We start from the raw sequence: 53378 nt of genomic DNA on the forward strand, positions 1-53378 counted from the left end.
GGTGAAGGTGCAGCCGCCAACGGTCTTGACCGGATGCGCGCCGCCATCGTCGGAAATCATGCCCATGATGGCGTCGGACATGGCGTCCGCGGCAACCACATGGCAGGTCAGGATCTTGGTAAGCTGATCCTTGTTTTCCGGCTTCAGCAAGGTTTCGACCGTGCCGTCAGGCAGTTTCTCGAACGCCGCGTTGGTCGGCGCGAAGACGGTGAACGGACCTTCGCCGGACAGAGTCTCGACGAGGCCGGCGGCCTTGACGGCCGCGACGAGCGTCGTGTGATCGGCCGAATTGACCGCGTTCTCGACGATGTTCTTGTTCTCGTACATCGCAGCGCCGCCAACCATCGGGTTGTCTGCGAGGCCCGGCGTCGCGAAGGCGACGGTCAGCGCTGTCGATACGGCAATGGTGCTCAAAATATTTTTCACTGCTTGTCTCCTTGTTTTACATCCCGCGTTTCATGCGCGGATATGGGAGGAGACGAGATGGCGGACCGAAGAGTTTCGGCCGCGTCAGATTTTTTTCAGTTGGCCGGCCGCGATCACCGGACCGGTCGGCCTGCCCTCGGGCGCGCCGCCCTCGGGTTCCAGCGTGACGGCCAGCGTCAGCGCGTCATCGGGCAGTTGCGCGATATCCTGCGGAAGATCGGTCCGGGTTGTGCCCTGCGGCGTGACCAGGCCGAGCGAGATCGGATCGCGGTCGGCGACGATAACCCATAATTCGTGCGAGCGGCCGGAAGGCGGCTCAACGCCGGTCCGCGTAATGCGAACGCTGCCATCGACATTCTTGACGGCAAGGAAGGTCGCATCCGAATCCGCCGCGGACAGCGATGCCACGAGTTCCTCGCCCGGCGGCGTGACCGGAATATCCGTGAGAACGACCGCCGCCAGGACCGCCGCCGCGGCGATCGCGGCAAAGGACAGGCCGCGCCAGAAGGCCAGGCTTTGCATCAGACCGGCGCGGACCGGCGACGTCTCCGCTTCGGCGGGGAACAGCCGGGCCTCGATCCCGCGCCAGGCGCGGGCGGGCGGCGCGGTCTCGCCGAATTCGTCATTCATGCCGGACAGGCGGGTTTCCCAGCCGATGACGAGCATGGCGAAATCGCGATCGGTGTCGATACGGCGCGCGACATCGGCGCGCTCCCCGGCGGGAAGCACACCCAGAACATATTCGGCCGCGACGAGGTCGTCGTCGCGTTCGCCGTCACCATGTTCCATCGAGTCCGTCATTCTTCCAGACACTCTTTCAACTTCATCAGACTGCGTCGCAGCCAGGTCCGCATCGTATTCAGCGGTATCGCGTGTCGCTCGGCAAGTTCCTGGTAGGAATACCCTTCCAGATACGCGCCGCGCACGGATTCCGCCTTCGGCCCGTCCAGACGCCCGAGGCAGTCGTCGAGGCGCTGCCGCTCGGACGCCGCAACCGCGGAGGCTTCCGGCGACGGGCCGCGATCGGCCAATTCACCATGGTCCTCGATATCGTCGTGGCCGCTGCGGCGCGCCCGCAATATGTCGATTGCGTGGTTGCGCGCGATCGCGATCAGCCAGCCGACAGGGCTCGAGCCGCCACCGGCGAACCGGTCGGCGCGATTCCAGACCTTGACGTAGATTTCCTGTAACGCGTCTTCGGCTTCGGCCCTGTTCTTGAGGATACGAAGCGCGACGGCAAAAAGTTTCGGCGACGTCATTTCATAAAGACGTGCGAATGCCGGACGGTCGCGAAGGGCCGTCCGCGAGATCAAACCGGCGATTTCGGGACTGTTGTCCGTCTGCCCTCTCCCTGTGTGCCTCGCCAGCCGACGCATCGACAGCGTACGGGCGGTTGCGGCGCTTGCGAACATCGCGCCGCAATTGCCCTAATCTGCACAAGGAGATAGACGAATGGAAGGGTAAATGAAGACATGATCGGGCAACATTTTCGATGAGTGACAGCACTTCCTCCACAGCACCCGCCAGCGAGGCGCATATTCTGGCCAAGGCGCTGCCCTACATGCAGCGCTACGAGAACAAGACAGTCGTGGTGAAGTATGGTGGCAACGCCATGGGCGACGCGTCGCTCGGCCAGGCCTTTGCGCAGGATATCGCTCTGCTGAAGCAATCTGGCGTCAATCCGGTCGTCATCCATGGCGGTGGGCCGCAAATCGGCGCGATGCTCAAGAAAATGGGCATTGAGTCGAAATTCGAGGGCGGACTGCGCGTCACCGACCGCGCCACGGTCGAGATCGTCGAAATGGTTCTGGCGGGGTCGATCAACAAGGAAATCGTCGCGATGATCAACGCGGCGGGCGAATGGGCGATCGGGCTCTGCGGCAAGGACGGCAACATGGTCTTCGCCGAGAAGGCCCGCAAGACGATGACCGACCCGGACAGCAATATCGAGCGCATCCTCGATCTCGGTTATGTCGGCGAACCGGTCGAGGTCGATCGCACCTTGCTCGACCTGCTGGCGAAATCGGAAATGATCCCCGTGATCGCGCCGGTCGCGCCGGGCCGCGACGGACACACCTACAACATCAATGCCGACACATTCGCAGGCGCCATCGCCGGCTCGCTGGCGGCTTCGCGCCTGCTGTTCCTGACCGACGTGCCGGGTGTTCTCGACAAGAACGGCGAACTGATCAAGGAATTGACGGTTTCTGAAGCCAGGGCGCTGATCAAGGACGGCACGATCTCCGGCGGCATGATTCCGAAGGTCGAGACCTGCATCGAGGCGCTCCAGCGCGGGGTGAAGGGCGTCGTGATCGTCAACGGCAAGGTTGCCCATGCCGTGCTGCTGGAACTGTTCACCGAACATGGCGCGGGCACGCTGATCGTCCACGACAAGGCATAAGAAAAATCACTCCAGGCGCTTGACCTGGAGTTCACTCCAGCCGGTAGACTTCGAACCGTGCCGTGGATTTGCGGCGCGCAACCGGAGTATGCCGCATGAAAATCAGCGACGTTTCGGCCCGGACCGGGCTCAGCATCGACACGCTGCGCTTCTACGAGAAGATCGGTCTCATCGACCCGCCCCACCGCAGCGGCGGACGGCGGGACTATGACGAAACCATTCTTGCCTGGATTTCCTTCCTTCAGGCACTGAAGGCGACCGGCATGCCTCTTTCGCAGATGCGCGACTATGCGCGGATGCGCCGGGAGGGCGTGGAAACATCCGCGCCGCGTCGCCGGATGCTGCAAGACCAGCGCGAAGTCGTGAAGGCGCGCATCGCCGAATTGCAGGATTGCCTCGGCCTCCTCGACCACAAGATCGAAAACTACGAGCGGATCGAAGCGGAGCATGCCGCCGAAGACCGCCGCAAAACGGGAACGCACCGATGACCAACACAATCGATACCACCGCCCTCGAACGCGGACGCGAAGTGATCTCGACGATCAATCCTTCGCTCGAGGAAGCCCTGGCCGACCGGTACGACCGCCATATCCCCGATTTCGCGGAGACGCTGATCGAACAGGCCTATGGCCGCTATTATGCGAGGGACGGCCTGGACCTGAAAACGCGGCAGATCGCAACCGTCGCCGCGCTGACCGCGCTTGGCGGCCAGACAGGCCCGCAGTTGCGGATCAATATCGAACATGCGCTGGCCGCCGGCGCCAGCGAACGCGAACTTCTGGAAGTGATCTACCAGATGGCGGTCTATGGCGGCATGCCGGCGGCGATCAACGGGCTCAACACGGCGATCGCTCTGTTCGAGGAACGCCGCGCAGCACCCGCCTGAGCTATCCGCCAACGACCAGCACGAGGATACCGGCGACGATCAGCACGCAGCCGACGATTTCGAGCCGGTTGATGTGTTCGCGGAAGACGAAAACGCTGGTGGCGAAGGCGAAGATCATCTCGATCTGCGCCACCGCCTTGACGATCGCGGCCTGCTGCAGGGTCATGGCCGCGAACCAGCCGAAAGACGCCGTCGCGCCAACGAAGCCGACCAGCGCCGATATCTTCCAGGCGGCGCGGATCCGGACCAGTCCGTCACGGTCGCGCCACGCCATCCACGCCAGCATGACCGCCGTCTGCAGGCCGATCGCCCAAATCAGCGTGGTGGCGGCCTGCATCGCGAAATTCGGCTGGCCGAGAGAAAGCGAGGCCGCGCGATAGGAGACGGCGGCGATGCCGAACAGCGTGCCCGAGAAAAGGCCGATCCCCGCCGTACGCGTGAAAACGGACGTCACCAGCGCGGCGGGCGAGAATGCGCTGCGGGCGACCGAGATCAGCATCACGCCGAAGACGGAGATCGCTATGGCGACCAGCGTCATCGGACCGACCGTCTCGCTCAGGAAGACAAGGCCGAACAGCGCGGCCTGCGCCGGCTCCGTGCGCGAATACGCCGTTCCGACCGTGAAATTGCGGAAGGAGAAAAGGTGGATGAGCGTGAAGGTCGCGGCGATCTGCGACAGCGCGCCGAGGCTCATCCAGCCGAGAAAGGCCACCGATGGCGGCGGCACCGGATCACCGGTGAAGGCGGTCAGCGCGAACAGATAAAGCGCTGCGAACGGCAGGCCGAAGCCGAAGCGCACGAATGTGGCGCCAGTCGTTCCCATGTGATCCTTAAGGTGCCTTTGCAACGATGAACGTATGTTCTGCAGAAAGGCGGCGGCGATCGTTATTGCGATCCAGAGTTCCATGCGATGTCCCCTTGGCTGGCGCGCTCGCGGCAGGGTTGCCGGCAGGCGCAAGCGAGGCGGTATGTTTGAAATCGGTGATGAAAGGCCATGTCTCGGCGGCCCCTCGCGCCGCTTCAGCCAAGACGGCTCAGCGTGGTTCCGGAAAACGCACCAAAGAACCGCACCGGCAGGCGCTTGCGGTCCTGCAGGATGAAGGGGGCTCCGGCCCCGATTGCGTTTCTCGACATCGACATGCCCCGATCTAGAGCATTTCTGGCGGCACTGCCAAGGCGAATTCACCGCGGAAGCACTCCGTCCTGCGACAAGACCCATGACTCGGCGTCCGTTTCGTGCTTAAGCGCGGGACATGACAGCAAACGCCTCGCCATCCGATTTCGCACATGTCCGCGAATGGGTCTTCGACCTCGACAACACGCTCTATCCGCACCACTCGAATCTCTTCGCGCAGATCGACGTGAAGATGACGGCCTATGTCTCCGAACTGCTGCAGTTGCCCAGCGACGAGGCGCGCAAGGTGCAGAAGGACTTCTACAAGCGCTACGGCACGACGCTGCAGGGCCTGATGGCGAATTACGAAGTCGATCCGGACGACTTCCTCGAGAAGGTCCATGACATCGACTACAGCTGGGTCGAGCCCGATCCGGCGCTTGGCGACGCGATCAAGGCCTTGCCGGGCCGCAAGTTCATCTTCACGAATGGCGACCGCCGCCATGCCGAGCGCACCGCACGGCAACTCGGTGTGCTCGATCATTTCGACGACATTTTCGACGTCGTCGCGGCCGACCTGGTGCCGAAGCCGGCGGCGGAGACCTACGACAAGTTCCGCGCGCTGCACCGTGTGGATTGCGAGCATGCCGCCATGTTCGAGGATCTGGCGCGCAATCTCGTGACACCGAAAATGCTTGGCATGAAGACGGTTCTCGTCGTGCCGCACAATTTTGAACCCGCCTTCTCCGAAATCTGGGAGCACGACGCGGAGCACGACCAGGTCGATTTCGTAACCGACAATCTGGCTGAATTCCTGCGCGCGCTGATCGACACCGCCACTGCATGAAGCGGTTCACATCCCTTGAAGCGCGCATCGACCATGCCGCGCACCGCGTGCTCGACCGTCTGCCGGCGTCCGGGCTGTCCGGTGCAGTCATCGAATTTCTCGTCTTCGGGCTGAAGCAGGCCTGGGCCTGCCTCTTCGGCGGGGCGATGCTGGCGCTGATCATGGGAACCCGGGTCGTCTGGCCCGACGATGCCTGGCTGGCCCGCTACGATTTCGTCTTCCTCTGCGCGCTGGCGCTGCAGATCGCCATGCTCGCCTTCCGGCTGGAAACCTTTGACGAGGCGAAGGCGATTCTGCTGTTCCATATCGTCGGAACCTGCATGGAGCTGTTCAAGACGGCAGCCGGATCCTGGGTTTATCCCGAGGAGGCGTTCTTCCGCATCGGCGGCGTGCCACTGTTTTCCGGCTTCATGTATGCCTCGGTCGGCTCGTACCTCGCCCGCGTCAGCCGCATCTTCGACTTCCGCTTCACCGGCTACCCGCCCTTCTGGACGAGTATCGCACTGGCTGTCGCGGTCTATCTCAATTTCTTCAGCCACCACTACGTGGCAGACGCCCGCATTCTGATCTTCGCCGCAACCGGAGTTCTTTTCGCACGGACCTGGGTGCATTACCGCGTTTTTCGCTTTCGCCACCGGATGCCGCTCCTGCTCGGATGGCTGCTCGTCGCGCTGTTTATCTGGTTCGCGGAGAACCTCGCCACATGGTCGCACGCCTGGCTGTATCCGTCGCAGCAGGGCGAATGGACGCCCGTCGGGTTGTCGAAGCTGGATTCCTGGTACCTGCTGATGATCGTTTCCTTCGTTCTGGTCACGATGGTGAACCGCCCGATGCCGCTGGATAGGTCCGCCTCGTCTCAAATCGACCTGGCGCGAAACTGATTCGAAACGTCCTTCGGGACTCGATCCACGGGAGGCCCCACGATGGTTGGGTGCAGGAATGACGGCGGTTGCCTGCCCCTAGCGTCGCAGACACCTGCCTAAGCGGAAACCTTACGGGATTGTAATGACATTACAGATGTTTAACTAACATATACCCCTTTTTACATGTATTGAGAGACATCACTCAATGAAGGGGAAAAACAATGTCTCTCACCCGCATGGCCGTTCTGGCCGCAATGACCGCCGCCATGATGTCGACCGCCGCTTATGCGGAGACGTTCAACGAGCACTTCATGACCAATTGGGATCTCGACGGCGACGGCGCGGTGACGCTCCAGGAAGTCAAGGAACGCCGCGACAGCGTGTTTACCGCGTTCGATGCCAATGAAGATGGCTTCATCGATGCAGAAGAACGCAAGGCGATGGACGAAATGCGCGACATGGAGCAGGCATCCATGGCCGAAGAGGGCATCGAACGTCCGCGCGGCATGGGACAGGGCAAAGGCCAGGGAATGGGACAGGGCCGCGGAAACGGCATGGGCCAAGGGCAAGGCATGGGACAGGGCCGCGGGAACGGCATGGGCCAAGGCCAGGGACAAGGCATGGGGAACGGTCGCGGTATGGGCGGCAATTTCCAGATGAACGCCGAAGCCGGAATGCATGACGGCCGCATGATCGACACGAATGGCGACGGCAAGTTCAGCCATGACGAATTCGTGGGCATGTCGGAACAGTGGATGGCCCGCCTCGACGTCAATGGCGACGGCCGGATTTCCGATCAGGACTTCTGATCGCCTCGACCGAATATGAAAACGCCGGCGCAGCCTCCCGCGCCGGCGTTTTCCGTTTGCATGGGGCCGGGTCTCAGATCCCGTAGAAACGCGTCACGACCTCCCAGGCCTCCTCGCCGGAATCGACGGGATCGATCAATTCCGCGTCGCCGGGCGAAATCGTCCCTTGCTCGGCAAGGAAGTCGAGATCGATGGCCTTCGACCAGAAGTCCCTGCCGAACAGCAGGATCGGCACGCGCTCCATGCGGCCGGTCTGGATCAGGGTCAGCGACTCGAACAGCTCGTCCATCGTGCCGAAGCCGCCCGGAAAGACCGCGATCACCCGCGCACGCATCAGGAAGTGCATCTTGCGGATCGCGAAATAGTGGAAATTGAAGCAGAGTTCCGGCGTCACATATTCGTTCGGCGCCTGCTCATGCGGCAGCACGATGTTGAGGCCGATCGACTGGGCGCCGACATCGACCGCGCCGCGGTTTCCCGCTTCCATAACGCCGGGTCCGCCACCGGTGACCACCACAAACTCGTCGCCACCCGTCGACATCGAATATTTCGAACAGCGGCGGGCGAATGCACGCGCCTCTTCGTAGTAGCGGGCGTTTTCCTCGAGATTGCGGCGCTGCGTCTCGTTCTTCGCCGCCCAGGCGATACCGCCGGGCTCGGGAATGCGCGCGCCGCCGAACAGCACCGCCGTCGATTTGATGCCCCGTTCCTGCAGAAGCAGTTCCGGCTTCAGCAATTCCAGTTGCAGTCGGACCGGACGAAGCTCCTCGCGGCACAGGAAATCGGCATCGTCATAGGCGAGCCGATAGGCCGGCGCACGCGTCTGCGGCGTCTGCGGCACGGCCCGCGCGCGGCTCATGTCCTGACCGGAGGGAATCAGCGGGTCCCATACGTCCCGAGTGCGTTTTGCGTTCATTGTCTCTCCCCGTTTTCCGCGTCCCGTCGTCGAGTGACATGGGGACGCCGCAGCCTGCATTGACCATCCCGGCTGCATTCGCGTAGGAACCCGGCAACATGCCGGGCATCCCGCGCATACTACCTGCCGATAAGGAAACAATTCATGACCGCCCATGATATCGCGACGCTGGAATCCATCATCGAAGCCGCATTCGACAATCGCGATACGGTGACAACCGATACGCGCGGCGAAATCCGCGACGCGGTCGAGGAATCGCTCAACCTTCTCGACAGCGGCAACGCCCGCGTTGCGGAGCGCGGCGCCGACGGTAACTGGACGGTCAACCAGTGGCTGAAGAAGGCCGTGCTTTTGTCGTTCCGGCTCAACCCGATGACCGTCATTTCCGGCGGCCCGGGCGATTCCGGCTGGTGGGACAAGGTGCCGTCCAAGTTCGACGGATGGGGTAGCCAGGACTTCGAGAAAGCGGGCTTCCGCAGCGTGCCGAACTGCATCGTGCGCCGCTCGGCCTATGTCGCCAAGGGCGTCGTGCTGATGCCGTCCTTCGTCAATCTGGGCGCCTATGTCGATGAGGGAACGATGGTCGATACCTGGGCGACGGTCGGATCCTGCGCGCAGATCGGCAAGAACGTCCACCTGTCCGGCGGCGTCGGGATCGGCGGCGTGCTGGAGCCGATGCAGGCAGGCCCGACCATCATTGAGGACAATTGCTTCATCGGCGCGCGCTCGGAAGTCGTCGAAGGCTGCATCGTGCGCGAGGGATCGGTGCTCGGCATGGGTGTCTTCATCGGCAAGTCGACCAAGATCGTGAACCGGGCGACCGGCGAGATTTCCTATGGCGAGGTTCCGCCCTACTCCGTCGTCGTCGCCGGCACGATGCCGGGCAAGAATTTCCCGAATGGCGAACCGGGTCCGAGCCTCTATTGCGCCGTGATCGTCAAGACGGTGGACGAGAAGACCCGCTCGAAGACCGGCATCAACGAACTTCTGCGGGACTGACCCGATGCCCGGGACGCCCGATCATCCGGTCACCGTCTCGTGGGTTCTGTTCGGCTTCAAGGGCCGGATCGGGCGCAAGAGCTTCTGGCTCGCGGCGCTGCTGATGATCCTCGTCCAGGCGGTGGTCATCGCGCAGGTCGTATCCATTCCCGAGGACAGCCCCGCCTTCATCCTGTGGGGCTTCGTCATCCTCGGCATATGGATCGCATCGGCCTGGGCGGCCTTCGCGCTCGCGGTCAAGCGGCTGCACGATATCGGCCTGCCCGGCCTTCTCGCCGTCGCGCTCCTCGTTCCGGCAATCTCGATCATTGCCTTCCTGCTGCTGGCGTTCCTGCCGGGCAGCGCGGAAACCAATGAACACGGTCCGCCGCCCTTTGCGCGGCGGTGATCACGATCCGTTAAAGCAAAACGCGTATCATGGGCTGCCATGCCCTATCGCACGCTCGACAAGGACCGTATCACCGCGACCGCCACTCTTCTCGAGCGGCGCATCGGCGAGCGTTTTCCGGATGCGGGCCTGCGCAAGGTCGCCAGCGAGATCGTCGCGCTTTCCGGCGATATCGGACGCCAGACGGCCGAATTGGAAAAACCGATCCTGTGGCTGCGCGTCCTGACGGTCCTCGCGATCGCCGCTGCGGCCGCGATCTTCGCGCTTGTCGGCACCGTGCTGTCCTTCGACCGGATATCGACCGGCGCCTTCGATTTCGTTCAGGGCATCGAGGCATCGCTGAACACGCTGGTCTTCGCAGGCGTCGGCTTCTGGACGCTGGTCACGCTGGAGGAACGCTTCAAGCGCAAGCGGGCGCTGGACGGGCTGCATGCGCTGCGCTCGGTGATCCACATCATCGACATGCACCAGCTGACCAAGGACCCCGCCATCCTGTTGCACGGCTTCACGCCGACCAAAAGCTCGCCGCAACGTGTCCTGACCCGACCGCAGCTGACGCGCTATCTCGACTATTGTTCGGAAATGCTGTCGATCACCGGCAAGCTGGCGGCGCTCTACGCGCAGGCGCTCAATGACGACGTGGTCGTCAACGCAGTCAACGATATCGAGACCCTCGGCACCAACCTGTCGCGCAAGATCTGGCAGAAGATCATGCTGATCGGCGAGGAAACGGCGCGCGACGCCGCCTGATCCGGCCTGAACCGGGTTTTGCCGCGCCTCGATTGACGCTACCGCCGGGCGCCGATACAGCATCAGCCATGATGTCCCAAGCCACCGATCCCGTCGCCAATCTGCAGACGCTGATACGCTGCCCCTCCGTCACGCCACAGGAAGGCGGCGCGCTGCACGCGCTCGCCTCCATGCTCGCCCCTATGGGGTTCGAGGTGGAGCGGATGACCTTCACGGAACACGGCACGCCGGATATCGAAAACCTCTATGCGCGGATCGGCGACGGCGGGCCCCACCTGATGTTTGCCGGGCACACGGATGTCGTGCCTGTCGGCAACGAAGATGCGTGGACGCACGCGCCTTTCGGGGCGGATATCGTCGATGGGGTCATGTATGGGCGCGGCGCCGTCGACATGAAGGGCGGCATCGCCTGTTTCGTCGCCGCGGTCGCGCGCCACATCGAGAAGCATGGCGCGCCGGCGGGCTCCCTCTCCTTCCTGATCACGGGCGACGAGGAAGGCCCGGCGATCAACGGCACCGCCAAGCTGCTGCAATGGGCCGCCGACAAGGGCGAGCGCTGGGACGCGTGCATTCTTGGCGAACCGACTAATCCGGATACGCTCGGCGACATGGCCAAGATCGGCCGGCGCGGCTCACTGACCGGCGTCGTGACCGTGATCGGCACGCAGGGCCACGTCGCCTATCCGCATCTCGCCGACAATCCGTTGCGCGGCATGACACAGATCGCCGCCGCGCTGTTCGATCCGCCGCTCGATGCGGGCTCCGACGATTTCCAGCCCTCCAACCTGGAAATTACCACCATCGACACCGGCAACACCGCGACGAATGTCATCCCCGCCCGCGCGAGCGCCGCCTTCAACATCAGGTTCAGCGATCACTGGACGGTGGACAGCCTCAAGGCGGAGATCGAACGCCGTATCCACGCGGCCGCCGAAGCGCATGGGCTGCGGCCGGATCGCGCGTCGCCGATCCGCTTCGAACTGGAATGGAAATCGCCGCCCAGCGCCGTTTTCCTGACCCGCGACGACACCCTGGTTTCGGTCGTACGCAGTTCCATCGAGGCGGTCACCGGCAGGGAGCTGGAGCTTTCGACCTCCGGCGGAACGTCGGATGCGCGCTATATCAAGGATTATTGTCCGGTCGTCGAATTCGGCCTCGTCGGCAAGACCATGCACATGGTCGATGAATGCGTCGATGTCGCCGATCTGGAAACGCTGACGACCATCTACGAACGCATCATCGGGGACTGGTTCGCGAGCCGGACATGAACTTCTTCGACTACGCCTTTCACCATGTCGGCTGCATCGCAAGGCTGCTGCGCGGCGACGTGTCGGCTCTCGAAGACATGGACATTTCGGCGGACGGGTTCTGGCGCTCCTTCGAGGCCCTGCCCGCGGCGCTGCCCGCGCTGTTTTTCTCTTGGGTGGTCGAAGCGCGAAGCCTTCAGGCGGCGGGGAACCTCGGTTCCACGGGCTCGATCATCGCCCGCATGGCCATGTTGGAGATCGTCTTCTGGGTCCTGCCGATCATCGCCTTCATCTTCGTGCTGAGGGCGCTCGGCCTGTCGGCGCGCTACACATATCTGATCGTGTCGCGGAACTGGCTGTCGGCGCTCGCGGCCTATTTCTTCGTCGCGATCCCCTTGACCGACATGGCGACCGGCGAGCCGGGCAGCAGCCTTTCCGCGTGGATGACGCTTGCGGCAATCGGCTTGATGCTTTGGTTTTCGGTGCGTGTCACCCGCGTCGCGCTGAATGTCTCGCCGATGACCGCCGTCGCCTTCGTCGGCATCGAAACGGTGATTACCTACCCGCTCGCCGTTTCCGCCTATGTGGCGGCGGGGTTGTATCCAGCTTCGTGAACGCGACGTCGTAATCGACCTTGGCGAGGTAGAGCCCACACGGCGGCGCCAGTGCGCCGCATCGCTGATGATCTCTCGACTCCAGCGCGGCCTGCACGTCGTCGCGCGTCCAGCGCCCCTCGCCGACCAGCTTCAGCGTACCGACAATGGACCGAACCTGATTGTGCAGGAAACTGCGCGCGGACAGCCGCACTTCGACGATCTCGCCGAGACGCGAAAATTCGATCACGTCGAGCGTCTTGACGGGCGATTTCGCCTGGCACTGCACGGCGCGGAACGTGGTGAAATCATGCGTGCCGATCAGGACCGACGATGCGTCCTGCATGGCGTCGATATCGAGCGGACGCCTGACCCACCAGGCGCGATGACGCTCCAGCGGCGCGGGTGAATGCCGATTGACGATCCGGTAGAGATAGTGCCGGCCTTTCGCCGAGAACCGGGCATGGAAATCCTCGTCCATTATCTCGACATCGAGGATCGAGATGCTTTCGTCAGCCACGACGAGATGCGCGTTGATCGCCTCCAGGACGCGGAAAGGGGCCCAGTCGCGCGAAAGATCCACATGGCATATCTGCCCGAGCGCGTGCACGCCGGTATCGGTGCGCCCGGCGACAAACAGCGTCACGTCCTCGCCGGTAAACTTCTTCACCGCCTTTTCGATGGCTTCCTGCACGGCGTAGCCATTGGTCTGGCGCTGGAAGCCGACATAGGGCGTACCGTCATATTCGACGGTCAGGCGATAGCGGGGCATGCGGTTTCCCGGGTTCGATCAGCCATCGGCTCTTAAAGACCGATTCCGGCGGCGTCCAGTTCGTCCGGGCTCAGAAGACTGCCGTCACCGGCGCGCCGCGCAGGAAGTCGGCCGCGCCGAGCGGCTTGCCGCCGGCCTTCTGCAGGGTGACGAGATCGACCGCGCCGTCACCGCAGGCCACCGAGAACACGCCGTCGCCGCATGTCACCTCGCCCGGCGCGCCATGGACACCGGACGCCATGCGGCTGCGCAGGATCTTGACCCGCTCGCGCTTGCCGCCGATCTCCATCTCGCACCATGCCCCCGGAAAAGGCGACAGGCCGCGAATGTGGTTGTGCACCTGCGATGCCGGGCGGGACCAGTCGATCCGGCATTCGGCCTTGTCGATCTTCGAGGCATAGACCACGCCCTCGTCGGGTTGCGGCGTCAGTGTCAGGCTTCCACGTTCGAGCGCCGCCATGGCGCGCACCATCAGGTCCGCGCCGAGCTGCGACAGGGCGTCGTGCAACTCGCCCGCCGTCATGTCCGCGCCGATCGGCATGCGATCCTCCAGCGCGATGTCGCCGGTATCGAGGCCGATATCCATCTTCATGATCATCATGCCCGTCTCGGTATCGCCGGCCATGATGGCGCGCTGGATCGGCGCGGCGCCGCGCCAGCGCGGCAGCAGCGAGGCATGGCCGTTGTAGCAGCCCAGCCGCGGCGCCTCGAGGATCGTTTCCGGCAGCAGCAGGCCATAGGCGACCACCACGGCGGCATCGGCATCGAGCGCGCGAAAGGCGTCCTGTTCCTCCGGCGACTTCAGGCTTTTCGGCGTATGCACGGGGATCGCCAATGCCTCGGCCTGGCGATGCACGGGCGACTTCGTCAGTTCGAGCCCGCGCCGGCCGGCGGGACGCGGCGGCTGCGTGTAGCAGGCGACGACTTTGTGACCATGCGCGGCGAGCGCCGTCAGCGTCGGGACGGAAAATTCCGGTGTCCCCATGAATATCAGCCGCACGGTCACTTCTCCCCTGGATTCGCTGCGTCGTGTAAAATTCCAGCTTTCGCACAAAGGCGATCTTAAGCGGAATTGCAAATACGCGATTAACCCGAATGCTTCACAACACACAGATACAAAATGGCGCGCCCCGGTTCTGAAAATCGCGCCGTGAAGCAGATCGAACTGAACAGGAAATCGGCCCGCAAAGTGCAAGCGGATCACATCAAAAACGCCCGATCGACGCGCCAGGGGCAAGGGAAACGCCAGGGCAAGCGCCCGCCGCTCGGCGAACGCATCATCGTCTGGCTTTCCTATTGCACGATGGTTTTCGCCGCGATCGTCATGCACACGCCCGACGCCGCTGCGGCAGCCCTGCGCCATATCGGCGATCTCGCCGCGCAGATCATGTAAGGCAGCCTAAAGCCGCGTCGAACCGCGCTGCTTCGCCAGTTTGGTGAATTTCTTGACCACCATATCGCGCTTGAGCTTGGAGATGTGGTCGATGAACAAAACACCGTTCAGGTGATCGATCTCGTGCTGCACGCAGGTTGCGAGCATGCCATCGGCGGAAAGGGTCTGTTCCTTGCCATCGCGGTCCAGATATTTGACGGTCACGGCAGCCGGCCGCTCGACCTCGGCATAATAGTCCGGGATCGACAGGCAGCCTTCCTCATAGGTCGATACGTCGTCACCGGTCGCGACGATCTGCGGATTGACGAGCACGAAGGGCTGCTTCTCCTCGTCTTCCTTCGCGACATCCATGACCAGCATGCGAAGCGGTTCACCGACCTGGACGGCCGCGAGCCCGATGCCCGGCGCGTCATACATGGTTTCGAGCATGTCATCGGCGAGACGGCGCAGATCATCATCCACGCGCTCGACGGTTTTCGACGGCTGACGCAGGATCGGATCGGGAAGGAGAACGAGCGGTTTGATCGACATAGTGGCGGACAGGTAAGCAATGGCGATGAAACCGTCAATCTCCTCTGGCCGCTTCACCGTTCTGACACGGGCGCGCGAATCGCATAAATTCGCTTCATGAACACATCCTTTGATTTCTCGCAGCCCTTCCTGACGCTTGGCGGCCGTGTTTTCAGCTTCGGTGAAGCACTGGCGGCGGCCACTGCGGCGATCGTGCTGTTGCTGGTCGTGGCGCTCGTGCTGAGCTACCGCAACGCCCGGCGCCGCGCCGACATGGAAGAGGAGAACCGCCGCCGCGCGGCGGAGGCGGATGCGCGCATGGCCGAAATCCTGAAGGCCCAGTCGGAAATGCACGGGCGCATGGCGTCGATGTCGGAAATCTTCGGATCGCGACAATCGGAACTGAATCAGGCCATCCACCAGCGCTTCGACTCCATGACGAGCCGGATCGGCCAATCGATGACCGAACAGCAGAAGTCGACGCATGAGAACCTCTCCAAGCTGCAAGAACGCCTCGCCGTGATCGACACGGCGCAGTCGAACATCCAGAAGCTCGCGACAGATGTCGTGCAGTTGCAGTCGATCCTGTCGAACAAGCAGACGCGCGGCGCGTTCGGACAGGGCCGGATGGAAACGATCATCGCCGACGGCCTGCCGATGGACGCCTATTCCTTCCAGGCGACCCTTTCGAACGGCAACCGGCCCGACTGCATCGTCCGCATGCCCAACGACGCGCCGGATCTCGTCATCGATGCGAAATTCCCGCTGGAAGCCTGGAACGCGATTCGTGACGCAAAGGACGCGGGACAGGCTACGGAGGCGGCCAAGCAGTTCCGCCGCGACATGGAGGTCCACATCAAGGCGATCTCGGACAAGTACCTGATCGCCGGCGAAACGCAGGACACGGCCTTCATGTTCGTGCCGTCCGAATCGATCTTCGCCGATATCCACGAGCACCACGAGGCGATCATCCAGCGCGCGCACCGCGCCCGCATCGTCATCGTGTCGCCATCGCTGCTGATGCTGTCGATCCAGGTCATCCAGGCGCTGCTCAAGGATGCGCGGATGCGCGAACAGGCGCATCTGATCCAGACCGAGGTGTTGCGGCTGATGGAGGACGTGACCCGGCTCGACGACCGGGTGCGCAAACTGCAGACCCATTTCGGACAGGCATCGAAGGACATCGACGACATCCTCGTTTCGTCGAGCAAGGTGACCAAGCGCGGCCAGAAGATCGAGGCGCTGGAGTTCGAAAACGAACGCCCCGTACCCGCGAAGACCGAACCGGACGAGGAAACCGAGGCGAAATCCGCCGACAGCCGGACCGGCCAGCTCAGGCTCAGGGTCGTCGATCCGGAAGAGGACTGATCGCGAAGGGATCGTCGAGGATAACCGCATCCATCGCACTCAATACCGCGCGGCGGATGCGCGATAGCGCCTCGTCATCGACACCGCCCGAGGTGATCAGCGGCAGGCCCGGACGCGACGCCGTCCAGCCGGCGACGACGAGGTCTCTTGCCGCCGGTTCGTGGTTCAGCGCGATCGCCCAGCTCACGCAATCGATCGCCGCGAAATCTGCCTCCCCCGACGCGACGGCGCGGATCGACGCCCTGTGCGACCCGGTCCACAGCACGTCGCCATCGCCGGGTTCGCCGAGGTCGGACGCGGCCATGTCGCCCGCCAGCGCGACAAAGCCCGACAGCGATTCCGGCATGTTCGCGGCAAAGCGCCCCGCGACGGTCTCCGGCGCAATCAGCGCATCGTGCGTTGCGGGCGGCGAAACCCCGTTTCCGGTTCCGCGCCTGACGACCGCGCTGCGATACCGTCCCGGCGTACAGCCCGGCGCGTGATGCACGGGCGTCGCGACATAGCGAACCTTGCCTTCAAGCACGGTCACCAGCGGATAGGTGCAGGTCTCGCCGATGAGCAGGCCGGGCGATAGCCACAGCGCCATCGGATCATCGGCGCGAGACAGATCGTTGGGAGCTTTGAAGCCTTCCGCGCGCAACGCATCGCGCAGCGCCAACCACCGCGCATCGGTTTCGGCCCGGCGCTCCGGCCAGTCATACATAGGGAGAGTGGCAATCATTTCGCCGTCTTAGGCGGAAAGGCGACGTCTTGGAACCCGGCCTCATTCGACAATGCGGTGCGGCTCAAGAACATGTGCGTCCATCGCGCTAGTCTGGCTTCTAGTCGCTTTTCCCGTCGCCCCGGATACCCAGATACCGGATTCGGTCACGCATGCCCTGTCGAGGCTTCAGGTCTGCCCGCAAAGCCGGATCGGAAACCGCTTCTAGAGCGCGTTCGAAATCGCCTTCGAAACCTTCCCAGAATTGCCGCGCGCGATTGGCACAGGCCGCGGCCCGTTCGCGTGCTTCCTGCTTGAGGCATCTCTCGAGAGCACGATCCAGGTCTTCCTCGGTCACTTCCGACACGTCGAACACCTCGGGCCAACCGATCACCGCGGCCTGGCGGGAGACTTTGTCGCCTCCCTTAATGGCATCTATCGCAACAACAGGCACAGAGTTCTTTAGAGCCAGGACAAGGCCATGAAGTCTCGTCGTCAGCAATGCATCAAAACGGGAAATTGCCGACTCGAATTGCGATGGGTTGAAGAAGCCATTGCCGACAGCCTGATCCCGCTCCGCCGCGAGATGTGTGTCGACAAGGATTGCGGCCACGCCCGACCGTTGCGCCAGGCGCTCAATGTGAGCTTTCGCTTCCGTGTGACGCTGCCTGTCGCCATATTCTTTTTGGGTCGGGGCAAGGCAAATGCCGACCACCGGAACACGAGGCTCGCTTTGGGCAAAACTCATATCGGGGCGTACCGACCGGTCGCTGTCTCGTTCGATGAGCACCTCGAACGGGTTGAAGTCTGTCGTGTCGGCCACCATCGTGAGGTTCACGCCGACGAAAACGCAGTGTTGAAAGCGTTTGAGATAGTGCCACCGCTTCTCCATTATCTTCCTCGTGAGCGGGCCACAGACAAAGAAGACATGGGAGTAGTCTTGTGGGTCGACGCGCGAAGCATGCACCCAATGTTCGAACATCGAAGTTCTCTTTTCCGATAGGGGAGAAACGTCGAAAGGAACGCCCAGATCGGAAAGGCGTCGTTCTACCTCGTGCAATACCTCCACATCGCCAACGGTGCTGAATGCACCCATCAGCAGTGCGCGCTTGATAACCCGCGGCGATATGTTGCTTCGGCTCATTCAGTGACCTGAAAATGGAATTTCCGATTGTTTCGCGAGTGCGATCGGATCGGCGGCGTGGACGGTGTTTGGCGATGAGGAATACTATCTCTCAACAGCCTCGGGTGTTCAAGGTTTTGCACTGTGCTTGTCCCTGATCAGAGCCGCTTCCTCGTGGCGCCGATACCGCGTTCCGATTTGATCCCGATCTCCCGGGCGGCTGCTGCACAGGACCGGAAAGAGCGGTTTGCGGACTCTCGCCACGACAAACAGGCTGCCAATTTCATTGAAACGGAACGATTTTGGCCTTTTGAGAGGGAACAATGCCACGCAGGATTCGCGCGAACTTTATGAACGGACGCACGATCTCACGCCGCAATTTTGACAATCCGACGCGGCGCCTGCGCAGCCTTTCCTCGCGAAGGGTGCTGTCCAGCATCTCCGATGACGGCTTCCGGTTCAGATTCTGATCCTGGATGCACACGGCAGGGTCGACCTGATAGATCGTCAGGGCGTGAAAACTCTCGCATTCGGGATTGAACATGAACCAATCGACGGTGACCGAGAACGTCTGACTCATGTCGAGCAATTTTCGCGCTGCCTCGCGCGAGACAACATAGCCTGCCGTGCCGTTGTGCAGCCCGTAGAGCCGTCGAACGTGGCGCCCGCCGATCGTCACTTCAGGCTTGCTATCCAGAATGGTACGCTTCGCGTTTGTCTCCAGCTTCACCACGTCGGCATCCGCAGGAATCCAGTCGGGCGATGCCATTACTTCTTCGCATGCGCCGATATAGATATCGTCCTCAAGAATTACCGCGTGGGTGTCGCTCCCCTTCAAAACCATTTCCCAGCATTTTCTGTGACTGAGAAAACAGGCGACCTCCCCCAACCCCAGCGATTGACGCTTTTTCGAGGTGGGTATCCGGCCCGCCCCCATCCAGCGCTCTCGCTCTTCTTCCGATAGCGTTCTCCCGTCCACCGCCGAAACACGAACGGGTTCCAGATCTTGTTCAGCCAAAATGGAGGTCATGCGCTCCATTCTGTCCGGCGTGCGATCCAAGTTTATTACTAGTATCTTCATAAGCAGCTCCAACTGACCGGCGCGTAGCACGCGTCAGTTGTATTGAGAAGCGGATTTCGTGCGACAAAGTATTGCTTTTGCAACTCGATCATCGACACTTTGCGATCGTGACGTTTCCGACGTGCCGTCGGCATCCACCGTCAGTCGCGATCGGCCTTGGCGGGCACGGCACTGTTGCAGCCGATCTGCGGGCCAGTGGGCGCGCCGATCGGGTGGAAGCTTCCGCTGGGCATCGAAGCCGCTTGCACGCCGGTGCGCAGCGCCGGGTGAACGACAGGCTCCTTGGCGCAGAACGCGAAGGCACGGAAAATCGCCCGGTAATCGGAAAAGACGTATCCTCCATTGCGCGTATGCCACGCTTCGCGCTCGGCGCGGTAGAGGCCCGGCAATTCGTACCAGGCCGCACGGGGGCGCTTGTGGTGGACGAGGTGGAGATTGTTGTTGAGGAAGATAAGGCCCAGGATCCCGCCCCGCTCCACGATCACGGTACGCCCGTCCGGATCGGCTTCCCATTGGTGTTCGCAGAAGGTGCGGATCGCGATGATCGACAGGCCCGGATAGGCGATTGCGAACATGTAGACCAGCGGGTGGATGCCCATCACCCCGATGACGAGAACCGCGAGAACCGCAAGGCCCGCAAGATGGCTCAGCCAGGCCCTGCGCACGCCGCGTTCACCACGCAGCAGCCGCCCTGGTTCCGTTGCGGCGAAACTGGCGATCATCAGGCCCGGGCCGATGACGAGACGGCCGGCAAGCGAATTGTTGAGCAAGAGCAGAAAACGGATGGGCGCCGCCAGACGTCCCCAATCCCCAGCCGCGCGATACCAGCTTTCCGGGTCGTCATAGGGGTCGGTCAGGCGCTCGTCATTATGGTGGGCGAGATGCATATGTCGGAAACGCCGATAGGGATAGAAGACACCGAGCGGCAGGGCGACCAGCAACTCGTTGACTGCGGCGCTGCGCGTCGGATGACCGTGAAGCGCCTCGTGCTGCAAGGAAGAATGGAGCGCCGTGGCCACCGCCATCAAACCGATCGCGGCGAGCGGATAGACCGGCCAGATCACCAGGCCACTGACAAACCACAGGCCATAGCAAGCCACCAGCATGGCCACGGTCGGCCATTCCAAGCGTTTCAAAAATCTCATGTTTTTCCCCTGTCGGGATCAACATGCCTCCTGACAAATGCAGGCGAAACGAGTCATTGGTGAAATTCTATTGATTTTGCTTCACATCTTTTGCATTTGTTTCCTGAATCCATCAGATTGACAACAAACACAACATGACACCTCCCACCGACAAGCGCGACGCGTCGCGCCTCTTTCGCGACCGGCTCAAGCAATTGCTCGCGCGCTCCGGCCTCAACCGTTCCGCCTTCGCGGCCGGCATCGGCGTCGACCGATCAGCGCTGTCGCAACTCCTCGCGGGCGAGGTCACGCGGCTTCCGCGCGCGGAGACGCTGATGCGCATCGCCGCGGTCCATGGCGTCAGCCTCGACTGGCTGCTCGGCCTTAGCCAGGCGGAGGACGTCACCGCGGCGATCAAGCGGTCGCTCGAACTGGAGGAAGCGCCGGACGACCGCGAGGAACCGCTGCTGGAAGCCTGGCACGCCGAGGCGGCGGGCACGAAGATCCGCTACGTGCCGACGACCCTGCCCGACCTGCTCAGGACGGAGGCGGTGATTTCCTACGAAAGCAGCGAGAACAAGCGCACGCTGTCCTCGCGCCTGGACGAGGCGCAGGAGCGCATCGCCTATACGCGCCGCCCGGAAACCGACATGGAAATCTGCATGCCGGTACAGCGGCTCTACGACCTGAAAGGAGGGACCGGACTGTGGACCGACCTTCCCGCGAAGGCGCGACGCGGGCAGCTGGAGCACATGGCGACGCTGGTCGAGGAGCTTTATCCCTCGCTGAGGCTCTATCTCTATGACGGTCAGAGCCACTTTTCCGCGCCCTACACGGTGTTCGGACCGTATCGCGTGTCGGTCTATGTCGGCGACATGTATCTCGTGTTGAACGCCAAGGATGCGGTCGCCACGATGACGCGGCATTTCGACAATCTGATCCGCGCCGCGACAGTGCAGGCGCACGAGGTGGCCGGCTGGCTGCGCGCGCTTGCGAGCGGGACCTAGGGCTTTTCAGGTCTGGATTGAAACATCTGCATCACAATGCGCGCTCGAGCCAAGGGCGAGAGGCAGCGCATCTTATTCTGTTGCAACCTGAAACGCTCTAACGGATCGCTGAAATCAGCGCGTTGGAGGGCCAGCAGGTCGGCGTCCGGCCGTTCTTTCCCTGCCAGTCGCCGATCGACCGTCGGGTCTTGAAACCCGGCAGGCCGTCGGCGCCGCCGACATCGTAGCCTTTGCCTTCGAGAACGCGCTGCATCTTCGCGATATCGGACCGGAGCATGGAATCGGTACGGTCCCACCCGGCGGAGAATCGGCTGTCGCCCCACTGGATACGGTCGCCGGCATGGCCGACGAACAGCGCGTAGAGATCGCTCTCGTTATACTCCTTGATCACGTAGAAATTCGGCGTCGCGATGAAGGCCGGGCCCTGGCGGCCGGCCGGCATCAGGAGAAAACCCTCGGCGCGCGCCTCGTGCTCCGGAAACGGCTTGCCGGAAACGCGCCGGATGCCCAGCTTCGCCCAGTCGGAGATGCGTTTGCCGCGGTCCGGACCTTCGAGCGCGCAGGAGATCGAAGCCGGCACGGTGACCTCGAAGCCCCAATCGCGCCCCGGCACCCAGCCCGACGCTTTCAGATAGGCGGCGATGGAGGCCAGCGTGTCCGGCACCGAGTTCCAGATGTCGGGATGGCCATTGCCGTCGAAGTCGACCGCATATTGCAGATAGGACGAGGGCAGGAATTGCGGCTGGCCCATCGCGCCGGCCCATGAGGAGCGCATCGCGGAGGGTGAGGCGTGGCCCAGTTGCACGATCACCAGCGCATTGATCAGCTCGCGCCGGAACAGTTCCGGGCGGGTGGACATGAACGCCTTGGTGCCCAGCACCTGGAAGGCGTCATGCGGGATATCGACGCGTCCGAAACCGGATTCGCGTCCCCAGATCGCCAGGAGGATGCGCGCCGGCACGCCGTAAGTCTTCTCGATCGAGGCGAGCGTTGAGGCATGTTTGCGCGCGAGACTGCGGCCTGTCGCGGTGATGTAGCCGATATTGCGCTCGTTGAAATACTTCGCCGGCGCGGAGAACTCCGCCTGTCGCATCCGGCGCGGCGGCTCCTTGGAGCCGGGTTTCACGAGGCCGGGAATATCGGTGTTCAGGCGTTTCGCGCCCATCGCGCCGTCGAAGGCCTTGCGCGAAATGCCGGCCAGCTTCGCCTGCGGCCAGATCGTCCCTTCCAGGAAGGCTTCGTATTGCGCCTGCAGCGATTGCGCGGCGGCGGGCGCGGTGAAAAGCAGCGCGATGAAAAGAGCGACGAAACGGAGCATGAGGTCCTTCAGCCGTCGTTGGCGGAATTGAGGTCTTCCGGCTTGACGCCCGCAACCGCGTCCGGGTCGCGCATGTGACCCTGCGCCTGCAGCCATTCGCGCACGATCTGCCGGATCGCCTCGTCGCGGGATCGCGTCTCGACCTGTGCCGCGACAAACGCGTCCAGCCCGTTCAACACATCGCGCGGCAGCACGGTGCACACTTGTTCGGTTTCGGCGGAATGGTCGCTTGAAGACATTGATTTTTCCTCTGGCCTGACGAGAACTTATGCAATGCAATTGTGGCAGGCAATGCGATTTCCCCGGCGGAAGCGGGGTCGGGCCTCAGAAATTCGTGCGCGAGCGAAGCGCCGCCGACAAAGTGCCCTCGTCGAGATAGTCGAGTTCGCCGCCAACCGGTACGCCATGGGCGAGCCGTGTCACCTTGACCTCGAAACCGGAGAGCTGGTCGGTGATATAGTGGGCGGTCGTCTGGCCCTCGACCGTGGCGTTGACCGCGAGGATCAACTCGCTCACACCGCCCTCGGCGATACGATCGACCAGTTTCTTGATGTTGAGATCGTCCGGGCCAATCCCGTCGAGCGGCGACAGCGTGCCGCCGAGGACATGATATTTCGCGTTCATCGCACCGGCGCGCTCCAGCGCCCAGAGGTCCGAGACATCCTCGACGACAATCAGCGTCGTGTCATCGCGACGCGGGTCGGTGCAGATCGAGCAGGGATCGACCGTGTCGACATTGCCGCAGACCGAGCATTCCGTGACCTTGTCGACCGCCTCGGCAAGCGCTGCAGCCAGCGGCCCCATCAACTGGTCTTTCTTCTTGATCATGTGCAGCGCGGCGCGGCGCGCCGAGCGGGGCCCAAGCCCCGGCACCTTCGCCAGAAGCTGGATCAGTTTCTCGATTTCGGGACCGGCGATTCGCTTGGTGGACATGTACCCGGATTTAGCCCAGCGACGCGGAATTTGATAGCAGGCATGAAAACGCATATGGCTGCGTCCGACGTTTCTGCGGTGAAGATTTACGATGACCCAATCTCCCCTGCTGCTGCGCACGGCGCGGCCGGACGATCTGGAACGGCTGTCAGCCCTGATCGCCCGCTCATACGCCACGCTCTACGCCGACTGGTACGGCCCGAAGGTGCTGGCTGAGGCGCTTCCGCTTATCAGCGTCGCCAATCCGCGCTTGCTCGAAAGCGGCACCTATTTTGTCGTCGAGGAAAATGACGAGGTAATCGGTTGCGGCGGCTGGAGCACGACCGCTCCGGGCAACCGCCCGGGCATTCCCGGCACCGGCCACATCCGGCATGTCGCCGTTCATCCCGATCATTTGCGCAAGGGCGTCGCAAGCCTGATCCTGCGCCAAGTCTTCGAAACGGCGCGGTCGGCCGGGCTGCAACGTTTCGAGTGCCTGTCGAGCCTTCAGGCAGAGGCCTTCTATTCCAAACTCGGTTTCCGCAAGACCGGCCTCGTCGATATCCCGTTCGGCGACGTGACCTTTGCGAGCGTCGATATGGAACGCCCGCTCGACTAGGCGATGCCGCAAGAATCGGGTGGCGAACGAACCCGGTCGGAGGCAGGGTCCGCCTCGTCCTACCGGAGCCAGCCATGCCACCCGTTCGCACATCCATGACCCCCGTCGAATGGGGAATGCTCATCGCCCTGTCCTTGCTGTGGGGCGGATCGTTCTTCTTCAATGGCGTCGCGGTAAAGGAACTGCCGCCGCTGACCATCGTCTTCGCGCGCGTCGCCTTGGCGGCGGCCACGCTGCATGTCGTGCTCGCCGCGACCGGACGGCGGTTGCCAGGCGGCCGGGAGGTTTGGCTCGCCTTTGCCGGGATGGGTATCCTCAACAACGCGATCCCGTTCACGCTGATTGTCTGGGGCCAGGGCCAGATCGCGTCCGGCGTCGCCTCGATCCTCAACGCCACGACACCGCTCTTTACCGTGCTGGTTGCGCATGGCTTCACCGCCGAGGAAAAACTGACGCCGCTGCGCGGCGCGGGCGTCATCGCCGGATTTGCCGGCGTGGCGGCGATGCTGGCCGGGCCAGACCTGTCGGTTGGCGGCGCGCCGGTCGCGGCCTATGTCGCCTGTCTCGGCGCGGCGCTTTCCTATGGTTGCGCCGGGGTGTTCGGCCGCCGGTTCCGCGTTCTCGGTGTTTCGCCGCTCAGCGTGGCGACAGGGCAATTGACCATGTCGAGCCTGACGATCCTGCCGCTGATGCTGTTGGCCGACAGGCCATGGACCCTTGGGCTGCCGGGCACGGATACGCTGCTCGCGCTGATCGGTCTCGCGACCGTCTCCACCGCGTTGGCCTATATCCTGTTTTTCCGGATTCTCGCCGGGGCCGGCGCGACAAACATCTCGCTCGTCACCTTCCTGATCCCGCCAAGCGCAATCCTGCTCGGTATATTGTTCCTCGGCGAAACGCTCGAACCGCGCCACATCGCCGGCATGGCGCTGATCGGCCTCGGGCTGGCACTGGTCGATGGCAGGCTGGTCCGGCGATGGAGACGCGCCAACGCCTGAACCGTCAAGAAAAAGCCCCGGCCAAACAAAGGACCGGGGCTTTTTCATTCATTATCAAGCGAAAGGGTCACGCCCGCTTGAATCGCTCCCGCAGGAACGGCGGGACGACGCCGTGGATGACGGTGCCCTCATCGCGGTGTTCGCCGCCTGTCGTCGCGGCAAACCATGCCCCGGCGGCGGCCAGCGCGGCACCGGCCGCTGATGCGAAGTTGAAGACCACGCCGGCGGTTGCGGCATTGCTCAACATTTCGGCAGTCGGTTCGGATGCGACCGCATTGGCATCGGCAGCCACGCCAAGACCGGCGAGCGCCGTCATGACCGAGACCGCGAGCATCGCGAAGATACCCGAGACGGCCCAGACAGCGAGACCGTGCGCACCGTCGCGGAACTCAACTTCGTCCTCGGTCGCGTCGTAAGCGCGCATGCGCATCCGGCCGGCGAGATAGCCGCCCGCAGACGCGCTCGCCAAAGCGACGAGAACGACCCAAAGCCCGGCCACCATCACGTTCCAGGAGGCACCGCCGCCTTCCAGCGTCGCGCTCTCGGCCGCTGACAGACCGATTCCGGCGCCGAATTGGGTCAGCAGCAGGCTGATCGCGAGCGCGACCGCCGCGCCCCCGAAGACCGAGCCCCATTCAAGGTAGGACGATGGAGCAGTCGTTGCCGGCGTGGCGCCGACAACCGCAGCCTCCACGTCGGCCTTGGCCGGACGCGCGGCACGGGGCTTCGCCGATGCGGTTGTTTTGCTTGTCGTTTTACTGGCAGGTTTCTCGGCCATGGAGTTCACCGCAGGCCAAGAAGCGACAGGATGAACATGACGACCACGACGAGGCCGACGAGATAGATAATACCATTCATTTGATTTCTCCCGATCCTTCTGGATGCGTATCCAACGGGAGAGCACAGCATAAGGTTCCGCTTCTGCTGCAAGACGGCCAACAAAGAGGTCTCGCAGCTGGCCGGTGAAGCCGGTTTAGAACGGCAGCTTCATCCCCGGCGGGATCGGCAGGCCGGCGGTCATTTCCTGTGTCTTTTCAGCGACCATCGCCTCGATCTTCGCCTTGGCGTCGTTATGGGCGGCAAGGATCAGATCCTCCAGGATTTCGACATCGTCTTCCTTGAACATGGACGGGTCGATCTTGAGCGCCTGCATGGCGCCCTTGCCGGTCAGCGTGACGGTGACCATACCGCCGCCGGCCGTGCCGTCGCATGTCATGGTCTCCATTTCGGCCTGCATGGCCTGCATCTTTTCCTGCATTTCCTTGGCCTTGCTCATCAGGCCCATGATGTCGCGCATGAGTATAGCTCCTACAAATCGTCGGCTTCGTCGGGATCCAGCGGAATCTCCAGATCGTCAGCGGCTTCTTCCAGCATATCGGCGTCGCCGGCGGTCTCGGCAAGGCGCACGTCGGTGATTTTCGCGCCGGGAAAGGCGGCAAGGATCGCCGCGACCTCCGGATCGCGGCTGGCATCGGCAACGGCGGACTCGCGGCGCTCGGTCTCGATTTCGTCCAGGGTCTCACCGCCCGGCTCGCGCGAAAGCGACACGATCCAGCGAACGCCCGTCCAGTCCTGCAGCCGTTTCGACAAGTCGCCCAGCAGGGTGCGCGGCGCATCCTCCGTCAGGCTGACGGACAGCTTGCCGGGCTCGATGGAGACCGGGCGCATGCATTTGCGGATATTGACCTTCATCAGCGGGTCGCGTTGCCGGTCGGCAAGGTCCGCGAGGTCCTGCATGGAATAGACGGGCACCGACGGTTTCGCCGGCTCTGGCTCGGGCGGCGGTGCTTCCTGGCGAACGGGTTCCGGCTCGGACGACACCAGTCGCATCGCCTGCGCTCCGCCGCCACCCGCGCTCGCAGTCGGCGCGGGCGAAGGGTTTTCGGCAGATGCCGGCACAGCGGCCTGGGAGACCGCGCTCGCGCCATTTCCATTGCCGGAGGGCGCGGCGGAACCGGATGAAAGCGCCGGGCGTGTCGGCTCGCCCGAGGGCGCGTCGTCCATCGCCTTCAGCGCTTCGTCCAGTGTCGGCAGCGTGGCGGCGTGGGCGAGACGGATCAGCACCATTTCGGCGGCTGCGACCGGGCGCGAGGAGAGTTCCGCCTCGGGGATACCCTTCAGCAGCATCTGCCAGGCGCGCGACAACACCTTGACCGGCAACTGCTTTGCAAAAGCGATACCGCGGGTCTTCTCGTCGGGCGTCAGGGACGGGTCGTTGCCGACCGCCTCGGGCACGAAACGCAACCGCGTCACGAGATGGGTGAAATCGGCGAGATCGGTGAGCACCACCGCCGGGTCGGCCCCGACATCGTACTGGGCGCGAAATTCATCGAGGGCGGCGGCAATTCGGCCAGCCATCAGGTGTTCGAACAGGTCGATCACGCGGGCGCGGTCGGCAAGACCCAGCATCGAGCGTACCGCCTCGGCATCGACCCTGCCGGAGCCATGGGCGATTGCCTGATCGAGGATCGACAGCGAATCGCGCACCGAGCCTTCGGCGGCGCGCGCGATCATGGCCAGCGCCTGTTCGTCGGCCTCCACCGATTCGAGGTCGGAAATCTTGCGCAGATGCGCCGCCAGTTCGGCGGTGTCGATGCGGCGCAGATCGAAGCGCTGGCAACGCGACAGGACCGTGATCGGCACCTTGCGAATCTCGGTCGTCGCGAAGATGAATTTTACATGCTCCGGTGGCTCCTCGAGCGTCTTCAGCAGGCCGTTGAAGGCCTGCGTGGAGAGCATATGGACTTCGTCGATGATGTAGACCTTGTAGCGCGCCGAGACAGGGCGGTAACGCACCTGCTCGATGATCTCGCGGATATCGTCGATGCCCGTATGGGAGGCGGCGTCCATCTCGATGACATCGACATGGCGGCCTTCCATGATCGCGGCGCAATGCTCTCCCATTTCGGGCAGATCGATGCGTGGTTCGTGGACGGTGTCGGTCTCGTAATTGAGCGCGCGGGCGAGAATGCGCGCGGTCGTCGTCTTGCCGACCCCGCGCACGCCCGTCAGCATCCAGGCCTGGGCGATGCGGTTGGCGGCAAACGCGTTTTTCAGCGTGCGCACCATCGGCTCCTGACCGATCAGGTCGGAGAAATCGCGCGGGCGATACTTGCGCGCGAGAACGCGATAAGGGGTCTGCGATGCGGGGGTGTCGCTCATACGTCCTGTCTAAAGCGATTCAACGGGGAGCGAAAGCGTCAGATCGGCCCGGTCGACGTAGTCGCGGTATAAAGTCGTCGCGGTGCGAATTGTACCGGTCGCCTTTGATGCCGTTCTCGAGCGTGATACGTCTACATGCTGTATCGTTCGGAAGGATCGGTGCAGATGGAATGGAAGCACGGGCCGCAATACCCAACTCCTGAAATGGAAGCTCAACTGAGCTCCATACTCAGCACAGTTTATGGCGATTTCGATCATCGCTCAGGTGCGTTTCAAGGATTGGATTATTACTCTCCTCGCTCAATCGTCGAAAAGCCGTGGGCCCAGATCCCTGGCTATGAAGCAGATTTCTTAGCTGATTCAATTACGCATCGGCGACAAGTGATAGAGTGCGGGATTTCACCAGATCCAACGAAGACAGCGACGTTTGGCCATCTCAAGCACGCAGCGCAAACTTGGATTCGGGATTCAGGATATCGTCGCCTACCCTCAGGCTATAGGGAGTATGAGCATTTCAACAATATCCCGAGAATGCGGGGTGCGCTTTTTTCCATATTGGAGTCTCTGGATCTGAGGGACGTCAGCGTTGATTTCGATGACGGGATTGTGGATTCCTCCGGCTTTTTCATGGACACAATTGGCCACAGGGTCCTTTTTACGGCGAGCGTCAAAATTAAATATGGTGGCAAGTTAAGCGCCGGCTTCAGATTTCCCTACTTTAAGAGCTCTTCCCCGAGATGTTTAACGAGCCACTGCTTGCTCGGGCATTCGATATTCAACGAGTTAGGATTTGATCCAAGTTCTGAAGTAGACCGCATTGCAGATGCCAAAGGCCCCCCTTTCCTGGAGATCGAGCGATTTGTGAGCATTTTTAGAGCCGCACTGTCCTATCTCCGTACATAGTTTTTGCGTAGCGCGCTTGGTGAAGCTTGCAGGAGCGGCACTGGTTCCTGCGGGTTTGTGTTGAGCTGAATCCTCAGCTCATAGGCATAGGGGTTTATCCAGAGAGAACCGAAGTTCGGTGCCGCTGGTGGTCACTATAGGAACCCAAAAGGGAAAAGGTGGGACGCTGGCACGGTGACCCGTGCCGGAGCTCGTTAGGGCTGCTTCCTTCCGGACCTGACCCGGTTGGCGAGTGGCTCCTCCACCACCAACCTCCCGAGCGCGATATCGTATTTCGGCGACCTTTTTAGGTGTCGAGCGAGACTTCGTCCCAGCTCGCGTCCCCGACCGCCCATTCAAGTGCTCTTCGGCGTTCGACCACAACGTGTGATTTGAGACCGTCGGGCGGGTTTTCACACTTCGTCTCAGCGTCCCTAAGGATCCAATGCAGGCAATAGGCAAGATCCAATTCCAATCCGATTTCGGTCTTGCTCCGAACTTGAGCAAGACCGCGAAAATTGGAACTAGCTTCACCTGTTTTGATGTCTGAAAGCATCGTCACGAAGTGCAGGTCGCAACTTCGCCAGAAGTCCAACTTCGCAACAATGCCAATAAGCCAGGTTAGAGCCCACATTCCTTCAACTTGCACCTGAAACCCGTCAATATTGCCTGCACCTGTGTCGAGGAAGGATCGCTCGTCAGCAGTCGTCCTCTCCAGCACACCCTCTTGCGAAAGCCATGCGGACGCCTTGTATCTGTCGAGACCATGGGCAACTGCAGCCACAGCATTCAAGCAAACGATACGGTCCAATACCTCTGTCACTCGACGCGGTGAGAAGTCTTCGATCAACGGCAAAGCTCCCGGAACACGTAAATTCGACTTCGACAACAACGCTCGGGATTTCGATCTGAATTTGCTCATTTCCATGGTATTCTCCGTAACCGGCTACGCTCTGCGATTGCAATTCGGACGGAACTAATGGGTTTGGTTTTTCGGCCATGCGATGAAGTGACATCAGACAAGGTTGGACGATATTCAAAAAATTAGGTTTCGATGCAAAACCGAAACCCAATTGCACTGCACTTAATGCTGGTCCCTCTCTTGGAGATCGACAGATTCATTCAATGCACAGGCATAGCCGTTTGTCTCGACACGCATTTGTGTCGGCAACGGACACCGCGAGATACGAACCTCCGGGCAACAGGATCAATACCGGGAATCTGCGATAGTGCCGCCGAGTACCGGCGCGGTCGGCACCCGCAAAAAGAAAAATAAAAGGGAAAGAGGTGGGAGGCTGGCACGGTGACCCGTGCCATGGCTCGTTAGGGCTGCTTCCTTCCGGACCTGACCCGGTTGGCGAGTGGCTCGTCCACCACCAACCTCCCACCCGCGATATCGTATTTCGGCGCGCCAAAAGCAAGTCGCGCGCACGGAAAAAACTGCTATTGTGGGCACATGGTAGAATTTTCGCTCGATCCGAAGCTCGAAAAGGACACGTATTTCGTCGCCAATATCGGCCTTTGCCGGCTGTTGTTGATGGATGACAGCCGGTTTCCCTGGCTGATCCTGGTGCCGCAGCGCGACGGCATCAGCGAGGTCCACAACTTGTCGCCCCTCGACCAGACGATGCTCACCTTCGAGACGGTAAGCGTATCCGATCGCCTGAAAGCCGCGACGACCTGCGACAAGATCAATGTCGCCGCGCTCGGCAACCAGGTTCCGCAACTGCACATGCACGTGATCGCCCGCTTCGAGGACGATGCGGCCTGGCCCAATCCCGTCTGGGGAGCAGGTGAGGCTGAGCCGTATGACCAGCAGGCGGCGCACGATTTCATCAAGAACTTCATGGCCGATTTCTGACCGAGGATGCTTTGCCCCCGAGGCTGCGTTGCGGCATAACGCCATGACGCGCCGGGCCTTGCGAACCGGAGCGCCCAAGCGAGGATAATGATGACGATTCGACTGGCCGATGCGCCCCATCCCGATGCGTCGAGCGAAACGGGTTTTGCCGGCAACCGGCTGGAACGCCGCTCGGAAAAGCGCAACGCCGACAGCGCGCGCGACGCGCTCAGGGACGGTCGCGCGCATCTCTACCTGCTTGCCGAGGGGCGCGTGCTTCTCAAGCACGACGAGGAGATTTTCGATCCGCTCTTCGCGCCGAGCGAGGTTATCGATTTGAAGGTGGATTTCGAGGAAGCGATCCTGCTCGGTTTCGAGGAAGACGAAACGCCAGTCCTCGCCGCCCATTCCGGTGTCGAGACGGATGATCTCCCGAATTACCTCAAGGCGATCGACCTGCGCTCGGTCTACACGCAAGGCCTCGTGCCGCCGCACCGGCTTGGCGCCATCGCGCAGGCCGCCGCGCTGGTTTCGTGGAACCGCACGCATCGCTTCTGCTCTCGCTGCGGACATGCAAGCGAGATCACCGATGGCGGCTACAAGCGCATCTGTCCGAACTGCGAGGCGATGCATTTCCCGCGCACCGACCCGGTGGTTATCATGCTCGCCGTCACGCCCGACAATGAGAAATGCCTTCTCGGGCGCAGTCCGCATTTCGGCGAAGGCATGTATTCCTGCCTCGCCGGTTTCGTGGAGCCGGGCGAAACGATCGAAAACGCGGTACGTCGCGAGACGGAGGAAGAAAGCGGCATCCGTGTGGGCAAGGTCGCCTATTACGCAAGCCAGCCCTGGCCCTTCCCGCACACGCTGATGATCGGGTGCCACGCCGTCGCCGAAACGGAAGAGATCAGGATCGACGACGAACTGGAAGACTGCCGCTGGTTCACCCGCGCGGATGTGCGCAGCATGCTCGAAAACACCCACCCGCAGGACCTGAGAGTCCCGCCCCCCGGCGCGATCGCCACGCATCTGATCCGCGCCTGGACCGAACAGGAGAAATGACCATGCTGAAACAGGATTGGGACAAGGACGTGCTCGGCTTCTGGTTCTCGGAACTGACGCCGGAGCAGTGGTACAGAAAGGACGACGATGTCGACGCGACAATCGTCGAGCGCTTCGGCGCGCTGCACGAAACCATTGCCGGCACCGACAACGCCGTGCTGACCGCATCGCGCGACAGCGCGCTTGCGGCGATCATCGTGCTCGACCAGTTCGCCCGCAACATGTTCCGCGGATCGCCGAAAAGCTTTGCGGGCGACGCCAAGGCGCGTGCGCTCTCCAATGCCGCGCTGGAGGCCGGCTTCGACACGGATATGAACGACAGCGAGAAGCAGTTCCTCTACATGCCGTTCATGCATTCGGAGACGCTGGCCGACCAGAACAAGTCGGTCGCGCTGTTCGAGGCGCTCGGCAAGGAAAACAGCCTGAAATATGCACGGCTGCACCGCGATCCGATCCTCGCCTTCGGCCAGTTCCCGCACAGGAACGCGGTTCTCGGCCGGCCGACCTCCCCCGCCGAGAAGGCGTGGATCGAGGAGCATGGCGGTTTCTGATCGGGCTGCGCATCCGGGGCTTGGGCGCTCATGGCATCATCCGGCGAAGGTAAATATTCCGACATCGCGATGCGGATTGCGCGCATGCCGGAAAGCGGAGCCGATCCGGACGACATCGCCCGGCTGATCGACGCGAACCGCGATCCGGAGTTCTTCTGGTGGATTTGCGACCGGGGCACGATGACACCCCGCATCCCGGCGCTGCAGGCCATGGTGGAGATGCTGTTCCATCCCGACATCGACCTGCATCCGCATGCCGTGGGCGAAACGCTCGATCAGATCGCCTACCACGCCCCTGTTTCGGTCGTCGAAGCCTATCTGTCGCGCATGGAAAGGCTGATCGCCGATGCACCCGACCGCGCGGCCGATTGCTGGACCGACCTGACGCAGACCCTCACCGAACGCATGACGGCGGCCGGGCGGGACGATCTCGCCGCGCGTATCGCGCCGATCGACCAGGCGGTGGAAAACAACCTCGCAGAGCAGGATGAGCGAGCCATGAGGGCCGCGCTCGAACGGTTCGATGTCGTGGCGACCGGCGACTGGCAATCCGGCGATATCGACGCGGCTATCGCGACTTTCGACGATTGCGATGCATGGCGGGAGCTGTTTCCCGACATGCTCGCAGCACTCGAAACACGGCGGCATCACACCTTCTGGTCGACCCTGCTGATGCGATCCATTTCGAAAAGGCCCCATCAGTTCCATCGTCTCGCGGATGAAGCGATCGGAGGCCTGATTGTCGACGCCCTCGAAAAGAACGACGAGAGGCCGGTCACGGCAGCGGCGAAAGCAGGACTTGTGGCGATCGCCGATCGCGACCTGCCCCTCTCCTGTGCCGCGCTGGAAGAGGCGGCGCGTAGCGCCGGGGCGCGCTTCGGTGTGGATTTCGAAAGCTACGGCATTCCCTGGAATGCGCCCGAGATACGGTTCGCGCTCTACGGTCTCGTGGACCGTGCGCCCTATTACGCCGTTTCGCGCGAGGACCGGTTCGCCGTTGCTGCCGGCTTCTGGTCGAGCGGTCCGTTCGGTGCGCCAGACGCGCCTGCTCCGGACCGGCCGACCCTGGCGGATGCGGACCGCTTGATCGCGCTGCTCGGTTCCCGCGATGCCGTACCGGTCGTGCCGACCGGCGCCGCAACATGGTGGAACGACCTGGTCTGGCGGCACAATTTCCTCCTGCGCCTGAGCGACGCGCTCGACAGGAGGGAGATCGCGCCGACAGAGGCGGCTGGCCGGTGCATCCTGCACGCGATGTGGGCGAACAGCGATGCCGGCGTCACCACGTCCGCGAATGCGGCCGCCGCCTTCCTGCGCCACGGTGGCGATCCGGCATGGCGAAACCGGCTGTTCTGGGCCGCACTCGAAGCATCCGAGCGGCATGCGGCGCCGTCGGACAGACTGGACGATGCACTGAACGACGTCATGCGACTGGGCCAAGACCCGACGGAATAGCCTCGACAACACTGATAATCGACGCGAAATGACGTTTACGTTTACGTAAAAATACTTGCATCGCCCGCTCACGCGAAATATGTCACCGTGATATGGTCACATATGCGGGCGACAGTCGCGTTTCGGGAGGAACCGCCGCAGCGACATCGGCACGCACGGGAGGAAAGAAATGGCTGACGCATCGCAGGTCGCATCCGCCTATGCACAGAAACCCTGGCTGAAGAGCTATCCCGAAGGCGTTCCCGCCGACATGGGCGAACTGGGCTACGAGTCGCTGGCCGAAATGGCCGCGATCTGCACCCGGAAATATGCCGACAAGCGCGCCTTCACCTGCATGGACAAGTCCATGACCTATGCGGAACTGGACGCCGCATCGCAGGCATTCGGGGCCTATCTGCAATCGCTCGGGCTCGAAAAGGGCGACCGGGTCGCGCTGATGATGCCGAACATCCTGCAATATCCGGTTGCGCTTTACGGTGTGCTGCGCGCAGGCATGACGGTCGTCAACGTCAATCCGCTCTACACGCCGCGAGAACTGGAACACCAGCTCAAGGATTCGGGCGCCAAGGCCATCGTCATCCTTGAGAATTTCGCCCACACGCTGCAGCAGGTCATCGCGAGGACCGACGTGAAGCACGTCGTCGTCACTTCCATGGGCGACCTGATGAGCCTGAAGGGCCACATCGTCAATTTCGTGGTCCGCAAGGTCAAGAAAATGGTGCCGGCATGGTCGATCCCCGGCCACGCGGGGTTCAAGGCGATCCTTGCCGCCGGTCGCGGCAAGACGCTGCAGCCCGTCGAGATTGATCGCGATGACGTGGCGTTCCTGCAATATACCGGCGGGACGACAGGAGTTTCCAAGGGCGCGACGCTCACTCATGGCAATGTGCTGGCCAATGTCCGCCAAAACGACCACTGGGTCGAGGTCGCCTATGCGGCGCGCGGCAAGCCGGAAACCGTCACCTATATGTGCGCCTTGCCGCTCTATCATATCTTCGCACTGACGGTGAATGCGATCTGCGGCATGGACCAGGGCGGACACAACGTGCTGATCCCCAACCCGCGCGACATTCCAGGCTTCGTCAAGGAACTCGGAAAATACGAGTGGAACTTCTTCGCGGGCCTCAACACGCTGTTCAACGCGTTGCTCAACAACGAGGATTTCCGCAAGCTCGATTTCTCGTCGGTCCGACTCGTCATGGGCGGCGGCATGGCCGTGCAGAAGCCGGTTGCCGAACGCTGGCGCGAGGTGACGGGCACGGTCATCTACGAGGGTTACGGCCTGTCAGAGACATCGCCGGTCGCAACCGCCAATCCCTTCGACGCGCCGGAGTTCACGGGCACGATCGGCCTGCCGCTGCCCTCCACCGACATCGCCATCCGCGACGAGGAAGGTCATGATGTCCCGCTCGGCGAGGTTGGCGAGATCTGCATTCGCGGGCCGCAGGTCATGGCAGGCTACTGGAACCGGCCCGACGAGACCGAAAATGTCATGACCGCCGACGGCTATTTCCGCTCGGGCGACATGGGGTTCATGGACGAGACCGGCCGCACCAAGATCGTCGACCGCAAGAAGGACATGATCCTGGTCTCGGGCTTCAACGTCTATCCCAACGAGGTCGAGGAAGTCGCCGCTTCGCATCCGGGCATCCTCGAGGCGGCTGCCATCGGCGTTCCGGACGAGAAGTCCGGCGAGGTGGTCAAGCTTTTCGTCGTGCGCAAGGACGACAGCGTCACCGAGGCTGTCGTCAAGAAGCATTGCGAGGCCAACCTGACCGGCTACAAGCGGCCGAAATTCATCGAGTTCCGCGACGAATTGCCGAAGACCAATGTCGGCAAGATCCTCCGCCGCGAATTGCGCTGACCCTATCCCGCCGGCAGTTCGACCCGGCGGGTCACGCCGATATTCTCCAGAAACATCTCGTCATGGCTGACGACGAGCAGCGCGCCGTCATAAGCGCGCAGGCCGGCCTCGACGGTTTCGATCGACGCGATGTCGAGATGGTTTGTCGGTTCGTCGAGGACCAGAAGGTCCGGCGGCTTCGGGCCGCCGAAGACGCAGGCGAGCCCGGCGCGCAGCATCTGTCCGCCGCTTAGCGAGGCGACCGGCCTGAGCGCCGCATCGGCACGGAACATGAAACGCGCCAGCGCGGCGCGGCAGGCATTGTCGGTCGCATCCGGGTGAAGGCGCCGGAAATTCTCGAGGATCGAGAGTGACGGGTCGAGAATCGTGATCTGCTGGTCAAGAAAGGCGATATCGCCTGCAACGCGCACTATGCCGGCGAACGGCGCGAGCCTTCCCGTTGCCAGCGCAAGCAGGGTCGTCTTGCCGGAGCCGTTCGGCCCGGTCACGGCGACACGCTCGGGCCCGGTGAGAACGAAATCAAGGTCGCGGATTACGGGCGACGCCGGATCGTATCCGCCCGTCACACCCTCCATCGCCAGCACCGTGCGGCCCGCGGGCAGGCCGGTCGGGGGAAGGGAAACGGTCAGCGGATCGAGTACCTCCACGCGCTCGCGCGCTGCGGCGGCCTGTTCCGCCGCCTCGCCCTGACGCCGTTCGGCAAGCCGCGCCTTGGCGCCTCCGGTCGCTTCGCTGGTGTCCTTCATCTTGCCGAGCAGGATGCGCGGCACGCCACCTTCCGCCTTCTTGCGCCGGCCGGCGGAATCGCGTCGCGCCTGGCGCTCGGCGGCCTGGCGGCTCCGGCGCGCGACATCGGCCTCCTGCTTTTCCGCGACATCGAGTTCGTGATGCGCGGCGGCCAGTTCGAGCGCCTTGCGCTCCGCATAATGGCTCCAGTTGCCGCCATAGGCGGTGGCGCCCAAAGAGGTGAGTTCGACGATCGCGTCCATGGTTTCCAGCAATTCGCGGTCATGGCTGACCACGATCGCGCCCGCGCGCCACGTGGCCAGAAGCGAACCAACCGCCTCCCTGCCCTCGCGGTCGAGATTGTTGGTTGGCTCGTCGAGCAGCAGGAAGTCCGGTTCGGCGAAGACAAGCGCCGCCAGACGGGCGCGGGTCTGTTGGCCACCCGACAGCGTGGCAAGCGGCGTATCGGGGGCAACATCGAGGCCCAGGCGGACAAGCGCGGCTTCAATGCGGGCTTCGAGCGTCCAGTCGGCATCGGCCAGATCATCGGCGGTCGCCTCGCCGCGTTCGGCGCGCTGCAGGAGCGCAAGCGCATCGCGCACGCCGAATAGGCCTGCAACCGTCTCGCCGGCGGGCGCGGTCACCGCCTGGCGCAACAAGGCGACCGATCCGCCGACCGCAACCGATCCCGCGCTCGGCGGCAGATTACCGGCGACGATGTTCAGAAGGGTCGACTTGCCCGTTCCGTTGCGGCCGACAAGGCCGGTGCGGACCGGACCGAAAGAAAGATCGAGGCCCGAAAGGACGGACGTCCCGTCAGGCGCGGACCATGAAATGCTGGAAAGTGTGATCGTGGCGGACATGAAGCTGGATTTCCCGGTGGGCAAGGCAAGGCGGCATTGCGTTCGGGTTGAAATCCATGTCGGCACACATCCTGTTCGATTGAAGCTGCGCAGTATCTAGATCGTCGGGCGCGGCCGTTCAAGACTGCCACGCCCGGCGGAGTTCACGGATAGAAAGCGGTTATCCTACTGTAGGGCGCGGCCGTCCGGCATGTCGGTCGGCGTGCCCATGTCGGGATCGGTTTCGAAATAGGCGACGATCTCGTCGTCCGTCAGGCCGAGGTCCAGAAGTGCCTTCCAGGCCGTGCGGCGAAGATTTTCCAGCGCCTTGATACCCTCGCGGGCGTCGAAGCCACCGGTTTGCGGATGCATCCGGTCGGTATTTTCCATGTCATCCTCCTTTGCCCCGGCCCCTGCGACCTGCCCCTCTCCCCTACAGGACCGAGATGCATATTGGATGAAAAAACGGGGGCGAAAAAAAGACAAAACGGAAGTCATCACCTCGCAAACAAGAAAAGCCCCGGAAATCCGGGGCTTTTCGCAAGACAATTATTTTTCCGGTTCAGGCGTACCAGTCGCCCATCTTCACCGCGACAGCTTCGCCGACCAGCGCGGCGAATTCGGACGGATCCTGCGTGCCGCCGTCGCGGCCGCGATAATGGTAGGGATAGACGTATTTCGGCATGAACTCCGTCACGGCCGAGGCGGCCTGCTCGACATCCATCGTGAAGGGCAGGTTCATGCAGAGGAAGGCGAGGTCTATGTTTTCCAGCGCGCGCATTTCCGGAATGTCCTCGGTGTCGCCGGAAATGTAGACGCGGAAGCCGTCGAAACTCAGGACGTAGCCGTTGTCGCGGCCTTGCGGGTGGAAGTTCGTCCGGCCTTCGGTGGTGTTGTAGGCGGGGATCGCGTCGATGGCGACGCCGTTGAACGCGCTCGATTCGCCGTTGCCGATCGCGGTGGCCTTCGCCTTCAGCTCTTCCGGCAGCATCTCGTACACTGCGGGATTGGTGATCAGCATCGTGCTGTCGCCGACAAGCGCGGCCAGCGTGTCCGCATTGTAGTGATCGCCATGCTCATGCGTCACGAGGATCAGGTCGGGGGCGTCGAAATCGGCATAGGCGGAGGCTTCCCCGACCGGATCGGAATAGATGACGCCTGCCGGCGTGTTCATCACGAAGGATGCATGCGACACGGGATGCACGACTATGTCGCCGCCACCGGTCGCGAACATGTCGCCTTCGCCCATCTGGGCGCGGGCCGCATAGGGCAGGAAGGTTACCGCGCCGGCGGTGGCCGCAGCGGTCGCTACGAAGCGGCGTCGGGTCAGTGTCGGTTTCATTGGCGATATCCTCCGGTTGATCGGTTACAATGGGTTAGACGTAGCGTCGGCGCGGGCCGGTTCAATCGCGATGGTCATCTGACCCGAGCTCATCACCCGATTGTGAACGTGACCGAATGCGGATCCCGGGACCTCGGGCGGCAGGCACGCCGAAGCACGGCCCGACCCCAGGCATCGCGCCCCCGCATCTTGCATTCGCGACGGCCAAGTTCTTTAAAGCCTGTGGCCGCCATGCGGCGGTCCAAACCGGAGAAACGCCATGCCGACAAAGTCAGCCGCCATAGACGCCCTGAAGCGCCATTTCGAGAGCGGCGCGCCGACCGACATGCGCGCGGCCTTCGCGGGTGACGGCAACCGGTTTGCGCGCCACAGCGCCCGCCTGGACGACATGCTGCTCGACTGGTCGAAATGCCGCGTCGACGAGACGACGCTCTCGCTGCTCGAAGACCTCGCGCAGGCCTGCGACGTCGAAGGCCGGCGCGACGCGATGTTCGCCGGCGAGAAGATCAACACAACCGAAGACCGCGCCGTGCTGCATACGGCCCTGCGCAACCGCTCCAACACGCCGGTGACGGTCGACGGCGAGGACGTGATGCCCGACGTCAATGCGGTGCTCGCGGCGATGGCCGATTTCTGCCATGGCGTGCGCGCCGGCACGATCAAGGGAGCCTCCGGCGCCCCGTTCACCGACATCGTGAATATCGGTATCGGCGGCTCGGACCTCGGGCCGGCCATGACCGTGCTGGCGCTCTCCCCGTACCATGACGGGCCGCGCTGCCACTTCGTCTCCAATGTCGATGGCGCGCATATGGCCGACACGCTGGCCGGGCTCGATCCGGTGCGCACGCTGTTCGTCGTCGCGTCGAAGACCTTCACCACCATCGAAACCATGACAAACGCCGCGACGGCTCGCGCATGGCTGGTCAATGCCTGCGGCGAAGAGGCCGTCGGCGCGCATTTCTGCGCCGTTTCCACGGCGCTCGACAAGGTGGACGCCTTCGGCATCTCCGCCGAGCGAACCTTCGGTTTCTGGGACTGGGTCGGCGGGCGCTATTCGCTGTGGAGCGCCATCGGCCTGCCGATCATGCTGGCGGTCGGTCCGGAGAATTTTGGCCGGCTTCTCGACGGCGCGCATGCGATCGACAATCATTTCCGATCCGCCCCGATGCGCGAAAACCTGCCGATGATGCTCGGCCTCGTCGGTTACTGGCACAGGGCTATTTCCGGCTACCCGTCCCGCGCGGTCATTCCCTATGACCAGCGGCTGGCGCGCCTGCCCGCCTATCTGCAGCAACTCGATATGGAATCGAACGGCAAGGGCGTCACCCTGTCGGGCGATCCGGTCGATGGCGTTTCCGGGCCAGTCGTCTGGGGCGAACCGGGCACCAACGGACAGCACGCCTTCTTCCAGCTTCTCCACCAGGGAACCGATATCGTGCCCGTGGAATTCCTCGTCGCCGCCAATGGCCACGAACCGGGGCTGCGCCAGCATCACGATCTGCTGCTCGCCAACTGTTTCGCCCAGTCCGAGGCGTTGATGAAGGGCCGGACGTTCGAGGAGGCCAAGGCTCAGCTTCTCGACAAGGGCGTGGACGAGGCGAAGGCGGCGGAACTCGCGCCGCATCGCGTCTTTACGGGCAACCGTCCCTCGATCACGATCGCCTACGACACGCTCGACCCCTTTGCGCTCGGCCGCATCATCGCACTCTACGAGCACCGGGTTTTCGTCGAGGCGCAGCTTTACGGCATCAACGCCTTCGACCAGTGGGGCGTGGAACTGGGCAAGGAACTGGCGACCGCGCTGCTGCCGGTCGTCGAAACCGGAGAAGGCCTTGCGGAACGCGATGCATCGACAGCCGCGCTCGTCTCGCATGTGCGCGGCCTGAAGGCCGTTTGATCCCGAAAGAAAGGGGGCGGCGTGCGCCTTGCGGGGAACCTTCCCCTGGGTGAGACGTTTGTATCGCGGATTCCATTCGAAAGAGGAACGCCGCGATGACCGACACGCTCGAACCCCGCAATGACAACGATCCGCGCATTCCCTACCCGACAGGAAAATCGGCCTGGCATGTCCGGCGCGAGAACCGGATGCGGGCGGCGTCGGAGACCGGCGTCATCACGGCCGGCCTCTTCTTCGCGATCTGTCTCGTCGCGCTCGGCATGATGCAGCTAACCCTCGCCTGCCCCGAACCAGCGGGCGACCTCGAGTTTGTCGCCATCCATGGCAGCGAGCGGCATTTCATGGGAACGCCCGTCGGCGACTGTCTCAAGGCGTGCGCGCTGCCGCTGTCCAACGGCTGAACCCGGATGCAGAGGGACGGCGTTCGCGCCGCCCCCAAGCTTAAGGTCGCCGCAGCATCAGCACGGCGGTATCAGGCCGGCATCGGCACCGGCCTTCTCAAGGTTTTTGCGCATATCAACATCGCGCATCAGCGCGAAATAGGGTTCGTCGGCCTCCGCCCGGAGCCACGCCGACATGCGGATGGGGCCGGCTGGAACCGGCGCGGTTCGGCAACCGGTCGCGCCAACCGTCAGCGATCCCTTCCCCTGCCCACCAGCGGCCTTGTAGGCCTTTACGCGCGCCTGCATGGCGCGGAACGCCTCGCTGTCGGCCCGGTCGAACCGGACAACGACAAGACGGGCGTCGCCGGCATGCGCGGGCAGGCCGGGCGCGGACGCCGTCTCGTCCGTGATGATCGGCTTGTATTGCTCCAGGAAACTCGTCTCCGGGTCACCCGTGTCGTAGCGGACCGTCACGGTGACATCGCCCTCGCGAAGCCGCAGGAAAGAGGGCGTCGCCAAGGCAAAGCGGATCGCGCCTGGATCGGCGTCCATAGGATTCATGCGGGCAAGTTTCAGCGCACTGGCAGGCGGCGTGCCGAGCGCGGCACAGCCGGAAAGCGCAAGGGAGACAAGAAGAACAGGCAGAAAGGCGGCCGCGCGGCATGGCAGTCCGCGGGTGATAAACGACGACATCGATAACTCCGTGACTTCACTCTTTACAGCCATTTCTTATTGTTATACAATAATAAATACAAACATTTTTTGATGAGGCTCTCAATGTCGCAACACACAATCGACCGACTGAAGCGGCTCAGCCGCATTCTCTACGGATTCTCGATCGCGCTCATCGCGGGGCTGGCCGTGGGCGGCGCCGTGCTGACTGCGATGACGATTGCGGACGCTGGCATTCTCACGCGCGCCTTCCCGGACGTCGTGCGCGATCCCGCAACGGTCTCTCTACCGGCACGCATCGTCAGCCTCGTCCTCGGCTGGATCGCCATCGGCCTGATGATCCACGCGATCCGATGCCTTATGCGGATGTTCTCGCTGACCGGACAAGGCAGGATCCTGAGCCAGGAGGCAGCGAGATGGATGCGCCGGGCCGGGATTACACTGTTCGTGCTGGCGATCTATGCGACGGTGTCGCGCACGCTGACGATCCTGCTGCTGTCGATGGGCAACCCGCCCGGCGAACGGCAACTGACAATCGGTATAGAGGGCACCCAGTTTTTCTCGATCTTCCTCGCCGGGGTCTTCCTGCTGGTGGCGCACGCGCTCGTCCTCGGCAGCGAGATCGAGCAGGAAAACAAAAGCTTCGTCTGAGCCATGGCCATCATTGTACATCTCGACGTCATGCTGGCGAAGCGCAAGATGCGCTCGAAGGAACTCGCGGAAGCGATCGGCATCACCGAGCAGAACGTGTCTCTGCTGAAATCGGGCAAGGTGCGGGGCGTACGCTTCGAGACACTTGAAAAGATCTGCGCCATTCTCGACTGCCAGCCCGGCGACCTTTTGGAATACTCGCCCGACGGCGGATAAGGCTGCGACGGACTTGCAGCCTCGCCTGCGTTGCCCTAACGCTTGCTTACACGGCGAGAGGACGCGATGACAGGCAACGGCAAGACGAACACGGGCGGGACCAAACTGCGCAGCCAGCAATGGTTCGACAATCCGGACAATCCCGGCATGACAGCGCTCTATCTGGAGCGTTATCTGAATTACGGGCTGACGCGCGAGGAATTGCAGTCGGGCAAGCCGATTATCGGCATCGCGCAGACCGGCTCCGATCTCTCACCCTGCAATCGTCACCATGTCGAACTGGCCAAGCGGGTGCGCGACGGCATCGTCGCGGCGGGCGGCATTCCGTTCGAGTTTCCTTGTCATCCGATCCAGGAAACCGGCAAACGTCCGACCGCCTCGCTGGACCGCAATCTTGCCTATCTGTCGCTGGTCGAGGTGCTTTACGGCTATCCGCTGGACGGCGTCGTGCTGACCATCGGCTGCGACAAGACCACGCCGGCGCTGTTGATGGCCGCAGCGACCGTTAATATCCCCGCAATCGCGCTGTCGGTCGGGCCCATGCTCAATGGCTGGCATCGCGGCGAACGCACCGGTTCGGGCACGATCGTCTGGAAATCGCGCGAACGGCTTTCCGCCGGCGAGATCGACTATGACGAATTCATGGACATCGTGGCCTCGTCGGCGCCGTCGGTCGGTTATTGCAACACGATGGGCACGGCGACGACGATGAATTCGCTGGCAGAGGCACTCGGCATGCAGTTGCCGGGCTCAGCGGCCATTCCCGCTCCCTATCGCGAGCGCGGCCAGATTTCCCATGAGACGGGAAAGCGCGTCGTGGAGATGGTGCACGAGGATCTGAAACCCTCCGACATCATGACGCGCGAGGCCTTCGAGAACGCCATCGTCGTCAACTCGGCCATCGGCGGCTCGACCAACGCGCCGATTCACCTGAACGCCATCGCCCGCCATGTCGGCGTGAAACTGGACAATGACGACTGGCAGGCGCTCGGCCACCGGATCCCGCTTCTCGTCAACCTGCAGCCGGCCGGCGAATATCTCGGCGAGGACTATTGCCATGCCGGCGGCGTGCCGGCCGTGGTGATGGAACTGATGAAGGAAGGCCTGCTGCCGCATCCGGACGCGATCACGGCAAACGGCAAGTCGATGGGCGAGAATTGCGGCACGGTCGAAAATCTCAACACCGATGTCATCCACCCGGTCTCCGACCCGCTGGTCGCCCATGCGGGCTTCATCAACCTGAAGGGCAACCTGTTCGATTCCGCGATCATGAAGACCAGCGTGATCTCCGAGGAGTTTCGTAAGCGTTACCTTTCCAATCCCGACGACCTGGAAGCCTTCGAGGGCAAGGTCGCGGTGTTCGACGGACCGGAAGACTATCACGCCCGCATCGACGATCCGGCCGAAAACATCGACGAATACACGGTGCTTGTGATCCGCGGCGCCGGTCCGATCGGCTATCCGGGTGCGGCGGAAGTGGTCAACATGCAGCCGCCGAACTACCTGATCAAAAAGGGTATTCTGTCACTGCCCTGCATCGGCGACGGCCGCCAGTCCGGCACGTCGGGATCGCCATCGATCCTCAATGCCTCTCCGGAAGCCGCCGCCATGGGCGGACTGGCGCTTCTCGAGAACGGCGACCGCATCCGCATCGATCTCGGCAAGGGCACGGCGAATATCCTGATCTCCGACGAGGAGCTTTCGGCCCGTCGCGAGGCGCTGGAGAAAGCAGGCGGCTATGCCTATCCGGCGCACCAGACGCCCTGGCAGGAAATCCAGCGCGGCATCGTCGACCAGCTCTCGGAAGGCATGGTGCTCAAGCCGGCGGTCAAATACCAAAAGGTTGCCGAAACGCAGGGCGTGCCACGCGACAATCACTGACGGCCGGGATAGGAAAGCCGCCATGGAACGCGTCGTCAGGGCCAGCGATATCGAAATCTCCACGGAGAGTTTCGGCGACGCGGGCAACCCGGCGCTCGTTCTGGCAATGGGCGCCACCGCCTCGAAACTGTGGTGGCCGCGCGATTTCTGCGAGGCGCTGGCGAAGTCGGGATACCATGTCATCCGCTACGATCACCGTGATACCGGATGCTCCACGTCCTATCCGCCTGGAGAAGCACCCTATGCAGCCGAGGACCTCGCGGACGACCTGCTCTCGGTCATGGACGGCTACAATCTCGATAGGGCGCACGTGGCCGGCATGTCGCTCGGCGGCTACATCGCGCAAATGGTCGCCCTGCGCCAGCCGGAGCGGGTCCTGTCGCTGACACTGATCGGCAGCGAACCACTCGGTTGGACAGGGCCGGACCTTCCAAGCATCGCGCCGGAATTCATGCTGCATTTCGCGGCGATGGAAACGCTCGACTGGTCAGACCACGGCGCGGTGAGGGATTTCATGCTGGAGGCGGCACGCCTTTCGGCAGGCGGCAATCCGTTCGACGCGGAGCGGGAATTGCGCCGCATCGACGCCGAACTCGGCCGCGCGCGCGACATGCGCAGCGCCTTCAATCACGGCATGTTGACGGTCCGCGACGACTGGCATGACGCGACAGCACGCATCTCCCAGCCGGTGCTCGTCATGCACGGCGAACAGGACCCGATCCTTCCATTGGCGAACGGCGAAGCGCTGGCGACCGCGATCCCCCGAGCGCGCCTCGTCGTTCTGAAGGGCGTCGGCCACGAAATACCGCAGGCTGCGATCCCCGTCATGATCGCGGAGATGACAGAGTTCATGCGGCAGGTGGCAGGCCTCACGCCGCGCACCGGACCCGGCTTCTAGACATGCGGCCGCGCCGCCGCCCACGTGAGCAGGGCATCGAGGGCTGGGCATAGATCCTGGCCCCATTCCGTCAGCCTGTATTCGACCTTGGGCGGCACTTGCGGGTAGACCGTGCGATGTACGATGCCGTCGGCTTCGAGCTGCCGCAACTGCTGAATCAGCATCTTCTGGGACACGTCCGGGATGGCGCGTTCGAGGTCCGAGAAGCGCATGACGCGGCCGCCAAACAGGTGAAACAGGATCACCAGCTTCCAGCGACCCTCCAATATCTTGAGAGCGCTTTCCACACCGGATGCTGCGGTTTCGCGGGTGTAGTCATGCGCCGGGGCTTCTAACTTACTTTTTGGTGAGTACCCGACTTTTTTGTCCGTTCTTGTCATACAGTCAGGTTATCCGCAGATATGCGCCCACCGCAACATCATACGGAACGACCCCGATGACAGATACGCTCCCCACTCCCATCGCAGACTATTTCTCCGCCGACACGCCGGAAGGCATTGCAAAGTGCTTCACGCAGGACGGCATCGCCGTCGACGAACGCAACACCCATCGCGGGCGCGACGAAATCCGGAAATGGCGCGAGGAGGTCGGAAAGATCAGTTTCAGCCACAAGATCCTCTCGGTCCGCCTTGACGGGAACCGCGTAACAGTGGCGACCCGCGTCTCCGGCAACTTCAAGGGAAGCCCGGTCGACCTGGACAATGTATTCGATCTGGAAGGCGACCTGATCAGCCGGCTGGAAATCTCGTGAGGTGCTTCGGGCCAGGACTTCTAACCAGTGGCCAGAAGGGCTTTGCCTGATCCACGCGTGACGCTAGGGTCGTTTTCAACGCGCCCTATCCGTGACGGAGCCGCCATGTGCCATCGCCTGATCGCCTTTGTCTGCGCCGTGCTGCTCGCGGCCTTCCCGGTCCGGGCCGATGTGAAGGACACGATCGCGAAACAGGCGTCGTCCGGGCTGGTGCTCGTTCTCGACAAGGACGGCAACGAATTGGTCGCGCAAAATGCCGACGAGCCCTTCGTTCCCGCCTCGGTCACAAAGGTTGTCACCGCATGGCTGGCGCTGGAAGTGTTGGGCGCGGACTATCGCTTCGAAACCCGGTTCTACATGGACGACGACCGGGTGCTTTACGTGCGCGGCGGCGGCGACCCCTTCCTCGTGTCCGAGGAACTGGCGCTCATCGCGCCGGCGCTTCTCGCCGCGACCGGCCCCGAACCGTTCAGCGCCATGGTTCTCGATGGGAGCTATTACCCGGCCGATCTCGTCATTCCGGGGATCGAGAACACCGGCGAATCCTATGACGCCCTGAATTCCGCGCTCGCGGTCAACTTCAACACGATCAACGCCATACGCGACGGCAAGACTGTGCGGTCCGCGGAGGAACAGACGCCGATCACCCCGCTGGCGATCAGCCAGTTTCTGGCGCGCGCGCCAAACGGCCGCGGCCGCATCAGCCTCGCCCAGGAAAACCCGGAGATCAGCGTCCGATATGCGGGCGAATTGCTGGCCGCCTTCATCGAGAATGCCGGCGGCGCCGTCGATGGCGACATATCGATCGGCACGGTGCCGGCAGGCCTGGAGCCGATCCATGTTCACCGCCAGTCGCGGCCGCTGTCGGAAATCCTGAAACTGATGCTGATCGGCTCGAACAACTATATCGCCAACCAGATCTTCCTGGAAATTGGCGCCGACCTCCTCGGCGGGCCGGTCAGCCTCGACAAATCGCTACGTGTCGCCAACCAGATTCTCGCGCGGCACGGCCTCGCCAATTCGATCCATCTGGAGGAAGGTTCGGGCATCAGTCGCGGCAATCATTTCACCGCGCGCGGTCTCGCGAAGCTGCTCGATCTCTTCGCGCCCCATGCCCGGCTGATGCGCAGCACCAAGGCGGGCTCCCGCTACAAGACCGGCACGTTTTCAGGCGTCCGGACGCTGGCCGGTTTCGCCAAAACGTCAAGTCACGGCGATGTGCGGTTCGTGATCTCGCTCAACAGCGGGCCCGGCAAATTGCGTTTCCGGATTCTCCAGGCCATCGAGCAGGGCCTCTAGACGCGGCGCTGCTCATCCCCTGCATCATGAAAAAGGCCTCCTCCTGGCGCACGGAGGAGACCTTCGGGAGGATGGCTCTCTGTATTCAGGCCGCTTTCTGCTGCGCCCTCAGGATCGAGGCGCCGTCGGCGTCGAAGAGGTGCAGAACGTTCGAACCGGCCGACAGGCTGATCGTATCGCCGCGTTCGACCTGAACGTCGCCGGACAGTTTGGCGATGATCGCCTCCTCATGCCCGGACATGCGGACATAGAGCAGCGTGACCTCGCCGAGCGCCTCGACGATATCGATCTCGCCGGTGATGAGCGCGGCCTCGCCTTCCGGCGTGATATACAGGTCCTCGGGCCGTACGCCGAGGCTGACCGACTTTCCGGTCAGGCCCGCATCGGCCCCGAATGGAAGGGACGCCTTCCCGGCATGGGCCACATCCACCTCGATCGCGCTGTCGGAAACCGACGACACGGTGGCGGAGAGGATGTTCATGGCCGGCGAGCCGATGAACTGGGCGACGAAGAGATTGGCGGGGCGGTGGTAAAGCTCCATCGGCGCACCGACCTGCTCGATGTAACCGCCGCGCAGCACGACGATACGGTCCGCCAGGGTCATCGCCTCGACCTGGTCGTGGGTGACGTAGATCATGGTCGTGTCGGGCATCGACTCGTTGAGCTTGGCAATCTCGATGCGCGTCGCGACGCGCAGGGCGGCGTCGAGGTTCGAGAGCGGCTCGTCGAACAGGAAGACCTTCGGATCGCGGCAGATCGAGCGCCCGATGGCGACTCGCTGACGCTGGCCGCCGGAGAGCGCCTTGGGCAGGCGGTCGAGATAGGGCGTCAGCTGCAGGATATTGGCGGCGTTCTGGACGCGGCGGTCGATCTCGTCCTTGGAGAACTTGGCGAGCCGCAGGCCAAAGGCCATGTTGTCGTAGACGGTCATGTGCGGATAGAGCGCGTATGTCTGGAACACCATGGCGATGCCGCGCTGCGACGGCGGCACGTCATTGACCACCATGCCGTCGATTTCCAGCGTGCCGCCTGTGATCTGTTCCAGCCCCGCGATGCAGCGCAGGAGCGTGGACTTGCCGCACCCGGACGGTCCGACGAAGACGATGAACTCGCCCTTCTCGATATGAAGGTTGATGCCGTGCAGCACCTTCACCTGGCCATAGGCCTTGTCGAGATTCGTCAGCTTCAGTTCTGCCATGGTCTTTCCTCCCTCACCTGCCGCGCGTCATGATTTCACGCGACCGACAAATCCGCCAAGTGCTTTCAATCTAACCACGCCATCGTCCCCGACCTCGCCATCCAGGGGCGAATTGAGACGCACGAGCCCGAGCCCCGTCTCGAACTCCGCCGGCCCATGGTTGAGGTTGAACGCGCACAGTATCTTCGTTTCGCCGTCGTCGCGGATATAGGCAACGACATCGTCCGGCGTATCTATGAATGTAAGTGTTCCCTTGACGAGCGCCTGATTGCTGCGGCGAAACTCGAGGAAGTCGCGATAGAACGCGTAGATGCTGCCGGAGCGGCCCTGCTGCGTATCGACGGCCATCGCACGGTGGATGTCCGGCACGGGCAGCCACGGCTTGCCTGTGGTGAAACCGCCATTCGGCAGGTTCGACGACCAGACCATCGGCGTGCGCGCACCGTCGCGACCCTTGAATTTCGGCCAGAAGCGAATGCCGTACGGATCCTGCAAATCCTCATAGGAAATGTCGGCCTCGGGCAGACCGAGCTCCTCGCCCTGGTAGATGCTGACCGACCCGCGCAAGGTGAACAGAATGCCGGCGACGACACGGAGATAACGCTCCGGATCGCGCTCAAAAGCCCCCCAGCGCGAGGCGTGCCGCACCACGTCATGGTTGGAGAACGCCCAGCAGGACCAGCCGTCCGGCGCGCCCCTCTCGAATTTTTCGACAACCTCGCGCACCTTTTCCGCCGTCAGCGGATCGGGGGCGAGAAAATCGAAGGCGTAGCACATGTGGATGCGGTCATTGCCCGCCGTGTATTCGGCGAGAATCTCCATGTCCCGCTGGCTGTCGCCGACCTCGCCGACCGCGGCCGCGGCCGGGAACTCGTCGAGCACGGCCCGGAACCGTTTCAGGAAATCGACATTCTCCGGCTGGCTCTTGTCGAAGAGATGATCCTGATAATTGTAGGGATTGACCGCAGGCGCCGTCTTGGCGTTGCGCTGGTCGGGCGGCAGCGGCGGATTGTCCTTCAGCGACTGCGAATGGAAGTAGAAATTGATCGTGTCGAGACGAAAGCCATCGACGCCGAGTTCCAGCCAGAAATGCACCATGTCGAGCAGCTCGTTCTGGACATCCGGATTGTGGAAGTTCAGGTCCGGCTGGCTCGTCAGGAAATTGTGCATGTAATACTGGAGGCGGTTCGAATCCCATTCCCAGGCCGAGCCGCCGAAGATCGACAACCAGTTGTTGGGCGGCGATCCGTCCGGCTTCGCGTCGGCCCAGACATACCAGTCGGCCTTGTGATTGTCGCGGTTGGAGCGGCTTTCGGCGAACCAGGGATGCTGGTCGGACGTATGCGACATGACGAGGTCGATCATCACCTTCAAACCGAGGTGATGGGCGTCATCGACGAGAACGCGGAAGTCCTCCAGGCTGCCGAACATCGGATCGACACCGCGATAGTCGGTCACGTCGTAGCCGAAATCCTTCATCGGCGACGGGAAGAAAGGCGAAATCCAGATCGCATCCGCGCCGAGATTGGCGATGTAGTGCAGGCGCTGCCGGATACCCGCCAGATCGCCGATGCCATCACCGTTGGAGTCCTGGTAGGAGCGCGGATAGATTTGATAGATCACCGCGCCCCGCCACCAGTCCGGATCGGGCTGGAGGTGCTGTTCGGTTAGCTGCGCCGCGGAAGCAAACACACTCATGGACGAAAAGACCCTTACTTGACGGAGCCGGCCAGCAAGCCGCGCACCAGATAGCGTTGCATTGCAAAAAAGACGACCAGAGGCACCGCGATCGACACGAAGGCCGCCGTCGCCAGGATTTCCCAGTTGCCGCCGCGTGTGCCCAGCAACTCGACGATCTGGTTGGTCATCACGGTCGTCTCGCCGGTCGCGTCGATCAGGAAGACCTTGGCCACCAGCAGGTCGTTCCAGGTCCACAGGAACTGGAAGATCGCGAAGGATGCCAGCGCCGGGAAGGACAGCGGAAGGACGATGCGAGTGAAGATCTGGAAGTCCGTCGCGCCATCGACCTTGGCGTTCTCGATGATGTCGCGCGGCAGGCCGACCATGTAATTACGCAGCAGGTAGACCGCGAGCGGCAGGCCGAACCCGGTATGGGCGAGCCAGACGCCGAGATACCCCTTGCCGATGCCGATCCCCAGATGCAGCCGCAACAATGGAATGAGCGCGAGTTGCAGCGGAACGACGAGCAGTGCGACGACGGCCGCGATCAGGATCGCGCGGCCCGGGAACCGCATCCAGGCAAGCGCATAGGCGGCGAAAGCCGCGATCACGATCGGAATCACCGTGGCCGGGATCGTCACTGTCAGCGTGTTGAAGAACGCCTTGGCCATGTTGTCGCGCGCCGTGCCGCTGAACAGGACTGTTTCGTAGTTGTCGAGCGTGAATTTGGGCGGAGAGACCGCCGTCACGAAAACACGTTCGCCGCGGCTTCCGGACAGTTCGACATCGTTTTCGAGCCGATAATCGCCATTGGCCTGAACGGTCAGGCGGCCGTCATCGCCCATGTCGGCGGTCTCGCCCGGCACATAGTCGGCAATGGCCCGCGAGGAAACGCCCCAAACGGAAATCTCGGATTCGAGGCTCTCGTTATTGTCGGCGAAGATATTCCCATCGACGACGAAAAGGTCGCCATCCTGCTTCTGCGTGTCCGGCGCCGCCGTGCGCAGAACGAGGTTCTGCTCCTGCGGGAACATCGCCTTCCACCAGCCGCTCGACGAGATCTGGTCGGTGGTGCGGAAGGACGACACGAAGAGCCCGACGGTCGGGAAAAGCCACAAGAGGACGAGCGCCAGGACGGAGATGTGAACCGCCCAGGTCAGTCCGGATTTGGTACCTGCGATCGATGACATGGTTCCGGCCTCCTCAGCGCATTTCCTTGCGCGCGTTGTAGACGTTCCAGACGAGGATCGGCGTAACGAGCAGCATGATGACGATGGCACTGGCCGAACCGACGCCCCAGTCATTGGCGCGGAACAGCTTGTCGTACATGTAGTTGGCGAGAACCTGGGTCTCCCATTGACCGTTGGTCATCGCGAAGACGATGTCGAAGATCTTGAGGACGACCAGGGTGATCGTCGTCCAGACAACCACGATCGTACCCATGATCTGGGGCACCTTGATCTTGAAGAAGATGTCGAACGGATTGGCGCCGTCGATCACCGCGGCCTCGATCGTCTCCTCGGGAATGCCGCGCAAAGCGGCGGACAGGATGACCATCGCGAAACCGGTCTGGATCCAGATCAGCACCACCATCAGGAAGAAATTGTTCCAGTACGGAATCGTCAGCCAGGTCTGCGGATCGCCATAGGGAAGCGTTGCGGTGAAGAGATGAAACACCGAGCGCAGCGACAGGAAAACGAGCCACGCGCCACCGAGCCCAACCGCGACACGCAGCGGCGCGGCCCACCAGGATCCGCCGCCGCGCGAGGCCTCGCTCGAAACCAGCGGGCGCACAATGAGATAGACCCCGTAGAGCACAAAGGCCGCGAAGCCGAGAAGAATGGCCGCCGGAAGCAGGCGCAGGAACAGCGTCGAGAAGACGCCGCCATCAAAGGACATCCACAATGCGTTGAGGACGCCGATCTGGTCTTCGCCGGCGGGGCGCGTGTCGTAGACGAGCTTGAAGATCACCGAGGCGCCGACGAACGAGATCGCCATCGGCATGAAGATCAAGGACTTGGCGATATTGCCCCACTTGATCCGGTCGGTGAGTTGCGCGGACAGCAGGCCGAAGGCGGTCGCCGCTGCCGGCACCACGATCAGCCAGAGCATGTTGTTGCGCATCGCTTCCCAGAATTTCGGCTCCTGGGCCATCTGCTTGTAATTGGCCAGCCCGACGAAAGCGCCGCCGGCATCGCGATCGGTCAGCGACAGACGCAACGTTTCCAGAACGGGATAGGCAAGATAGAGACCGAGCGCGAAGATCGCGGGAAAAAGAAACAGCCAGGGCCGGACCATGTTGGCCCGATTGATGTTGCGACCGGCCTGCGGCCCCGAGGCGGGGAAGAGAACCTTGTCGACAAAGACATTGGACAGATAGAAATATCCGATACATCCGCCGACACCGACGACGATCGTGATCAATCCCTGCAGGGCTGGATGCATGGTTTCCTCCCCAAACCGCGCGGCCTAAGATCGCCGCCCGGGGCAGAATAGCCCCGGACGACCGTTTTTACACGTTACTTCGCGGCGTCCCAGGAAGCCTGGATTTCCGACGCGACGTCCTCGGCGGAGTCACCGCCGACATAGTCGACCATGCCGGTCCAGAAGGATCCCTGGCCAACAGCCGCGGGCATCAGGTCGGACCCGTCGAAGCGGAACGTGTCCGCGCCGAGCAGGATGCCGCCGAGGCCTTTCTGGGTCTCGTCGATATAGACATCCAGATTGACGCCCTTGTGCGGCGTGAGGAAGCCGGCCTGAGCCATCATGATCTCATGCGCGATCGGCGTTTTCAGGAATTCCAGGAACGCGCGCGTTCCCGGGCTGTCGCTGGTGACGGCCAGAAGCGTACCGGCACCGAGAACCGGATTGCCGAGATCTTTTTCCGCATAGGAGGGGAAGTAGAAGAAGTCGGCGTCCTCGCCCACGACCGTGCCTTCCGGGAAGTAGGCCGGAATGAACG

At 62.7% G+C, this 53378-nt stretch carries 59 protein-coding genes and 2 other RNA genes (2 of these 61 running past the window's edge); 30 read left to right on the forward strand and 31 right to left on the reverse strand.

Going from position 1 to position 53378, the window contains the following annotated elements; all coding sequences use genetic code 11:
- The 3 genes from ACQK2M_RS23245 to ACQK2M_RS23255 form a co-directional block, all read right to left on the reverse strand.
- Positions 1-345, reverse strand: the 5' portion of a protein-coding gene (locus tag ACQK2M_RS23245; protein WP_238484232.1) for a fasciclin domain-containing protein. 132 nt of this gene lie to the left of the window's left edge; 345 of the gene's 477 nt are visible here — the first part of the coding sequence; the start codon lies at positions 343-345; its stop codon lies off the left edge, out of view.
- A 165-nt stretch (positions 346-510) separates the two neighbouring features.
- The gene (locus ACQK2M_RS23250) at positions 511-1227 is read right to left on the reverse strand and encodes an anti-sigma factor (RefSeq protein ID WP_425419771.1); all 717 of its coding nucleotides are present in this window, start codon (positions 1225-1227) and stop codon (positions 511-513) included.
- Positions 1224-1802 (reverse strand): sigma-70 family RNA polymerase sigma factor, encoded by a 579-nt coding sequence (locus tag ACQK2M_RS23255; protein WP_425420121.1) that lies wholly within the window; start codon positions 1800-1802, stop codon positions 1224-1226. Before ACQK2M_RS23255 ends, ACQK2M_RS23250 begins: the two co-directional genes overlap by 4 nt.
- Positions 1803-1918: 116 nt before the next feature.
- Here ACQK2M_RS23255 and argB point away from each other — a divergent pair, with 116 nt between their 5' ends.
- The 3 genes from argB to ACQK2M_RS23270 all read left to right on the forward strand — a co-directional run bounded on the left by argB (position 1919) and on the right by ACQK2M_RS23270 (position 3713).
- Positions 1919-2827: an acetylglutamate kinase gene (gene argB, locus ACQK2M_RS23260; protein ID WP_223476637.1), complete on the forward strand. Its 909-nt coding sequence runs from the start codon at positions 1919-1921 to the stop codon at positions 2825-2827.
- Positions 2828-2922: 95 nt separating this feature from the next.
- Positions 2923-3315 carry a MerR family transcriptional regulator gene (locus tag ACQK2M_RS23265; RefSeq protein WP_223476638.1) on the forward strand — a complete coding sequence of 131 codons (393 nt, stop codon included), beginning with the start codon at positions 2923-2925 and terminating at the stop codon, positions 3313-3315.
- Positions 3312-3713, forward strand: a complete 402-nt coding sequence (locus ACQK2M_RS23270; RefSeq protein ID WP_425419772.1) for a carboxymuconolactone decarboxylase family protein — start codon at positions 3312-3314, stop codon at positions 3711-3713. Before ACQK2M_RS23265 ends, ACQK2M_RS23270 begins: the two co-directional genes overlap by 4 nt.
- 1 nt (position 3714) lies before the next feature.
- On the opposite strand, the gene ACQK2M_RS23275 is transcribed toward ACQK2M_RS23270, so the two are convergent.
- On the reverse strand, positions 3715-4620 hold the full coding sequence (locus ACQK2M_RS23275; RefSeq protein WP_425419773.1) for a DMT family transporter: 906 nt from the start codon (positions 4618-4620) through the stop codon (positions 3715-3717).
- A 346-nt stretch (positions 4621-4966) separates the two neighbouring features.
- On the opposite strand from ACQK2M_RS23275, the gene ACQK2M_RS23280 reads away from it, so the two are divergent.
- The 3 genes from ACQK2M_RS23280 to ACQK2M_RS23290 all read left to right on the forward strand — a co-directional run bounded on the left by ACQK2M_RS23280 (position 4967) and on the right by ACQK2M_RS23290 (position 7346).
- On the forward strand, positions 4967-5674 hold the full coding sequence (locus ACQK2M_RS23280) for a pyrimidine 5'-nucleotidase (RefSeq protein WP_223476641.1): 708 nt from the start codon (positions 4967-4969) through the stop codon (positions 5672-5674).
- A complete protein-coding gene (locus ACQK2M_RS23285; RefSeq protein ID WP_425419774.1) occupies positions 5671-6555 on the forward strand; it encodes a DUF817 domain-containing protein in 885 nt (294 codons plus the stop codon). Before ACQK2M_RS23280 ends, ACQK2M_RS23285 begins: the two co-directional genes overlap by 4 nt.
- A 203-nt stretch (positions 6556-6758) precedes the next feature.
- Positions 6759-7346: a hypothetical protein gene (locus tag ACQK2M_RS23290; protein ID WP_425419775.1), complete on the forward strand. Its 588-nt coding sequence runs from the start codon at positions 6759-6761 to the stop codon at positions 7344-7346.
- Positions 7347-7419: 73 nt separating this feature from the next.
- On the opposite strand, the gene ACQK2M_RS23295 is transcribed toward ACQK2M_RS23290, so the two are convergent.
- Positions 7420-8262 (reverse strand): LOG family protein, encoded by an 843-nt coding sequence (locus ACQK2M_RS23295; RefSeq protein WP_425419776.1) that lies wholly within the window; start codon positions 8260-8262, stop codon positions 7420-7422.
- 144 nt (positions 8263-8406) lie between these two features.
- Here ACQK2M_RS23295 and dapD point away from each other — a divergent pair, with 144 nt between their 5' ends.
- From dapD to ACQK2M_RS23320, 5 genes are all read left to right on the forward strand, one after another.
- Entirely contained in the window at positions 8407-9261 is an 855-nt protein-coding gene (gene dapD / locus ACQK2M_RS23300) for a 2,3,4,5-tetrahydropyridine-2,6-dicarboxylate N-succinyltransferase (RefSeq protein ID WP_223476645.1), read from the forward strand.
- A 4-nt stretch (positions 9262-9265) separates the two neighbouring features.
- Positions 9266-9649, forward strand: a complete 384-nt coding sequence (locus ACQK2M_RS23305; RefSeq protein ID WP_425419777.1) for a DUF805 domain-containing protein — start codon at positions 9266-9268, stop codon at positions 9647-9649.
- A 39-nt stretch (positions 9650-9688) separates the two neighbouring features.
- On the forward strand, positions 9689-10399 hold the full coding sequence (locus ACQK2M_RS23310) for a hypothetical protein (protein WP_425419778.1): 711 nt from the start codon (positions 9689-9691) through the stop codon (positions 10397-10399).
- A 71-nt stretch (positions 10400-10470) separates the two neighbouring features.
- Entirely contained in the window at positions 10471-11667 is a 1197-nt protein-coding gene (dapE, locus tag ACQK2M_RS23315) for a succinyl-diaminopimelate desuccinylase (protein ID WP_425419779.1), read from the forward strand.
- Positions 11664-12260, forward strand: coding sequence for a hypothetical protein (locus tag ACQK2M_RS23320; RefSeq protein WP_425419780.1), 597 nt, complete (start codon positions 11664-11666; stop codon positions 12258-12260). Before dapE ends, ACQK2M_RS23320 begins: the two co-directional genes overlap by 4 nt.
- Here ACQK2M_RS23320 and truA read toward each other — a convergent pair.
- Complete coding sequence (gene truA, locus ACQK2M_RS23325; RefSeq protein ID WP_425419781.1) at positions 12202-13011, reverse strand: tRNA pseudouridine(38-40) synthase TruA; 810 nt, start codon at positions 13009-13011, stop codon at positions 12202-12204. The genes ACQK2M_RS23320 and truA overlap by 59 nt on opposite strands.
- A gap of 70 nt (positions 13012-13081) precedes the next feature.
- Positions 13082-14011 (reverse strand): methionyl-tRNA formyltransferase, encoded by a 930-nt coding sequence (gene fmt / locus ACQK2M_RS23330; RefSeq protein WP_425419782.1) that lies wholly within the window; start codon positions 14009-14011, stop codon positions 13082-13084.
- A 150-nt stretch (positions 14012-14161) separates the two neighbouring features.
- Here fmt and ACQK2M_RS23335 point away from each other — a divergent pair, with 150 nt between their 5' ends.
- Complete coding sequence (locus tag ACQK2M_RS23335) at positions 14162-14404, forward strand: hypothetical protein (RefSeq protein ID WP_425419783.1); 243 nt, start codon at positions 14162-14164, stop codon at positions 14402-14404.
- 6 nt (positions 14405-14410) lie between these two features.
- On the opposite strand, the gene def is transcribed toward ACQK2M_RS23335, so the two are convergent.
- Complete coding sequence (gene def / locus ACQK2M_RS23340) at positions 14411-14935, reverse strand: peptide deformylase (RefSeq protein WP_425420122.1); 525 nt, start codon at positions 14933-14935, stop codon at positions 14411-14413.
- Between the two features lie 96 nt (positions 14936-15031).
- On the opposite strand from def, the gene ACQK2M_RS23345 reads away from it, so the two are divergent.
- Entirely contained in the window at positions 15032-16282 is a 1251-nt protein-coding gene (locus ACQK2M_RS23345) for a DNA recombination protein RmuC (RefSeq protein WP_425419784.1), read from the forward strand.
- On the opposite strand, the gene ACQK2M_RS23350 is transcribed toward ACQK2M_RS23345, so the two are convergent.
- The 4 genes from ACQK2M_RS23350 to ACQK2M_RS23365 all read right to left on the reverse strand — a co-directional run bounded on the left by ACQK2M_RS23350 (position 16254) and on the right by ACQK2M_RS23365 (position 20331).
- On the reverse strand, positions 16254-17003 hold the full coding sequence (locus tag ACQK2M_RS23350; RefSeq protein ID WP_425419785.1) for a phosphate/phosphite/phosphonate ABC transporter substrate-binding protein: 750 nt from the start codon (positions 17001-17003) through the stop codon (positions 16254-16256). The genes ACQK2M_RS23345 and ACQK2M_RS23350 overlap by 29 nt on opposite strands.
- A 100-nt stretch (positions 17004-17103) precedes the next feature.
- Positions 17104-18126, reverse strand: coding sequence for a polysaccharide pyruvyl transferase family protein (locus ACQK2M_RS23355; protein WP_425419786.1), 1023 nt, complete (start codon positions 18124-18126; stop codon positions 17104-17106).
- A 262-nt stretch (positions 18127-18388) separates the two neighbouring features.
- Positions 18389-19186, reverse strand: coding sequence for a glycosyltransferase family 25 protein (locus tag ACQK2M_RS23360; protein WP_425419787.1), 798 nt, complete (start codon positions 19184-19186; stop codon positions 18389-18391).
- A gap of 140 nt (positions 19187-19326) precedes the next feature.
- Positions 19327-20331 carry a fatty acid desaturase gene (locus ACQK2M_RS23365; protein ID WP_425419788.1) on the reverse strand — a complete coding sequence of 335 codons (1005 nt, stop codon included), beginning with the start codon at positions 20329-20331 and terminating at the stop codon, positions 19327-19329.
- Between the two features lie 134 nt (positions 20332-20465).
- Between ACQK2M_RS23365 and ACQK2M_RS23370 the strand changes: the two genes are divergently transcribed.
- On the forward strand, positions 20466-21317 hold the full coding sequence (locus ACQK2M_RS23370) for a helix-turn-helix domain-containing protein (protein ID WP_425419789.1): 852 nt from the start codon (positions 20466-20468) through the stop codon (positions 21315-21317).
- 97 nt (positions 21318-21414) lie between these two features.
- On the opposite strand, the gene ACQK2M_RS23375 is transcribed toward ACQK2M_RS23370, so the two are convergent.
- The 3 genes from ACQK2M_RS23375 to recR form a co-directional block, all read right to left on the reverse strand.
- Entirely contained in the window at positions 21415-22635 is a 1221-nt protein-coding gene (locus ACQK2M_RS23375; protein ID WP_425419790.1) for a lytic murein transglycosylase, read from the reverse strand.
- 8 nt (positions 22636-22643) lie between these two features.
- Positions 22644-22874 (reverse strand): CopG family ribbon-helix-helix protein, encoded by a 231-nt coding sequence (locus ACQK2M_RS23380; RefSeq protein ID WP_425419791.1) that lies wholly within the window; start codon positions 22872-22874, stop codon positions 22644-22646.
- An 85-nt stretch (positions 22875-22959) separates the two neighbouring features.
- Positions 22960-23568 carry a recombination mediator RecR gene (recR, locus tag ACQK2M_RS23385; protein ID WP_425419792.1) on the reverse strand — a complete coding sequence of 203 codons (609 nt, stop codon included), beginning with the start codon at positions 23566-23568 and terminating at the stop codon, positions 22960-22962.
- A 91-nt stretch (positions 23569-23659) separates the two neighbouring features.
- Between recR and ACQK2M_RS23390 the strand changes: the two genes are divergently transcribed.
- Together ACQK2M_RS23390 and ACQK2M_RS23395 are read left to right on the forward strand one after the other, a co-directional pair.
- Positions 23660-24166: a GNAT family N-acetyltransferase gene (locus ACQK2M_RS23390; RefSeq protein WP_425419793.1), complete on the forward strand. Its 507-nt coding sequence runs from the start codon at positions 23660-23662 to the stop codon at positions 24164-24166.
- 74 nt (positions 24167-24240) lie between these two features.
- Positions 24241-25164: a DMT family transporter gene (locus ACQK2M_RS23395; protein ID WP_425419794.1), complete on the forward strand. Its 924-nt coding sequence runs from the start codon at positions 24241-24243 to the stop codon at positions 25162-25164.
- A 67-nt stretch (positions 25165-25231) separates the two neighbouring features.
- Here ACQK2M_RS23395 and ACQK2M_RS23400 read toward each other — a convergent pair whose 3' ends face one another.
- The 3 genes from ACQK2M_RS23400 to ACQK2M_RS23410 form a co-directional block, all read right to left on the reverse strand.
- Positions 25232-25942 (reverse strand): hypothetical protein, encoded by a 711-nt coding sequence (locus ACQK2M_RS23400; protein ID WP_425419795.1) that lies wholly within the window; start codon positions 25940-25942, stop codon positions 25232-25234.
- Positions 25943-26137: 195 nt separating this feature from the next.
- The gene (locus tag ACQK2M_RS23405; RefSeq protein WP_425419796.1) at positions 26138-26461 is read right to left on the reverse strand and encodes a YbaB/EbfC family nucleoid-associated protein; all 324 of its coding nucleotides are present in this window, start codon (positions 26459-26461) and stop codon (positions 26138-26140) included.
- 11 nt (positions 26462-26472) lie between these two features.
- Complete coding sequence (locus tag ACQK2M_RS23410) at positions 26473-28326, reverse strand: DNA polymerase III subunit gamma/tau (protein WP_425419797.1); 1854 nt, start codon at positions 28324-28326, stop codon at positions 26473-26475.
- Positions 28327-28461: 135 nt separating this feature from the next.
- On the opposite strand from ACQK2M_RS23410, the gene ACQK2M_RS23415 reads away from it, so the two are divergent.
- Positions 28462-29229: a hypothetical protein gene (locus ACQK2M_RS23415; RefSeq protein WP_425419798.1), complete on the forward strand. Its 768-nt coding sequence runs from the start codon at positions 28462-28464 to the stop codon at positions 29227-29229.
- A gap of 159 nt (positions 29230-29388) precedes the next feature.
- Here the strand turns inward: ACQK2M_RS23415 and ffs (ACQK2M_RS23420) are convergent.
- The 3 genes from ffs (ACQK2M_RS23420) to ffs (ACQK2M_RS23430) form a co-directional block, all read right to left on the reverse strand.
- Positions 29389-29484, reverse strand: an RNA gene (ffs, locus tag ACQK2M_RS23420) — signal recognition particle sRNA small type.
- Positions 29485-29515: 31 nt separating this feature from the next.
- Positions 29516-30136: a DUF4272 domain-containing protein gene (locus tag ACQK2M_RS23425; protein WP_425419799.1), complete on the reverse strand. Its 621-nt coding sequence runs from the start codon at positions 30134-30136 to the stop codon at positions 29516-29518.
- Positions 30137-30495: 359 nt separating this feature from the next.
- An RNA gene (ffs, locus tag ACQK2M_RS23430) (signal recognition particle sRNA small type) lies at positions 30496-30593 on the reverse strand.
- A 71-nt stretch (positions 30594-30664) separates the two neighbouring features.
- On the opposite strand from ffs (ACQK2M_RS23430), the gene ACQK2M_RS23435 reads away from it, so the two are divergent.
- The 5 genes from ACQK2M_RS23435 to ACQK2M_RS23455 all read left to right on the forward strand — a co-directional run bounded on the left by ACQK2M_RS23435 (position 30665) and on the right by ACQK2M_RS23455 (position 35980).
- Positions 30665-31069 carry an HIT domain-containing protein gene (locus ACQK2M_RS23435; RefSeq protein ID WP_425419800.1) on the forward strand — a complete coding sequence of 135 codons (405 nt, stop codon included), beginning with the start codon at positions 30665-30667 and terminating at the stop codon, positions 31067-31069.
- 90 nt (positions 31070-31159) lie between these two features.
- Positions 31160-32110: an NAD(+) diphosphatase gene (gene nudC, locus ACQK2M_RS23440; RefSeq protein ID WP_425419801.1), complete on the forward strand. Its 951-nt coding sequence runs from the start codon at positions 31160-31162 to the stop codon at positions 32108-32110.
- A 2-nt stretch (positions 32111-32112) separates the two neighbouring features.
- Positions 32113-32661, forward strand: a complete 549-nt coding sequence (locus ACQK2M_RS23445; RefSeq protein WP_425419802.1) for a DUF924 family protein — start codon at positions 32113-32115, stop codon at positions 32659-32661.
- 30 nt (positions 32662-32691) lie between these two features.
- Positions 32692-34116, forward strand: coding sequence for a hypothetical protein (locus ACQK2M_RS23450; protein WP_425419803.1), 1425 nt, complete (start codon positions 32692-32694; stop codon positions 34114-34116).
- Positions 34117-34285: 169 nt separating this feature from the next.
- Positions 34286-35980 carry a long-chain-fatty-acid--CoA ligase gene (locus tag ACQK2M_RS23455; RefSeq protein WP_425419804.1) on the forward strand — a complete coding sequence of 565 codons (1695 nt, stop codon included), beginning with the start codon at positions 34286-34288 and terminating at the stop codon, positions 35978-35980.
- A gap of 2 nt (positions 35981-35982) precedes the next feature.
- On the opposite strand, the gene ACQK2M_RS23460 is transcribed toward ACQK2M_RS23455, so the two are convergent.
- From ACQK2M_RS23460 to ACQK2M_RS23470, 3 genes are all read right to left on the reverse strand, one after another.
- Positions 35983-37569, reverse strand: coding sequence for an ABC-F family ATP-binding cassette domain-containing protein (locus ACQK2M_RS23460; protein ID WP_425419805.1), 1587 nt, complete (start codon positions 37567-37569; stop codon positions 35983-35985).
- 165 nt (positions 37570-37734) lie between these two features.
- Positions 37735-37938, reverse strand: coding sequence for a hypothetical protein (locus tag ACQK2M_RS23465; protein ID WP_425419806.1), 204 nt, complete (start codon positions 37936-37938; stop codon positions 37735-37737).
- A 172-nt stretch (positions 37939-38110) separates the two neighbouring features.
- On the reverse strand, positions 38111-38890 hold the full coding sequence (locus ACQK2M_RS23470; RefSeq protein WP_425419807.1) for an MBL fold metallo-hydrolase: 780 nt from the start codon (positions 38888-38890) through the stop codon (positions 38111-38113).
- 259 nt (positions 38891-39149) lie between these two features.
- On the opposite strand from ACQK2M_RS23470, the gene pgi reads away from it, so the two are divergent.
- Both pgi and ACQK2M_RS23480 read left to right on the forward strand, forming a co-directional pair.
- On the forward strand, positions 39150-40787 hold the full coding sequence (gene pgi / locus ACQK2M_RS23475) for a glucose-6-phosphate isomerase (protein ID WP_425419808.1): 1638 nt from the start codon (positions 39150-39152) through the stop codon (positions 40785-40787).
- A gap of 95 nt (positions 40788-40882) precedes the next feature.
- The gene (locus ACQK2M_RS23480) at positions 40883-41188 is read left to right on the forward strand and encodes a hypothetical protein (protein ID WP_425419809.1); all 306 of its coding nucleotides are present in this window, start codon (positions 40883-40885) and stop codon (positions 41186-41188) included.
- A gap of 57 nt (positions 41189-41245) precedes the next feature.
- On the opposite strand, the gene ACQK2M_RS23485 is transcribed toward ACQK2M_RS23480, so the two are convergent.
- Positions 41246-41863, reverse strand: coding sequence for a hypothetical protein (locus tag ACQK2M_RS23485; protein ID WP_425419810.1), 618 nt, complete (start codon positions 41861-41863; stop codon positions 41246-41248).
- 84 nt (positions 41864-41947) lie between these two features.
- On the opposite strand from ACQK2M_RS23485, the gene ACQK2M_RS23490 reads away from it, so the two are divergent.
- The 4 genes from ACQK2M_RS23490 to ACQK2M_RS23505 all read left to right on the forward strand — a co-directional run bounded on the left by ACQK2M_RS23490 (position 41948) and on the right by ACQK2M_RS23505 (position 45488).
- Positions 41948-42493: a DUF2975 domain-containing protein gene (locus ACQK2M_RS23490; RefSeq protein ID WP_425419811.1), complete on the forward strand. Its 546-nt coding sequence runs from the start codon at positions 41948-41950 to the stop codon at positions 42491-42493.
- A 3-nt stretch (positions 42494-42496) separates the two neighbouring features.
- On the forward strand, positions 42497-42709 hold the full coding sequence (locus ACQK2M_RS23495; protein ID WP_223476676.1) for a helix-turn-helix domain-containing protein: 213 nt from the start codon (positions 42497-42499) through the stop codon (positions 42707-42709).
- A gap of 66 nt (positions 42710-42775) precedes the next feature.
- Positions 42776-44590 (forward strand): IlvD/Edd family dehydratase, encoded by a 1815-nt coding sequence (locus tag ACQK2M_RS23500; RefSeq protein WP_425419812.1) that lies wholly within the window; start codon positions 42776-42778, stop codon positions 44588-44590.
- 22 nt (positions 44591-44612) lie between these two features.
- On the forward strand, positions 44613-45488 hold the full coding sequence (locus ACQK2M_RS23505) for an alpha/beta fold hydrolase (RefSeq protein WP_425419813.1): 876 nt from the start codon (positions 44613-44615) through the stop codon (positions 45486-45488).
- Here ACQK2M_RS23505 and ACQK2M_RS23510 read toward each other — a convergent pair.
- The gene (locus tag ACQK2M_RS23510; protein WP_425419814.1) at positions 45485-45868 is read right to left on the reverse strand and encodes a winged helix-turn-helix transcriptional regulator; all 384 of its coding nucleotides are present in this window, start codon (positions 45866-45868) and stop codon (positions 45485-45487) included. The two genes, ACQK2M_RS23505 and ACQK2M_RS23510, sit on opposite strands and share 4 nt — an antisense overlap.
- A 56-nt stretch (positions 45869-45924) precedes the next feature.
- On the opposite strand from ACQK2M_RS23510, the gene ACQK2M_RS23515 reads away from it, so the two are divergent.
- Both ACQK2M_RS23515 and ACQK2M_RS23520 read left to right on the forward strand, forming a co-directional pair.
- Positions 45925-46239: a nuclear transport factor 2 family protein gene (locus ACQK2M_RS23515; RefSeq protein WP_425419815.1), complete on the forward strand. Its 315-nt coding sequence runs from the start codon at positions 45925-45927 to the stop codon at positions 46237-46239.
- 105 nt (positions 46240-46344) lie between these two features.
- Positions 46345-47538, forward strand: a complete 1194-nt coding sequence (locus ACQK2M_RS23520; RefSeq protein WP_425419816.1) for a D-alanyl-D-alanine carboxypeptidase/D-alanyl-D-alanine-endopeptidase — start codon at positions 46345-46347, stop codon at positions 47536-47538.
- Between the two features lie 85 nt (positions 47539-47623).
- Here the strand turns inward: ACQK2M_RS23520 and ACQK2M_RS23525 are convergent, their stop codons facing one another.
- The 5 genes from ACQK2M_RS23525 to ACQK2M_RS23545 form a co-directional block, all read right to left on the reverse strand.
- A complete protein-coding gene (locus ACQK2M_RS23525; RefSeq protein ID WP_425419817.1) occupies positions 47624-48736 on the reverse strand; it encodes an ABC transporter ATP-binding protein in 1113 nt (370 codons plus the stop codon).
- Positions 48737-48763: 27 nt separating this feature from the next.
- Positions 48764-50434, reverse strand: coding sequence for an alpha-glucosidase (locus ACQK2M_RS23530; RefSeq protein ID WP_223476683.1), 1671 nt, complete (start codon positions 50432-50434; stop codon positions 48764-48766).
- Between the two features lie 14 nt (positions 50435-50448).
- Positions 50449-51606, reverse strand: coding sequence for a carbohydrate ABC transporter permease (locus ACQK2M_RS23535; RefSeq protein WP_425419818.1), 1158 nt, complete (start codon positions 51604-51606; stop codon positions 50449-50451).
- A gap of 13 nt (positions 51607-51619) precedes the next feature.
- A complete protein-coding gene (locus ACQK2M_RS23540) occupies positions 51620-52861 on the reverse strand; it encodes a carbohydrate ABC transporter permease (protein WP_425419819.1) in 1242 nt (413 codons plus the stop codon).
- Positions 52862-52935: 74 nt separating this feature from the next.
- Positions 52936-53378, reverse strand: the 3' end of a protein-coding gene (locus ACQK2M_RS23545) for an ABC transporter substrate-binding protein (RefSeq protein ID WP_425419820.1). 910 nt of this gene lie beyond the right edge of the window; only the last 443 of its 1353 coding nucleotides appear in the window; its start codon lies beyond the right edge, outside the window; the stop codon is at positions 52936-52938.

This window comes from Oricola indica (assembly GCF_965227485.1).
GTDB lineage: Bacteria > Pseudomonadota > Alphaproteobacteria > Rhizobiales > Rhizobiaceae > Oricola > Oricola indica.

Excerpts from the sequence above, each read along its gene's own strand:
- ACQK2M_RS23250 (WP_425419771.1), bottom strand. The coding sequence starts at position 1,227 with ATGACGGACTCGATGGAACATGGTGACGGCGAACGCGACGACGACCTC.
- ACQK2M_RS23255 (WP_425420121.1), bottom strand. The coding sequence starts at position 1,802 with ATGCGTCGGCTGGCGAGGCACACAGGGAGAGGGCAGACGGACAACAGT.
- argB (WP_223476637.1), top strand. The coding sequence starts at position 1,919 with ATGAGTGACAGCACTTCCTCCACAGCACCCGCCAGCGAGGCGCATATT.
- ACQK2M_RS23265 (WP_223476638.1), top strand. The coding sequence starts at position 2,923 with ATGAAAATCAGCGACGTTTCGGCCCGGACCGGGCTCAGCATCGACACG.
- ACQK2M_RS23270 (WP_425419772.1), top strand. The coding sequence starts at position 3,312 with ATGACCAACACAATCGATACCACCGCCCTCGAACGCGGACGCGAAGTG.
- ACQK2M_RS23275 (WP_425419773.1), bottom strand. The coding sequence starts at position 4,620 with ATGGAACTCTGGATCGCAATAACGATCGCCGCCGCCTTTCTGCAGAAC.
- ACQK2M_RS23280 (WP_223476641.1), top strand. The coding sequence starts at position 4,967 with ATGACAGCAAACGCCTCGCCATCCGATTTCGCACATGTCCGCGAATGG.
- ACQK2M_RS23285 (WP_425419774.1), top strand. The coding sequence starts at position 5,671 with ATGAAGCGGTTCACATCCCTTGAAGCGCGCATCGACCATGCCGCGCAC.
- ACQK2M_RS23290 (WP_425419775.1), top strand. The coding sequence starts at position 6,759 with ATGTCTCTCACCCGCATGGCCGTTCTGGCCGCAATGACCGCCGCCATG.
- ACQK2M_RS23295 (WP_425419776.1), bottom strand. The coding sequence starts at position 8,262 with ATGAACGCAAAACGCACTCGGGACGTATGGGACCCGCTGATTCCCTCC.
- dapD (WP_223476645.1), top strand. The coding sequence starts at position 8,407 with ATGACCGCCCATGATATCGCGACGCTGGAATCCATCATCGAAGCCGCA.
- ACQK2M_RS23305 (WP_425419777.1), top strand. The coding sequence starts at position 9,266 with ATGCCCGGGACGCCCGATCATCCGGTCACCGTCTCGTGGGTTCTGTTC.
- ACQK2M_RS23310 (WP_425419778.1), top strand. The coding sequence starts at position 9,689 with ATGCCCTATCGCACGCTCGACAAGGACCGTATCACCGCGACCGCCACT.
- dapE (WP_425419779.1), top strand. The coding sequence starts at position 10,471 with ATGTCCCAAGCCACCGATCCCGTCGCCAATCTGCAGACGCTGATACGC.
- ACQK2M_RS23320 (WP_425419780.1), top strand. The coding sequence starts at position 11,664 with ATGAACTTCTTCGACTACGCCTTTCACCATGTCGGCTGCATCGCAAGG.
- truA (WP_425419781.1), bottom strand. The coding sequence starts at position 13,011 with ATGCCCCGCTATCGCCTGACCGTCGAATATGACGGTACGCCCTATGTC.
- def (WP_425420122.1), bottom strand. The coding sequence starts at position 14,935 with ATGTCGATCAAACCGCTCGTTCTCCTTCCCGATCCGATCCTGCGTCAG.
- ACQK2M_RS23345 (WP_425419784.1), top strand. The coding sequence starts at position 15,032 with ATGAACACATCCTTTGATTTCTCGCAGCCCTTCCTGACGCTTGGCGGC.
- ACQK2M_RS23350 (WP_425419785.1), bottom strand. The coding sequence starts at position 17,003 with ATGATTGCCACTCTCCCTATGTATGACTGGCCGGAGCGCCGGGCCGAA.
- ACQK2M_RS23355 (WP_425419786.1), bottom strand. The coding sequence starts at position 18,126 with ATGAGCCGAAGCAACATATCGCCGCGGGTTATCAAGCGCGCACTGCTG.
- ACQK2M_RS23360 (WP_425419787.1), bottom strand. The coding sequence starts at position 19,186 with ATGAAGATACTAGTAATAAACTTGGATCGCACGCCGGACAGAATGGAG.
- ACQK2M_RS23365 (WP_425419788.1), bottom strand. The coding sequence starts at position 20,331 with ATGAGATTTTTGAAACGCTTGGAATGGCCGACCGTGGCCATGCTGGTG.
- ACQK2M_RS23370 (WP_425419789.1), top strand. The coding sequence starts at position 20,466 with ATGACACCTCCCACCGACAAGCGCGACGCGTCGCGCCTCTTTCGCGAC.
- ACQK2M_RS23375 (WP_425419790.1), bottom strand. The coding sequence starts at position 22,635 with ATGCTCCGTTTCGTCGCTCTTTTCATCGCGCTGCTTTTCACCGCGCCC.
- ACQK2M_RS23380 (WP_425419791.1), bottom strand. The coding sequence starts at position 22,874 with ATGTCTTCAAGCGACCATTCCGCCGAAACCGAACAAGTGTGCACCGTG.
- recR (WP_425419792.1), bottom strand. The coding sequence starts at position 23,568 with ATGTCCACCAAGCGAATCGCCGGTCCCGAAATCGAGAAACTGATCCAG.
- ACQK2M_RS23390 (WP_425419793.1), top strand. The coding sequence starts at position 23,660 with ATGACCCAATCTCCCCTGCTGCTGCGCACGGCGCGGCCGGACGATCTG.
- ACQK2M_RS23395 (WP_425419794.1), top strand. The coding sequence starts at position 24,241 with ATGCCACCCGTTCGCACATCCATGACCCCCGTCGAATGGGGAATGCTC.
- ACQK2M_RS23400 (WP_425419795.1), bottom strand. The coding sequence starts at position 25,942 with ATGGCCGAGAAACCTGCCAGTAAAACGACAAGCAAAACAACCGCATCG.
- ACQK2M_RS23405 (WP_425419796.1), bottom strand. The coding sequence starts at position 26,461 with ATGCGCGACATCATGGGCCTGATGAGCAAGGCCAAGGAAATGCAGGAA.
- ACQK2M_RS23410 (WP_425419797.1), bottom strand. The coding sequence starts at position 28,326 with ATGAGCGACACCCCCGCATCGCAGACCCCTTATCGCGTTCTCGCGCGC.
- ACQK2M_RS23415 (WP_425419798.1), top strand. The coding sequence starts at position 28,462 with ATGCTGTATCGTTCGGAAGGATCGGTGCAGATGGAATGGAAGCACGGG.
- ACQK2M_RS23425 (WP_425419799.1), bottom strand. The coding sequence starts at position 30,136 with ATGGAAATGAGCAAATTCAGATCGAAATCCCGAGCGTTGTTGTCGAAG.
- ACQK2M_RS23435 (WP_425419800.1), top strand. The coding sequence starts at position 30,665 with ATGGTAGAATTTTCGCTCGATCCGAAGCTCGAAAAGGACACGTATTTC.
- nudC (WP_425419801.1), top strand. The coding sequence starts at position 31,160 with ATGACGATTCGACTGGCCGATGCGCCCCATCCCGATGCGTCGAGCGAA.
- ACQK2M_RS23445 (WP_425419802.1), top strand. The coding sequence starts at position 32,113 with ATGCTGAAACAGGATTGGGACAAGGACGTGCTCGGCTTCTGGTTCTCG.
- ACQK2M_RS23450 (WP_425419803.1), top strand. The coding sequence starts at position 32,692 with ATGGCATCATCCGGCGAAGGTAAATATTCCGACATCGCGATGCGGATT.
- ACQK2M_RS23455 (WP_425419804.1), top strand. The coding sequence starts at position 34,286 with ATGGCTGACGCATCGCAGGTCGCATCCGCCTATGCACAGAAACCCTGG.
- ACQK2M_RS23460 (WP_425419805.1), bottom strand. The coding sequence starts at position 37,569 with ATGTCCGCCACGATCACACTTTCCAGCATTTCATGGTCCGCGCCTGAC.
- ACQK2M_RS23465 (WP_425419806.1), bottom strand. The coding sequence starts at position 37,938 with ATGGAAAATACCGACCGGATGCATCCGCAAACCGGTGGCTTCGACGCC.
- ACQK2M_RS23470 (WP_425419807.1), bottom strand. The coding sequence starts at position 38,890 with ATGAAACCGACACTGACCCGACGCCGCTTCGTAGCGACCGCTGCGGCC.
- pgi (WP_425419808.1), top strand. The coding sequence starts at position 39,150 with ATGCCGACAAAGTCAGCCGCCATAGACGCCCTGAAGCGCCATTTCGAG.
- ACQK2M_RS23480 (WP_425419809.1), top strand. The coding sequence starts at position 40,883 with ATGACCGACACGCTCGAACCCCGCAATGACAACGATCCGCGCATTCCC.
- ACQK2M_RS23485 (WP_425419810.1), bottom strand. The coding sequence starts at position 41,863 with ATGTCGTCGTTTATCACCCGCGGACTGCCATGCCGCGCGGCCGCCTTT.
- ACQK2M_RS23490 (WP_425419811.1), top strand. The coding sequence starts at position 41,948 with ATGTCGCAACACACAATCGACCGACTGAAGCGGCTCAGCCGCATTCTC.
- ACQK2M_RS23495 (WP_223476676.1), top strand. The coding sequence starts at position 42,497 with ATGGCCATCATTGTACATCTCGACGTCATGCTGGCGAAGCGCAAGATG.
- ACQK2M_RS23500 (WP_425419812.1), top strand. The coding sequence starts at position 42,776 with ATGACAGGCAACGGCAAGACGAACACGGGCGGGACCAAACTGCGCAGC.
- ACQK2M_RS23505 (WP_425419813.1), top strand. The coding sequence starts at position 44,613 with ATGGAACGCGTCGTCAGGGCCAGCGATATCGAAATCTCCACGGAGAGT.
- ACQK2M_RS23510 (WP_425419814.1), bottom strand. The coding sequence starts at position 45,868 with ATGACAAGAACGGACAAAAAAGTCGGGTACTCACCAAAAAGTAAGTTA.
- ACQK2M_RS23515 (WP_425419815.1), top strand. The coding sequence starts at position 45,925 with ATGACAGATACGCTCCCCACTCCCATCGCAGACTATTTCTCCGCCGAC.
- ACQK2M_RS23520 (WP_425419816.1), top strand. The coding sequence starts at position 46,345 with ATGTGCCATCGCCTGATCGCCTTTGTCTGCGCCGTGCTGCTCGCGGCC.
- ACQK2M_RS23525 (WP_425419817.1), bottom strand. The coding sequence starts at position 48,736 with ATGGCAGAACTGAAGCTGACGAATCTCGACAAGGCCTATGGCCAGGTG.
- ACQK2M_RS23530 (WP_223476683.1), bottom strand. The coding sequence starts at position 50,434 with ATGAGTGTGTTTGCTTCCGCGGCGCAGCTAACCGAACAGCACCTCCAG.
- ACQK2M_RS23535 (WP_425419818.1), bottom strand. The coding sequence starts at position 51,606 with ATGTCATCGATCGCAGGTACCAAATCCGGACTGACCTGGGCGGTTCAC.
- ACQK2M_RS23540 (WP_425419819.1), bottom strand. The coding sequence starts at position 52,861 with ATGCATCCAGCCCTGCAGGGATTGATCACGATCGTCGTCGGTGTCGGC.